The sequence below is a fragment of the Rothia sp. QJM3NY_36 genome, assembly GCF_056173115.1.
Window position 1 is genome coordinate 1 of sequence record NZ_CM149658.1, and the last position, 56511, is coordinate 56511.

The 56511-nt window shown below is 71.0% G+C and carries 53 protein-coding genes, 2 tRNA genes and 1 pseudogene (1 of these 56 only partly in view); 23 read left to right on the top strand and 33 right to left on the bottom strand.

Annotated elements, in window-relative coordinates:
• The 13 genes from dnaA (at position 1) to AC0VXQ_RS00065 (ending at position 13522) form a co-directional block, all read left to right on the top strand.
• Positions 1–1734, top strand: a complete 1734-nt coding sequence (gene dnaA, locus AC0VXQ_RS00005) for a chromosomal replication initiator protein DnaA (protein WP_475528673.1) — start codon at positions 1–3, stop codon at positions 1732–1734.
• 483 nt (positions 1735–2217) lie between these two features.
• On the top strand, positions 2218–3342 hold the full coding sequence (gene dnaN / locus AC0VXQ_RS00010; RefSeq protein ID WP_058730474.1) for a DNA polymerase III subunit beta: 1125 nt from the start codon (positions 2218–2220) through the stop codon (positions 3340–3342).
• A 45-nt stretch (positions 3343–3387) separates the two neighbouring features.
• A complete protein-coding gene (gene recF, locus AC0VXQ_RS00015; protein ID WP_058730473.1) occupies positions 3388–4617 on the top strand; it encodes a DNA replication/repair protein RecF in 1230 nt (409 codons plus the stop codon).
• Positions 4610–5227: a DciA family protein gene (locus tag AC0VXQ_RS00020; protein WP_224799965.1), complete on the top strand. Its 618-nt coding sequence runs from the start codon at positions 4610–4612 to the stop codon at positions 5225–5227. Before recF ends, AC0VXQ_RS00020 begins: the two co-directional genes overlap by 8 nt.
• Before the next feature lie 232 nt (positions 5228–5459).
• Complete coding sequence (gyrB, locus tag AC0VXQ_RS00025) at positions 5460–7487, top strand: DNA topoisomerase (ATP-hydrolyzing) subunit B (RefSeq protein WP_061225136.1); 2028 nt, start codon at positions 5460–5462, stop codon at positions 7485–7487.
• Positions 7488–7585: 98 nt separating this feature from the next.
• The gene (gene gyrA, locus AC0VXQ_RS00030; RefSeq protein WP_058748372.1) at positions 7586–10267 is read left to right on the top strand and encodes a DNA gyrase subunit A; all 2682 of its coding nucleotides are present in this window, start codon (positions 7586–7588) and stop codon (positions 10265–10267) included.
• Positions 10264–10851 carry a DUF3566 domain-containing protein gene (locus AC0VXQ_RS00035; protein ID WP_064725056.1) on the top strand — a complete coding sequence of 196 codons (588 nt, stop codon included), beginning with the start codon at positions 10264–10266 and terminating at the stop codon, positions 10849–10851. Before gyrA ends, AC0VXQ_RS00035 begins: the two co-directional genes overlap by 4 nt.
• 112 nt (positions 10852–10963) lie before the next feature.
• Positions 10964–11037, top strand: a tRNA-Ile gene (locus AC0VXQ_RS00040).
• A 29-nt stretch (positions 11038–11066) separates the two neighbouring features.
• Positions 11067–11186 carry a DLW-39 family protein gene (locus AC0VXQ_RS00045; protein ID WP_217265758.1) on the top strand — a complete coding sequence of 40 codons (120 nt, stop codon included), beginning with the start codon at positions 11067–11069 and terminating at the stop codon, positions 11184–11186.
• Between the two features lie 7 nt (positions 11187–11193).
• Positions 11194–11269: transfer RNA gene (locus AC0VXQ_RS00050), tRNA-Ala, on the top strand.
• Between the two features lie 230 nt (positions 11270–11499).
• On the top strand, positions 11500–12771 hold the full coding sequence (locus AC0VXQ_RS00055) for an inorganic phosphate transporter (RefSeq protein ID WP_081046266.1): 1272 nt from the start codon (positions 11500–11502) through the stop codon (positions 12769–12771).
• Positions 12772–12774: 3 nt separating this feature from the next.
• Positions 12775–13071, top strand: a complete 297-nt coding sequence (locus AC0VXQ_RS00060) for a hypothetical protein (protein ID WP_058731389.1) — start codon at positions 12775–12777, stop codon at positions 13069–13071.
• A gap of 79 nt (positions 13072–13150) precedes the next feature.
• Positions 13151–13522: a DUF3349 domain-containing protein gene (locus AC0VXQ_RS00065; protein WP_331279301.1), complete on the top strand. Its 372-nt coding sequence runs from the start codon at positions 13151–13153 to the stop codon at positions 13520–13522.
• A gap of 183 nt (positions 13523–13705) precedes the next feature.
• On the opposite strand, the gene AC0VXQ_RS00070 is transcribed toward AC0VXQ_RS00065, so the two are convergent.
• The gene (locus AC0VXQ_RS00070; protein WP_165870007.1) at positions 13706–14608 is read right to left on the bottom strand and encodes a hypothetical protein; all 903 of its coding nucleotides are present in this window, start codon (positions 14606–14608) and stop codon (positions 13706–13708) included.
• A gap of 230 nt (positions 14609–14838) precedes the next feature.
• Here AC0VXQ_RS00070 and AC0VXQ_RS00075 point away from each other — a divergent pair, with 230 nt between their 5' ends.
• On the top strand, positions 14839–15381 hold the full coding sequence (locus tag AC0VXQ_RS00075; protein ID WP_196825867.1) for a peptidylprolyl isomerase: 543 nt from the start codon (positions 14839–14841) through the stop codon (positions 15379–15381).
• Positions 15382–15575: 194 nt separating this feature from the next.
• Positions 15576–16373, top strand: a complete 798-nt coding sequence (locus AC0VXQ_RS00080) for a rhomboid family intramembrane serine protease (protein WP_058731392.1) — start codon at positions 15576–15578, stop codon at positions 16371–16373.
• A gap of 479 nt (positions 16374–16852) precedes the next feature.
• Here the strand turns inward: AC0VXQ_RS00080 and AC0VXQ_RS00085 are convergent, their stop codons facing one another.
• The 4 genes from AC0VXQ_RS00085 to AC0VXQ_RS00100 form a co-directional block, all read right to left on the bottom strand.
• Positions 16853–17047, bottom strand: coding sequence for a CsbD family protein (locus tag AC0VXQ_RS00085; RefSeq protein WP_058731393.1), 195 nt, complete (start codon positions 17045–17047; stop codon positions 16853–16855).
• 185 nt (positions 17048–17232) lie between these two features.
• Entirely contained in the window at positions 17233–18681 is a 1449-nt protein-coding gene (locus AC0VXQ_RS00090; RefSeq protein ID WP_475528678.1) for a galactokinase, read from the bottom strand.
• Positions 18682–18752: 71 nt separating this feature from the next.
• Positions 18753–19349, bottom strand: coding sequence for a TetR/AcrR family transcriptional regulator (locus AC0VXQ_RS00095; protein WP_475528680.1), 597 nt, complete (start codon positions 19347–19349; stop codon positions 18753–18755).
• A gap of 152 nt (positions 19350–19501) precedes the next feature.
• The gene (locus AC0VXQ_RS00100) at positions 19502–20038 is read right to left on the bottom strand and encodes a type 1 glutamine amidotransferase domain-containing protein (protein WP_058731396.1); all 537 of its coding nucleotides are present in this window, start codon (positions 20036–20038) and stop codon (positions 19502–19504) included.
• Positions 20039–20351: 313 nt separating this feature from the next.
• Here AC0VXQ_RS00100 and AC0VXQ_RS00105 point away from each other — a divergent pair, with 313 nt between their 5' ends.
• Positions 20352–21374: a serine hydrolase gene (locus tag AC0VXQ_RS00105; protein WP_058731397.1), complete on the top strand. Its 1023-nt coding sequence runs from the start codon at positions 20352–20354 to the stop codon at positions 21372–21374.
• A 452-nt stretch (positions 21375–21826) separates the two neighbouring features.
• Here AC0VXQ_RS00105 and AC0VXQ_RS00110 read toward each other — a convergent pair whose 3' ends face one another.
• The 13 genes from AC0VXQ_RS00110 to AC0VXQ_RS00170 form a co-directional block, all read right to left on the bottom strand.
• Positions 21827–22489 (bottom strand): LuxR C-terminal-related transcriptional regulator, encoded by a 663-nt coding sequence (locus tag AC0VXQ_RS00110; RefSeq protein WP_081046298.1) that lies wholly within the window; start codon positions 22487–22489, stop codon positions 21827–21829.
• Positions 22490–22546: 57 nt separating this feature from the next.
• Complete coding sequence (locus AC0VXQ_RS00115; RefSeq protein WP_100463484.1) at positions 22547–23971, bottom strand: sensor histidine kinase; 1425 nt, start codon at positions 23969–23971, stop codon at positions 22547–22549.
• Between the two features lie 49 nt (positions 23972–24020).
• Positions 24021–24575, bottom strand: a complete 555-nt coding sequence (locus AC0VXQ_RS00120) for a CPBP family intramembrane glutamic endopeptidase (RefSeq protein WP_129358039.1) — start codon at positions 24573–24575, stop codon at positions 24021–24023.
• A 15-nt stretch (positions 24576–24590) separates the two neighbouring features.
• Positions 24591–24869: a PLD nuclease N-terminal domain-containing protein gene (locus AC0VXQ_RS00125; protein WP_129358040.1), complete on the bottom strand. Its 279-nt coding sequence runs from the start codon at positions 24867–24869 to the stop codon at positions 24591–24593.
• A 69-nt stretch (positions 24870–24938) separates the two neighbouring features.
• A complete protein-coding gene (locus AC0VXQ_RS00130) occupies positions 24939–25823 on the bottom strand; it encodes a CE1759 family FMN reductase (protein WP_129358041.1) in 885 nt (294 codons plus the stop codon).
• Between the two features lie 38 nt (positions 25824–25861).
• Positions 25862–27073, bottom strand: coding sequence for an LLM class flavin-dependent oxidoreductase (locus AC0VXQ_RS00135; protein WP_129358042.1), 1212 nt, complete (start codon positions 27071–27073; stop codon positions 25862–25864).
• Between the two features lie 202 nt (positions 27074–27275).
• A complete protein-coding gene (locus tag AC0VXQ_RS00140) occupies positions 27276–28109 on the bottom strand; it encodes a glutamine amidotransferase (RefSeq protein ID WP_058731401.1) in 834 nt (277 codons plus the stop codon).
• Positions 28110–28118: 9 nt separating this feature from the next.
• Positions 28119–28580: a thiol-disulfide oxidoreductase DCC family protein gene (locus tag AC0VXQ_RS00145; protein ID WP_058743537.1), complete on the bottom strand. Its 462-nt coding sequence runs from the start codon at positions 28578–28580 to the stop codon at positions 28119–28121.
• A gap of 54 nt (positions 28581–28634) precedes the next feature.
• Positions 28635–29078 carry an EamA family transporter gene (locus AC0VXQ_RS00150; protein ID WP_064725045.1) on the bottom strand — a complete coding sequence of 148 codons (444 nt, stop codon included), beginning with the start codon at positions 29076–29078 and terminating at the stop codon, positions 28635–28637.
• Positions 29030–29683, bottom strand: coding sequence for an EamA family transporter (locus tag AC0VXQ_RS00155; protein ID WP_242650413.1), 654 nt, complete (start codon positions 29681–29683; stop codon positions 29030–29032). The genes AC0VXQ_RS00150 and AC0VXQ_RS00155 overlap by 49 nt, the downstream gene beginning before the upstream one ends.
• A 108-nt stretch (positions 29684–29791) precedes the next feature.
• Positions 29792–31108, bottom strand: a complete 1317-nt coding sequence (locus AC0VXQ_RS00160) for a glutaminase (protein WP_081101456.1) — start codon at positions 31106–31108, stop codon at positions 29792–29794.
• A 149-nt stretch (positions 31109–31257) separates the two neighbouring features.
• Positions 31258–32451, bottom strand: a complete 1194-nt coding sequence (locus AC0VXQ_RS00165; RefSeq protein ID WP_058731499.1) for a zinc-dependent alcohol dehydrogenase — start codon at positions 32449–32451, stop codon at positions 31258–31260.
• Positions 32452–32591: 140 nt separating this feature from the next.
• Positions 32592–33845, bottom strand: a complete 1254-nt coding sequence (locus AC0VXQ_RS00170) for a MalY/PatB family protein (protein ID WP_058731500.1) — start codon at positions 33843–33845, stop codon at positions 32592–32594.
• A 200-nt stretch (positions 33846–34045) separates the two neighbouring features.
• Here AC0VXQ_RS00170 and AC0VXQ_RS00175 point away from each other — a divergent pair, with 200 nt between their 5' ends.
• On the top strand, positions 34046–35137 hold the full coding sequence (locus AC0VXQ_RS00175) for an alkene reductase (protein ID WP_058731501.1): 1092 nt from the start codon (positions 34046–34048) through the stop codon (positions 35135–35137).
• Between the two features lie 104 nt (positions 35138–35241).
• Here AC0VXQ_RS00175 and AC0VXQ_RS00180 read toward each other — a convergent pair whose 3' ends face one another.
• The 5 genes and pseudogenes from AC0VXQ_RS00180 to AC0VXQ_RS00200 all read right to left on the bottom strand — a co-directional run bounded on the left by AC0VXQ_RS00180 (position 35242) and on the right by AC0VXQ_RS00200 (position 40305).
• Positions 35242–36042, bottom strand: a complete 801-nt coding sequence (locus tag AC0VXQ_RS00180) for an SDR family NAD(P)-dependent oxidoreductase (RefSeq protein WP_058731502.1) — start codon at positions 36040–36042, stop codon at positions 35242–35244.
• A 123-nt stretch (positions 36043–36165) separates the two neighbouring features.
• Positions 36166–36660, bottom strand: a complete 495-nt coding sequence (locus AC0VXQ_RS00185; RefSeq protein WP_475529419.1) for a BsuBI/PstI family type II restriction endonuclease — start codon at positions 36658–36660, stop codon at positions 36166–36168.
• A 45-nt stretch (positions 36661–36705) separates the two neighbouring features.
• A pseudogene (locus tag AC0VXQ_RS00190) lies at positions 36706–37122 on the bottom strand (hypothetical protein); the annotation flags it as partial.
• Positions 37122–38603 (bottom strand): Eco57I restriction-modification methylase domain-containing protein, encoded by a 1482-nt coding sequence (locus AC0VXQ_RS00195; protein WP_475528688.1) that lies wholly within the window; start codon positions 38601–38603, stop codon positions 37122–37124. The gene AC0VXQ_RS00195 and the pseudogene AC0VXQ_RS00190, both read right to left, overlap by 1 nt.
• A 118-nt stretch (positions 38604–38721) precedes the next feature.
• Complete coding sequence (locus AC0VXQ_RS00200; RefSeq protein ID WP_414602867.1) at positions 38722–40305, bottom strand: MFS transporter; 1584 nt, start codon at positions 40303–40305, stop codon at positions 38722–38724.
• A 170-nt stretch (positions 40306–40475) separates the two neighbouring features.
• On the opposite strand from AC0VXQ_RS00200, the gene AC0VXQ_RS00205 reads away from it, so the two are divergent.
• The 3 genes from AC0VXQ_RS00205 to AC0VXQ_RS00215 all read left to right on the top strand — a co-directional run bounded on the left by AC0VXQ_RS00205 (position 40476) and on the right by AC0VXQ_RS00215 (position 42256).
• Positions 40476–40997, top strand: a complete 522-nt coding sequence (locus AC0VXQ_RS00205; protein WP_058730408.1) for a TetR/AcrR family transcriptional regulator — start codon at positions 40476–40478, stop codon at positions 40995–40997.
• Between the two features lie 149 nt (positions 40998–41146).
• Positions 41147–41743, top strand: a complete 597-nt coding sequence (locus AC0VXQ_RS00210) for a DUF421 domain-containing protein (protein WP_061225127.1) — start codon at positions 41147–41149, stop codon at positions 41741–41743.
• Between the two features lie 90 nt (positions 41744–41833).
• Positions 41834–42256 carry an organic hydroperoxide resistance protein gene (locus AC0VXQ_RS00215; RefSeq protein ID WP_058730410.1) on the top strand — a complete coding sequence of 141 codons (423 nt, stop codon included), beginning with the start codon at positions 41834–41836 and terminating at the stop codon, positions 42254–42256.
• 27 nt (positions 42257–42283) lie between these two features.
• Here AC0VXQ_RS00215 and AC0VXQ_RS00220 read toward each other — a convergent pair whose 3' ends face one another.
• A complete protein-coding gene (locus AC0VXQ_RS00220) occupies positions 42284–43384 on the bottom strand; it encodes a hypothetical protein (protein WP_061225126.1) in 1101 nt (366 codons plus the stop codon).
• A 63-nt stretch (positions 43385–43447) separates the two neighbouring features.
• Here AC0VXQ_RS00220 and AC0VXQ_RS00225 point away from each other — a divergent pair, with 63 nt between their 5' ends.
• The gene (locus AC0VXQ_RS00225) at positions 43448–44254 is read left to right on the top strand and encodes a rhomboid-like protein (protein WP_058730412.1); all 807 of its coding nucleotides are present in this window, start codon (positions 43448–43450) and stop codon (positions 44252–44254) included.
• A gap of 25 nt (positions 44255–44279) precedes the next feature.
• Here AC0VXQ_RS00225 and AC0VXQ_RS00230 read toward each other — a convergent pair whose 3' ends face one another.
• The 6 genes from AC0VXQ_RS00230 to AC0VXQ_RS00255 form a co-directional block, all read right to left on the bottom strand.
• Entirely contained in the window at positions 44280–45053 is a 774-nt protein-coding gene (locus tag AC0VXQ_RS00230; protein WP_260983830.1) for an HAD-IIB family hydrolase, read from the bottom strand.
• Positions 45054–45297: 244 nt separating this feature from the next.
• Complete coding sequence (locus tag AC0VXQ_RS00235) at positions 45298–46506, bottom strand: NAD(P)-binding domain-containing protein (protein ID WP_331279302.1); 1209 nt, start codon at positions 46504–46506, stop codon at positions 45298–45300.
• 48 nt (positions 46507–46554) lie between these two features.
• Positions 46555–48714 carry a DUF6541 family protein gene (locus AC0VXQ_RS00240; protein WP_260008798.1) on the bottom strand — a complete coding sequence of 720 codons (2160 nt, stop codon included), beginning with the start codon at positions 48712–48714 and terminating at the stop codon, positions 46555–46557.
• Positions 48715–48806: 92 nt separating this feature from the next.
• The gene (locus AC0VXQ_RS00245; RefSeq protein WP_260008800.1) at positions 48807–49841 is read right to left on the bottom strand and encodes a glycosyltransferase family 2 protein; all 1035 of its coding nucleotides are present in this window, start codon (positions 49839–49841) and stop codon (positions 48807–48809) included.
• Complete coding sequence (locus tag AC0VXQ_RS00250; protein ID WP_196825877.1) at positions 49838–50785, bottom strand: PRD domain-containing protein; 948 nt, start codon at positions 50783–50785, stop codon at positions 49838–49840. Before AC0VXQ_RS00250 ends, AC0VXQ_RS00245 begins: the two co-directional genes overlap by 4 nt.
• Before the next feature lie 240 nt (positions 50786–51025).
• Positions 51026–52042, bottom strand: a complete 1017-nt coding sequence (locus AC0VXQ_RS00255) for an alpha/beta hydrolase (RefSeq protein ID WP_064725036.1) — start codon at positions 52040–52042, stop codon at positions 51026–51028.
• A 217-nt stretch (positions 52043–52259) separates the two neighbouring features.
• Here AC0VXQ_RS00255 and AC0VXQ_RS00260 point away from each other — a divergent pair, with 217 nt between their 5' ends.
• Positions 52260–53156: a helix-turn-helix transcriptional regulator gene (locus tag AC0VXQ_RS00260; protein ID WP_196825878.1), complete on the top strand. Its 897-nt coding sequence runs from the start codon at positions 52260–52262 to the stop codon at positions 53154–53156.
• Between the two features lie 210 nt (positions 53157–53366).
• Entirely contained in the window at positions 53367–53870 is a 504-nt protein-coding gene (locus AC0VXQ_RS00265; protein ID WP_064725034.1) for a mycothiol transferase, read from the top strand.
• 144 nt (positions 53871–54014) lie between these two features.
• Here AC0VXQ_RS00265 and AC0VXQ_RS00270 read toward each other — a convergent pair whose 3' ends face one another.
• The 3 genes from AC0VXQ_RS00270 to AC0VXQ_RS00280 all read right to left on the bottom strand — a co-directional run.
• On the bottom strand, positions 54015–54788 hold the full coding sequence (locus AC0VXQ_RS00270) for an SDR family NAD(P)-dependent oxidoreductase (RefSeq protein ID WP_064725033.1): 774 nt from the start codon (positions 54786–54788) through the stop codon (positions 54015–54017).
• Positions 54785–55744: a helix-turn-helix transcriptional regulator gene (locus AC0VXQ_RS00275; RefSeq protein ID WP_196825879.1), complete on the bottom strand. Its 960-nt coding sequence runs from the start codon at positions 55742–55744 to the stop codon at positions 54785–54787. Before AC0VXQ_RS00275 ends, AC0VXQ_RS00270 begins: the two co-directional genes overlap by 4 nt.
• 252 nt (positions 55745–55996) lie before the next feature.
• Positions 55997–56511: the end of a glycoside hydrolase family 1 protein gene (locus AC0VXQ_RS00280; RefSeq protein ID WP_064725031.1), read on the bottom strand. Its footprint extends 931 nt past the window's final position; 515 of the gene's 1446 nt are visible here — the last part of the coding sequence; the start codon falls outside the window, past its right edge; its stop codon occupies positions 55997–55999.

Genomic DNA, 56511 nt, shown 5'->3' on the forward strand with positions numbered 1-56511 from the left:
GTGAGCGTTCAGGGCAACGAGCAGATCCAGACGCGCTGGGAGGCGTGCATCGCGGACCTGCAGAACAACCCCGACCTGACCCGCCGGGTCAAGGGCTCCCTGGACAAGGCGCAGCCGCAGGGGCTGTTCGGCACCACCCTGATCATCGCGGTGCCCAACGAGTACACCCGCGACGTCTTCCAGCGGGAGCTGAACGTCGCTTTCAAGGAGGCGCTGAACCGCGCCTTCCCCGAGGACATGGGCATCACCGAGGCCTTCGTCATCGACCCGGAGCTGGAGACGCCGGTGCCCGGCCGGGCCCAGGCCACCGCCTCACCCCAGCAGCGGCGCACACCCCGCACCGACGCCGCCCCGACGCGCAGAGCCGGCGGGACCGGGCGGCCCACCGCCGGGGGCGAGCCTCCCGCCGATCACCCCCGGGCGGATCACACCCGGCACGCGAGCTCGGAGCAGGGGCCCGGCCTGCCGCCCATCAGCGAGCTGGAGGCCGAGCGCGGCCACGTGGGCACCGTCCCCTCCCCGCTGCACGTGCCCGGGGCCGGGCAGGAGCCGGCCTCCCTGACCGGGTCCCGCCCGACGTCGGCCCCGGCCGGCTCCCCGGAGTCCGAGGCCCCGCGCCCCGAGGTGGTCACCCCCGGCCAGGACATTCCCCAGATGGCATCCAACACCGCGCCGAACGACGCGGAGTGGGAGTCCAGCGCCCGGCTGAACAGCAAGTACGTGTTCGACACCTTCGTCATCGGGCAGTCCAACCGCTTCGCCCACGCCGCGGCCCTGGCCGTCTCCGAGATGCCAGCCAAGTCATATAACCCTCTGTTCATCTATGGGGATTCCGGGCTGGGCAAGACCCACCTGCTGCACGCCATCGGGCACTACACCAAGCGGATGTTCCCGCACATGCGCGTGCGGTACGTGAACTCGGAGGAGTTCACCAACGACTTCATCAACTCCATCCGCGACGACGAGGGCTCCAGCTTCAAGCAGATCTACCGCAACGTGGACCTGCTGCTGATCGACGACATCCAGTTCCTCGCGGGCAAGGAGCACACGCAGGAGGAGTTCTTCCACACCTTCAACGCCCTGCACAACCACCAGAAGCAGGTGGTCATCACCTCGGATCTGCCGCCCAAGCAGCTGACCGGCTTCGCCGAGCGGATGCGCTCCCGGTTCGAGTGGGGCCTGATCACGGATGTGCAGCCGCCGGAGTTGGAGACGCGGATCGCGATCCTGCGCAAGAAGTCCCAGAGCGAGAACCTGGACGCCCCGGACGAGGTCATGGAGTACATCGCCTCCAACATCACCACCAACATCCGGGAGCTGGAGGGCGCGCTGATCCGGGTGACGGCCTACGCCTCCCTGAACAAACAGGCCGTGGACCTGCCGCTGGCGGAGCTGGTGCTCAAGGACCTCATCACGGATGAAGGCGTCTCCGAGATCACCGCCTCCACGATCCTCGGGCAGACCGCGGCGTACTTCGAGGTGTCGCTGGAGGAGCTGCGCAGCAAGTCCCGCAATCGCACACTGGTCACCGCGCGGCAGATCGCCATGTACCTGCTGCGCGAGCTCACGGACATGTCCCTGCCCAAGATCGGCCAGGAGCTGGGGGGCCGGGACCACACCACCGTGATGCACGCGGAGCGGAAGATCCGCAAGCTCATGGCCGAGCGGCGCAACATCTTCAACCAGGTCACCGAGCTGACCAACCGCATCAAGCAGCAGCACCGCGAGGGCTGAGGCCCGGTCCGGGGCCCGCCCGAGCTCATCCACCGTTTCCACAGGGTGATCCGGGCCCTGTTATTAACAGCTGTGGACAGAGCTGTGGACAACCCCGCTCGGACTGTGGAGCTTAAGGGGATGCACCGCCCGCAGGCTGTGGATCCCGCATCAGGCCGGTCTCGCGGCTCCACATGCCGGCAGGATCCGTCCCCGACGACGACCACAGGTTGCCCACACCCGCGATCCGCGAGCCGGCAGGGATCCGGGCGTTTTTCCACAGAATCCACACGGGTTGTTAATACTCCCGATCCTTTAAGAGATCATCCCCGACAACGAACCTCCCGGACCCTCGAGCCTGCCGGCAGGGCCGGGATCCGGCCGTGACCGGCCGCCCGGCCTGTGGAATTCCAAGAATCCCCGAGGTCCGGCTCCGGTAAGCTGGCCCCAGATCCGATCCCCTCGTACCCCGCGCGCTGCGCGCGGAAGAAGGACAGCGCCACCGTGAGATTCTCAGTCGACCGCGACGTACTGGCCGAGGCCGTCACCTGGACGGCCCGCTCCCTGTCCCCCCGCCCCCCGGTGCCGGTGCTCTCCGGGCTGCTGATCACCGCCCAGGGCGGGGAGGTCTCCATCGCGAGCTTCGACTACGAGACCTCCGCCAAGCTGTCCATCGCCGCCGAGGTCATCGAGGAGGGTCAGACCCTCGTCTCCGGGCGGCTGCTGGCGGACATCTGCCGCTCCCTGCCCTCCGCCCCGGTCGCCGTCGAGACGCGGGATTCCAAGGTGTACCTGACCTGCCGCTCCGCGAAGTTCAACCTCGCGTCCATGCCCGTCTCGGACTACCCCGAGCTGCCCGGACTGCCGGAGGTCTCCGGCACCGTGGACGGCGCGGCCTTCGCCCACGCGGTCTCCCAGGTGATCATCGCCGCCAGCAAGGACGACACCCTGCCCATCCTCACCGGGGTCCGCATGGAGATCGACGGACCGAACATGACGCTGCTGGCCACGGACCGCTACCGGCTGGCCATGCGCGAGCTGATCTGGGAGCCCGCGGACCAGGGGCTGCAGACCGCCGCCCTGATCAAGGCCCGCACCCTCAACGAGGTCGCCAAGACCCTGGGTGGGGCCGGGCAGCTGTCCATCGCCCTGTCCGGATCCCACGAGCTCATCGGCTTCGAATCCGGCGGGCGGCGCACCACCAGCCTCCTGGTGGACGGGGAGTACCCCAAGATCCGTTCGCTCTTCCCTGATCAGACCCCCATCCACGCCGTCGTACGCACCGGGGAGCTGGTGGAGGCCGTGCGGCGCGTCTCCCTGGTGGCCGAGCGGAACACCCCTGTGCGCCTGGCGTTCGTGCAGGGCCAGCTGACCCTGGACGCCGGGACCGGGGAGGACGCCCAGGCCAACGAGGTCATCGAGGCCCAGCTGGAGGGCGAGGACATCACCGTGGCCTTCAACCCCGTGTACCTGTCCGAGGGGCTGGGCGCGATCGGCGGGGACTACGTCCGCTTCTCCTTCACCACCCCGCCCAAGCCGGCGGTGCTCTCCCCGCAGGAGAGCCCGGAGGCGGAGGAGGATCGGCGCTACCGGTACCTGCTGATGCCGGTGCGCCTGCCGCAGCAGTAGCGCCCGCGCGCAGCGGATCAGAGCAGGAAAGGAGGAGCCGGCCCGGTGCACATCGACCACCTCTCGCTGATGGACTTCCGCACCTACCGGTTCCTGGATCTGGCCCTGACGCCGGGGCTGACCGTGCTGGTGGGGCGCAACGGCGTCGGGAAGACCAACATCGTCGAGGCCGTGGACTACTGCGCCGAGCTGGCCTCCCACCGGGTCAGCGCCGATGCCCCGCTGGTGCGGGTGGGTGCCGAGCGCGCCTACATCCGGGCCCGGGTGGTGCGCGGCGGCCAGCAGACCGTCATGGAGCTGGAGATCACCCCCGGCAAGGCCAACCGGGTACGGCTGAACCGCGCCGCGCCCGTGCGGGTGCGCGAGGCCCTGGGGATCTGCCGCACCGTCCTGTTCTCCCCGGAGGACCTGGCCCTGATCAAGGGCGAACCCGCGCTGCGTCGTCGCTTCCTGGACGATCTGGCGGTCTCCCTGCGCCCGGTGGTCGCCGGATACCGGGCGGACTATGAGAAGGTGCTGCGCCAGCGCAACGCCCTGTTGAAGTCCCTGCGCCGCTCGGGACGCACCGGACCGGAGGAGCGGGCCACGCTGGAGGTGTGGAACGGGCAGCTGGTCAACCTCGGCGCCCGGATCCTGCACGCCCGCTTCCAGGTCCTGGCGGCCCTGCTGCCGGAGGCCGACCGGGCGTACGGGCAGCTGACCGACGGCGGCAAGGAGCTGGCCTTCCGCTACGAGTCCCTCACCCTGGGCGCCCGGCCGCGGGAGGACGTCGCCGCCCTGGCCGCGCTGAGCCCGGCCCGGCTCGGGCAGATGCTGGCCAGCGCGCTGGAGGAGAAGGCCCAGGATGAGATCGAGCGGGGGATGAGCCTGGTGGGGCCGCACCGGGACGAGGTGCAGCTGATGCTCGGTGGGATCCCGGCGCGCGGCTACGCCTCCCACGGGGAGACGTGGTCCTACGCCCTGGCCCTGCGCCTGGGCTCCTGGTACGTGCACCGGGCCGACGACGACGCCCCCGGCGCCTCCCCGATCCTCATCCTGGACGACGTCTTCGCGGAGCTGGACGCGGTGCGCCGCTCCCGGCTGGCGCGGATCGTCTCCGCGGCGGAGCAGGTGCTGGTGACCTGTGCGGTCGAGGAGGATCTGCCGCGGGAGCTGCCCGGGCGGCGTCGGGTGCTGCAGGTCAGCCCCGGCGAGGTGCACCCGGTGGACTCCGACGCCGGCGCCCCTGACGCCGCGCCGGAGGAGCCGGAGGGCCCGGGGGCGCCGGGTGCCTGAGCGGGGCGAGGAGGTGCGCCGGGAGCTGGAGCGGGACGAGATCGACGCCCCGGCCTCCCTGCTGCAGCGCCTGCGCGAGGCGGCCGTGGCCCGGGGCGAGGGGAGGGTCACCGGGGGTGCCGCGCGCCGGATCATCAAGGACTTCGGCGCCGTCGTCTCCGCGGCGCCGGGGCAGTCCCGCAGGCGGCGCTGGCGCGAGGAGGGCTGGGATCCGCGCGTGCTCGGCGGGTACACCGGGCCGGGGAAGTCCTCGCGGGACCCGCAGGGGGTCGGCCCCGTGATGGCGCACATGATCGCCGCGCGCGGGTGGAAGGAGCCGGTGGCGGTGGGCAGCGTGCTCTCCCGATGGGAGGAGCTGGTGGGTCCCTCGATCGCCGCGCACGCGAGCCCGGAGAGCTATGAGAACAGCGAGGTCACGGTCCGCTGCGACTCCACCAACTACGCGACCTACCTGCGCACCATGCAGGGGCAGCTGCTGAGCACCTTCGAACGGGAGCTGGGCCCGGGCATCGTCACCCGGGTCACCGTGCGGGGGCCCGCCGCGCCCTCCTGGCGGAAGGGCCGTCGAGTGGCCCCGGGTGGTCGGGGCCCGCGGGACACCTACGGCTGAGCGCCCGCTGCCGTCCCGACCCCCCCGGTCACGGGGGATCCCCCAGCCAGACGGGGTCAGGACGACTCAGCCGCCTTCTGTGCCCGATGACGGGGCAGATGCCACCTCGGGAAGCTCCTCAGTGGGCGGAATCGGCGGTGCGCCCGGGGCTCGGTCCGCTAGAATCGAGGGAAGACTGAATGATGGGCGTCCGCACCCGCGACGCCCGGACCCAAGGAGCTTGATTCCCCCAGTGGCATCCGCAGAGCAGCACGAATACGGCGCGAACGAGATCACGGTCCTGGAAGGGCTGGAGGCGGTCCGCAAGCGCCCGGGCATGTACATCGGCTCCACCGGTGAGCGCGGCCTGCACCACCTGGTCTACGAGGTCGTGGACAACTCCGTGGACGAGGCCCTGGCCGGGTACGCGGACCACATCGAGATCACGATCCTCGCCGACGGCGGGGTGAAGGTCGTGGACAACGGCCGCGGCATCCCGGTGGACATCCACCCCACCGAGGGCCGGCCCACCGTCGAGGTGGTCATGACCGTGCTGCACGCCGGCGGCAAGTTCGGCGGCGGCGGGTACGCGGTCTCCGGCGGTCTGCACGGCGTCGGCATCTCCGTGGTCAACGCCCTGTCCACCCGCGTGGAGACCACCGTGCGCCGCCAGGGCTACGAGTGGACCATGGCCTTCGCCGACGGCGGGGTGCCCCAGGGGGAGCTGGTCCGGGGCCGGGAGACCACCGCGACCGGCACCACCCAGGTCTTCCACCCGGACCCGGAGATCTTCGAGACGGTGGAGTTCGACTACGAGACCCTGCGCGCCCGCTTCCAGCAGATGGCCTTCCTGAACAAGGGACTGCGCATCACGCTCACGGATGAGCGCACCGCGGTGGACTTCGAGGACCATGTGGCGGAGGAGAAGAAGCCCAAGGAGCTCAAGCTCAACACGGAGACCACCACCGCGGAGGGCCACCGCACCGTGGTCTACCAGTACGACCGCGGGCTGCTGGACTACGTGCAGTTCCTCAACGCCAGCCAGAAGTCCCCGGTGATCCACGAGGACGTCATCGCCTTCGACGTCGAGGACACCGAGCGGATGCTCTCCCTGGAGCTGGCGATGCAGTGGACGGAGGCCTACCGGGAGTCCGTGCACACCTACGCCAACACCATCAACACCCACGAGGGCGGCACCCACGAGGAGGGCTTCCGCGCGGCCCTGACCACGCTGGTCAACCGCTACGCCCGGGACAACCGGCTGCTGCGGGACAAGGACGACAACCTCACCGGCGATGACATCCGCGAGGGCCTGACCGCGGTGATCTCGGTGAAGATCGCCGAGCCGCAGTTCGAGGGCCAGACCAAGACCAAGCTGGGCAACTCCGAGGTCAAGGCCTTCGTGCAGCGGGAGGTCTCGGATCAGCTGGGCGACTGGTTCGAGCGCAACCCCAACGAGGCCAAGGCCATCGTGCGCCGGGCCATCACGGCCGCGCAGGCGCGGGTGGCCGCGCGCAAGGCCCGGGAGACCACCCGGCGCAAGGGCCTGCTGGAGTCCGGCGGGATGCCGGGCAAGCTGAAGGACTGCTCCTCCAAGGATCCGACGATCTCGGAGATCTACATCGTGGAGGGCGACTCCGCGGGCGGCTCGGCCGTGCAGGGCCGGGATCCGGAGCGCCAGGCGATCCTGCCGCTGCGGGGGAAGATCCTCAACGTGGAGCGGGCCCGCCTAGATCGGGCGCTGTCCAACGCCGAGGTCCAGTCCATGATCACCGCCTTCGGCGCCGGCATCGGCGAGGAGTTCAAGGTGGAGAAGGCCCGGTACCACAAGATCGTGCTGATGGCCGACGCCGACGTGGACGGCCAGCACATCACCACCCTGCTGCTGACCCTGCTGTTCCGGTTCATGCGCCCGCTGATCGAGGCCGGGTACGTGTACCTGGCGCAGCCGCCGCTGTACCGGATCAAGTGGTCCAACGCTGCGGACGACTACGTCTACTCGGATGCTGAGCGGGACGAGGTGGTGGCCCGGGGCCTGGCCAACAACCAGCGCCTGCCCAAGGAGAACGGGATCCAGCGGTACAAGGGCCTGGGGGAGATGTCCTACACCGAGCTGTGGGAGACCACCATGGACCCCGAGCACCGCACCCTGCTGCAGGTCACGATGGATGACGCCGCCGCGGCGGACCAGGTGTTCTCGGTGCTGATGGGCGAGGACGTGGAGTCCCGCCGCGAGTTCATCCAGAAGAACGCGAAGGACATCCGCTTCCTCGACATCTGATCGCATGCCGCCCGGATCATATTCCCCACGCGGAATGAGCCGGGCGGCGATGCGGCGAGACAGCGCAGAGCACACCCCAGAACGGAAAGCACACAGCCATGAGCGACGAGAACGCCACGCCGGAGAACGGCGCAGAGAACGAGGAGCGCGAGGTCCACGAGGGCGAGGTCGTGGACCCGGCCGTGCCCGGTCCGGAGATCCGTCTGACCGATCGGGTCGAGGCCGTGGACCTGCAGACCGAGATGCAGCGCTCCTACCTGGACTACGCGATGGCCGTGATCATCGGCCGCGCGCTGCCGGATGTGCGCGACGGCCTGAAGCCCGTGCACCGGCGCGTCATCTACGCGATGTACGACGGCGGGTACCGCCCGGACCGCTCCTTCAACAAGTGCGCGCGCGTCGTCGGCGACGTCATGGGCCAGTACCACCCGCACGGCGACTCCGCGATCTACGACACCCTGGTGCGCCTGATCCAGGACTGGATCATGCGCTACCCGTTGGCCCTGGGCCAGGGGAACTTCGGCTCCCCGGGCAACGACGGCGCGGCCGCACCCCGGTACACCGAGTGCAAGATGGCGCCGCTGGCCATGGAGATGGTCCGGGACATCCAGGAAGACACCGTGGACTTCCAGGACAACTACGACGGGAAGAACCAGGAGCCCACGGTCCTGCCCGCCCGCTTCCCGAACCTGCTGGTCAACGGCTCCTCCGGCATCGCCGTCGGCATGGCCACCAACATCCCGCCGCACAACCTGCGCGAGGTCGCCGACGGCGTGCAGTGGTTCCTGGACAACCCCGAGGCCTCCGACGAGCAGCTGCTGGAGGCCCTGATCCAGCGGATCAAGGGCCCGGACTTCCCGACCGGCGCGCAGATCCTCGGGCACAAGGGCATCGAGGACGCCTACCGCACCGGGCGCGGGTCCATCACGATGCGCGCGGTGGTCAACGTGGAGGAGATCCACGGGCGCACCTGCCTGGTGGTCACCGAGCTGCCGTACCAGGCCAACCCGGACAACCTGGCCATCAAGATCGCCGAGCTGATCAAGGACGGGAAGATCTCCGGGGTCGCGGACATCCGCGACGAGACCTCCGGGCGCACCGGGCAGCGCCTGGTCATCGTGCTCAAGCGCGACGCCGTGGCCAAGGTGGTGCTGAACAACCTCTACAAGCACACCCAGCTGCAGGAGAACTTCTCCGCGAACATGCTGGCGATCGTCGACGGCGTGCCGCGCACCCTCTCCCTGGACGCGTTCATCCGCCACTGGGTCACCCACCAGATGGACGTCATCGTGCGCCGGACCCGGTTCCGGCTGCGCCAGGCCGAGGAGGAGGCGCACATCCTGCGCGGCCTGCTCAAGGCCCTGGACGCCCTGGACGAGGTCATCCGGCTGATCCGCAGCTCCCCCACCGTGGAGGAGGCGCGCACCGGGCTGATGCAGCTGCTGGACATCGACGAGGCCCAGGCCCAGGCGATCCTGAACATGCAGCTGCGCCGCCTGGCGGCTCTGGAGCGGCAGAAGATCCAGGATCGCCATGCCGAGCTGATGCGCCAGATCGAGGAGTACCGGGGGATCATCGCCTCCGAGCAGCGCCAGCGGGAGCTGATCTCCGAGGAGCTGGCGGAGATCGTCGGCCGGTACGGGGACGAGCGGCGCACCCAGATCCTCATGGGCTACGACGGGGACATGTCCGTGGAGGACCTCATCCCCGAGGAGGACATGGTCGTCACGATCACCCGCGGCGGCTACGTCAAGCGCACCCGCATCGACCAGTACCGCTCCCAGCACCGCGGCGGCAAGGGCATCCGGGGCGCGCAGCTGCGCGGGGACGACGTCGTCGAGCACCTGGTGGTCACCACCACGCACCACTGGATCCTGTTCTTCACCAACCTCGGCCGGGTCTACCGGACCAAGGCGTACGAGCTGATCGAGGCCGGCCGGGACGCCAAGGGCCAGCACGTGGCCAACGTCCTGGCCTTCCAGCCGGGGGAGACGATCGCGCGGGTCATGGCCCTGCGCTCCTACGAGGACGCGCCGTACCTGATCCTGGCGACCAAGCACGGGCTGGTGAAGAAGTCGCGCCTGTCCGACTACGACACCAACCGCACCTCCGGGGTCATCGCGATCAACCTGCGCGAGGAGGACGAGCTGATCTCCGCGCAGCTGGCCGGGGCGGAGGATGACCTGATGCTCATCTCCCGCAAGGGCCAGTCCCTGCGCTTCACCGCCACGGACGAGGCGCTGCGCCCGATGGGCCGGGCCACCTCCGGGGTGACCGGGATGAAGTTCCGCGACGGCGACGAGCTGCTGGCCGCCTCCGTGGTCACCGACGACGCGTACGTCTTCGTGGTCACCGAGGGCGGCTGGGCCAAGCGCACCCGGGTGGATGAGTACCGGGTGCAGGGCCGCGGGGGCCTGGGCATCAAGGTCGCCAAGCTCGCGGAGGACCGCGGGGACCTGGTGGGCGGGCTGATCGTCGGCGCGGACGACGAGGTGCTGGTGGTCATGGAGTCCGGCAAGGTGGCTCGCTCCCACGTGGCCGAGGTGCCCGCGAAGGGCCGGGACACGATGGGCGTGATCTTCGCGAAGCCGGGCAAGAAGGACCGCATCCTGTCCATCGCCCGCAACCAGGACAAGGGCGTGGACGACGGGGAGCCCGTGGCCGAGGGCGGGGCCGTGGGGGTCCCGGGGGCGGATCATGAAGTACCGTTGGACGCAGACACTGATCGCACCGACGCACCGGCAGCAGCCGGTCCGCAGTCCCACGGAGGTAACGAGTGAGCACGAAGAATTCGGGATCCGAGGCGCGCAAGCCCTCCTCGGCGTCGGGCACCTCCGCCCGGCGGCCCGCCCCGAGCCGGGGCCGGGATTCCGTCACGGCCACCAAGTCCTCCGCCTCCTCCGCGGGACGCGCAGGCTCGGGGCGCACCTCCTCGGCGGGTGGGGTCAAGCGGCCCGCCGGCTCGGCCAACCGCCCGCTGGTGCGCCCCGCCCCGCGCTCCAAGGTGCGTCGTGCCCACCTGACGGTCGCGAAGATCGACCTGTGGTCCATCGCCAAGCTGGTGTTCCTGCTGTCCGTGGCCGTGGGCATCGTGACCGTGGTGGCCACCGTGATCCTGTGGCTGGTCTTCGAGGTCACCGGCATCTTCGACGGCATCAACTCGATCCTGTCCATGCTCTCCAGCCAGGGCAACGCCGTGCAGCTCACGGACTACCTCTCCCTGGGGCAGGTGGCCGTGTACGCCACGATCCTGTCCGTGCTGAACGTGGTGCTGCTGACCCTGCTGGGCATCATCGCCGGGTTCCTGTACAACATCGCGGCCAAGCTGGTGGGCGGCATCGGGGTGACCCTGACGGACGACTGACCCGGTGATCCGCCGCCCGGTGGCCCCGCCTGTGCGCGAGGTCACCGGGGGCGGATTTGGCCGCCGACGCGGGCAGCCGGTAGTGTTTCATCGTGGCTCACGGGCCGCGTGAGGGCGTATAGCTCAGACGGTTAGAGCGCTACACTGATAATGTAGAGGTCCCAGGTTCAATTCCTGGTACGCCCACCGAATCCCTCACTCGAGGAGGTCCGCTCATGCGGAAGATCCTGGCGGCGCTGGCCGCCGGTGCCGCGGCCCTCGCCGTGGCCAAGAGGTACCGGGATTCCCAGGAGACCAAGTCCACGTGGCAGGCGTCCACGGATCGGGTCGACTGAACCACCCGGGGACGTGGCGCAATTGGTAGCGCATCTGCTTTGCAAGCAGAGGGTTAGGGGTTCGAGTCCCCTCGTCTCCACCACGGACATCGGAACGAAGCCGCGGCTCCCGCATCGGGACCGCGGCTTCGCCGCATCCGCCCCGTGTCCCCGCCCGCGCGGCATCTCCGGTCCCCTCCGCGCAGCACCCGTGATCGCCTCTGTGACGCCGACCATGTGACTCGCTGCGGTGTCCAGCTTCGCGCGGCGAAGTTCATCTGAAGTTCACCCTGGCGGGCCTCGCGTCCGGTCCGCGCGGCGGCATAATCGATCCGTGACCCCTGAACTCATCATCCTCGCGATCGTGATCATCACGGCGCTGGTCTTCGACTTCACCAACGGCTTCCACGACACGGGCAACGCGATGGCCACCTCCATCGCCACCGGGGCGCTCAAGCCCAAGGTCGCCGTCGCCCTGTCCGCGGTGCTCAACCTCGTGGGCGCCTTCCTGTCCGTGGAGGTCGCCAAGACCGTCGGCAAGGAGGTCGTGAACCTCAAGATGGCCGAAGGGGACGGGTTGATCCTCATCGTGTTCACCGGCCTGGTCGGCGGCATCGTGTGGAACCTGCTCACCTGGCTGCTGGGGCTGCCCTCCAGCTCCTCCCACGCCCTGTTCGGCGGGCTGATCGGCGCGACCATCGCCGGTCTCGGGGTCTCCGGGGTGCTGTGGTCCGGCATCGTCGCCAAGGTCATCATCCCGGCCCTGGCCGCACCCGTCATCGCCTGCCTCATCTCCACCGTGGGCACCTCCCTCATCTACGGCTTCACCCGCCGGGTCGGGGAGCAGCAGAAGGAGCGCGGCTTCCGCTGGGGCCAGGTGGGCACCGCCTCCCTGGTCTCCCTGGCCCACGGCACCAACGACGCCCAGAAGACCATGGGCGTGATCTTCCTGGCCCTGGTGGCCTCCTCCGCGATCGATCCCTCCGCCGACATCCCGTTCTGGGTCAAGCTCTCCTGCGCCGGGGCCATCGCCCTGGGCACCTACCTGGGCGGCTGGCGGATCATCCGCACCCTGGGCAAGGGCCTGGTGGAGATCGACTCCCCGCAGGGCATGGCCGCCGAGGGCGCCTCGGCCGCGATCATCCTGACCTCCTCCCACTTCGGGATGGCCCTGTCCACCACCCACGTGGCCACCGGATCCATCCTCGGCACCGGCCTGGGCCGCAAGGGCGCGGACGTGCGCTGGGGCGTGGCCGGGCGGATGGCGGTGGCCTGGGTCATCACGCTGCCCGCGGCCGCCGCGGTCGGCGCGGTGTGCTGGCTGATCGCCCACGGCGTGTCCCTGGTCAGCAACCAGCTGGTCGGCACCGGCGTCGTCTTCCTGATCATGGCCGCCCTGGCCGGGTACATGTGGCGCCACTCCCGGAAGAACCCGGTGGACTCCGGCAACGTCAACGCCGATTGGGAGACCGAGGCCGCCCTGTCCGTGGAGAACGGCCCGGATCGCCCCATGGTCTCGGCCGCCGCCGGGGAGATCCTCGACCAGGACCACCTCACCCCCGTGGGCGCCACCGCGTCCCGCCGCCAGCAGAAGCACGGAGCCTGACCCATGGAGATGCTCTCCCTCATCGCCAACCTCCTCCCCGTGACCATCGCCGGGCTCGTGCTCGGCGCGGGGATGCCCGCCCTGTTCGCCCTCGCGATGCGGATCTCCGCCGGGAGCACCGAGACCCGCCCGGACGGGACCGTGGTGCAGACCGCGCCCGCCAGCCCCGTGCTGCGGGCGATCTCCGGGGCGATCTTCGCCCTGATCGCGGCGATCATCCTCCTCGGCATCCTGTGGATCGCCAAGGACTTCATCTACCACACCACCGGGTTCGACCTGCTGGGCGCCGCCAAGAAGTGACGCGCCCCGCGGGATCAGGAGACGCTCCCGCCGTCGACATCGGAACCCGCCGCCACGCGCGGGAGGACGGGGGACACCAGTGCCCAACTTCGTGAGCTCGCTGATCCAGTGGCTGCGTGCCGGCTACCCGCACGGGATGCCCTCCCAGGACTACATCCCGCTCATGGCGGTGCTGCGCCGCCGCCTCGGCGAGGAGGAGATCCAGGACGTCACCCGCCAGCTGGCCGCGGCCGGTCTGGTGCCCGCCGACTCCGTGGACATCGGCGTGGAGATCACCAAGGTCACCGACGAGATGCCCTCTCCCACCGACGTGCGCCGCGTGGAGGACAACCTGCGCTCCCTCGGCCGGGCGGAGGACCCGGAAGACCCGCAGGACGACGATGACGAGGGCCCGAGCCTGGGTGCCGCGGGCGAGGGCCGGCCCGGCTCCCCGGATGACGACGGCGCCTGAGCCCCGTCGAGCGCCCCCGCACGACGCAGCGGAGGGACACCCCGCCCGGGCGCGCCGGCCACGGCAGCGCGTCGCCGCCGGGGACCCGGCACCATGAGAGACGCCGCCGCCCCCTCATCGTGAGATGAGGGGGCGGCGGCGTTCTCGCGCGGCCGGGCAGGCCGTGGGATCAGGTCAGGAGGCTCAGGCCTCCTTGCCCTCCACGTTCTCGCGGCTCTTGGCGCCGGACTTCTGCGAGTCCTTGACCTCGGCGGGCTTGGCGGTGTCCGCCTTCTTGGGGTCCGGAGTGGCCGCCTTGTTCAGGGGCGCGCCCGGGCCGGGGTGGCTGGTGTCCTTGGCATCCACGTGCTCGGAGACCTCCTGGTTGGAGGGCGCCTTCGCGGAGGCCGGCTTGGTCACCTGCTGATCCTTCAGCGTGGACTTCCCGGCGGACCCGGCCTGGGAATCCGCGGCGGTCTCCTCGGCGGGCTTGGCCGGGGCGGCCGGGCGGGAGGACTGGTCCTTGGCCGGCTGGGCGGCGTCGGCCGGGGTCTTCCACGGATCCTCCACGGGGCGGGAGGCGCGCCAGGCGGCCACGGCCGCGGCGGTGCCGGCGGCCAGCAGCCCGAAGACCAGCCAGCCCTTGTGGGACTTGCGCTGGGCCTTCTTCTGCTCCTTGGCGAAGCTCTTCGCGGACTTCACGGCCTGCTTCTGGTACTTCTTCACGGCCTTCTTGTCCCCGGTGAGCTTCTGGGCCAGGGCCTCCACGCGGTCATCGCCGGCGTCCACGGAGTCCAGCTTCTGGGCCAGGGCCGCGGCGGCCGCACCGGCCTGCGCCCGGCCCTTGGCGACGGCGTTCTCCACGGCGGGGGAGGCCTTGTCCAGGCCCTCCTGCACGCGCGGAGTCACCTCCTTCTGCACCCAGTGGTTGGCCTTGTCGGCCTGGTCCTGCAGCTTGGCGCCGAGGCCCTGGGCGAGATCCTGGGCTTTCTCTGCCTGGTCCTGGAAGCGGGAGCTGACGACCTTCTGGGCCTTCTTCGCCTTCTTGGCCGCCTGCTTCTGGGCTTCCTTGGCCTTCTTCTCAGCCTTCTTCTGGTGGCACGCCACGAGTCATCCCTCCTTGCGGACGCGGTGCGGCCGGGGCCTCTCCCCGGACGTGTCGCGCGTATCCGCCGGGGTAACACCGGCGGGACGGCACCGCGTCACTTGTCGTCCGTCACCAGCTTATGGGCTGGGACACCGCGGTGTCGCGCGGAGGCGGCACCGGCCCGTCGTCGTTTTCACTCAAGGCGGAAAGATCTTGGGCGGCCTCGCGCGCGCGTGGGAGGATGACGAGCATGACTGCTAACCCCACCGCGCAAGCGACCATCCACACCAACCACGGGGACATCGTGGTGGATCTGTTCGGGAACCACGCGCCGAAGACCGTCAAGAACTTCATCGGCCTCTCGGACGGCTCGCAGGAGTGGACCGATCCCAAGACCGGGGAGAAGAAGAACACCCCGCTGTACGACGGCGTGATCTTCCATCGCATCATCCGGGACTTCATGATCCAGGGCGGGGACCCGCTGGGCCAGGGCATCGGCGGCCCCGGGTACCAGTTCGACGACGAGATCAGCCCCGAGCTGGACTTCAACGAGCCGTACATGCTGGCCATGGCCAACGCCGGCACCCGCGGCGGCAAGGGCACCAACGGCTCCCAGTTCTTCATCACCACCGTGCCCACCACCTGGCTGCAGGGCAAGCACACCATCTTCGGGCAGGTCGCGGACGAGGACTCCAAGAAGGTCGTCGACGAGATCGAGGGCGTGGCCACCGGCATGATGGACCGGCCGGTGGAGGACGTCGTCATCGAATCCATCGACATCAAGCGGCTGTAGCACCAGCCGCACCCGCACGACGCCGCCCGGGCGCCGCGCGCCGTCTCCCGCTTTCCGGGAGCCGCGCCGCGTGAGCCCCGGGCCCGGCGCCGCCCACGCTTCCAGGCCCATCCGCGCTCGCGGGTGGGCCTGAGCCGTATCCGCACGCTCCCCCCGCTTCCCGGCGGGGACCCATCGACCCACGAGGAGACCCCATGGACCAGGACCCGCCCCGGTACGGGCAGCGCATCGAGGATCAGCCCGGCGAGGTGCCCGTCTGCCCCCGCCACCCCGACCGGCCCGCCTACGTGCGCTGCTCCCGCTGCGGGCGCCCCGTCTGCTCCTCCTGCCAGGTGCAGGCGCCGGTGGGCGTGCAGTGCGTGGACTGCGTGCACCAGGCGCAGCAGGCCGCCGGGGGCGCTCGGCGCGGGGGCGGGGCCGGGCTGTTCCCGCGGGCCGGGGTGCTGCCGGTGACGTGGGGGATCATCGGTGTCTGCGTGGTGGTGTTCCTGCTGCAGGTGGTCACGGGGGATCGGATCACCGCGCAGCTGGCGTACCATCCCGCGCTGACCGCGGTGCAGCCGTGGCGGATGCTCACCAGCGCCTTCGTGCACGGCTCCCTCACCCACCTGCTGCTGAACATGTACAGCCTCTACATCGTGGGCCAGGCGCTGGAGCCGCGCCTCGGGTCCTGGCGCTACGCCGTCGTGTTCGCGCTGTCCGTGCTGGGCGGATCCGCCGCGGTGTACCTGCTCTCCCCGGGCACGTGGGTCGTGGGCGCCTCCGGCGGGATCTTCGGGTTGTTCGGCGCCTTCTTCGCCTGGACCCGCTTCCGGGGCGGGGAGACCGGGGGACTGGTGGTGCTGATCGCGGTGAACCTGGTCTTCGGGTTCGTGGTCCCGGGGATCTCCTGGCAGGCCCATGTGGGCGGTCTGATCGTGGGGGCGCTGACGGCCCTGCTGTTCGACGTCGCCTCCCCGCGGCTGCGGGCCCGACGGCGTCGGCTGCGCTAGCCGCTCCGGGGCGGCGGGTCCGGCCCTGAGATTCTTGTGATTACACGAATCCTGAGGGTGGGGAGGGTTCTCCACAGGGTCTGTCCACAGCTGTTAATAACTACACGGGTGTCACTCCACCGTCGCAGGCACCCCTGTGGATGGCCGAGATCCGCGGAAAATCAGGCCGGATGACCGCCTGCCGGCCGGAAACCCACAGACTTGTCCACTCCTGTGGATAACTTTTCTGCACGGGTGGGGAGAGCGGTGGACGGCCCGAGCCGGGATTCTTGTGATTCCCGCCGGCAGGCCCCGGACCCGCGTCGGGTCTTCGCCGCGCGGTGGGCGACAGCCCCCGATCCCCGGAGACGACGAAAGGCCCGCGACCGGAGCCACCCGGGGGTGGCCTCGATCGCGGGCCTTCTCGGCGGGAGCCGTCACGGTCCCGGCGTCTGCAGACGCGGGTGCCGCGGCGGCGCTCCCGAACGCGGGGAGTCAGCTCACTTCTTGAACTTCTCGCCGATGTTGCGGGCGGCGTCCTTGACCTTCTCCGCGCCGTCCTTGACGGCGGCGGAGAGCTGGTCGGCCTTGCCCTCGTTCTTCAGATCGTCGTTGCCCACGGCCTCGCCGACCTTCTCCTTGGCGGTGCCGGCGAAGTCCTGGCCCTTGTTCTCGGCCTTGTCCTCGATACCCATGGTGGCTCCTTTCGTGAGGCGATGGCCCCCTCGGTATGCGGTGCGGACCACCTGTTGATTCCTCACCCTAGGCCACCGCGGGTGTGCTGTGAACCTCAGCGCTGCCGCGCGGGCCCGTGTTCACGACCGGCAGACACGAGCCCGCGCGAACCCGGCGTCGGGCCGGTGCTCGGCGGTCCCGGTGTTCAGCGGTGCTGACGTCGAACCGGTGCTCGGCGGTCCCGGTGGGCCGGCCGTCCCGGGGCCAGCGGCAGGAACACCGGGGCGGCGAAGTCCCGCGCGGCGAAGGCCTGCGCGGCGAAGGCCTGCGCGACGGCCTGGGCCGTGGACTCCACCCGGTCGGCCTCCACCAGGGCCAGCACGGCCCCGCCGAAGCCGCCGCCCACGATCCGAGCCCCCAGGGCGCCGTGCTCCAGGCAGGTAGCCACCGCGACGTCCAGCTCCCGGCGGGAGGCCTGCAGGTCATCGCGCATCGAGGCGTGGGAGGTGGTGAACAGCTGCCCGAACTCCTCCCACACGGCCCGCACCTGTTCGGGGTGCTGCCGCGGATCGGCCGGGAAGCGGCGGGTGAACAGGGCGCGGGCCCGCTCCACCAGCGCCATGTCCGTGAACACGTGGCGGATCCACCCGGTGAGCACCACCGGCTCCACCTGCTCCGACAGCCCCGGCACCTCCCGCAGCCGCGCCAGGGCGTCGTCCACGGCGCGCTCGCGGGCCCGCCGAGCCTCCTGCGCGTTCAGCTCGGGGAAGCCCAGCTCCTCCGGCAGCAGGTCCCGCAGATGCTCGACGCCGGCGGCGCGGGCCGCCGTCTCGCAGGCCTGCCGGCGCGCCGAGTACTGACCATCGGCCAGATCGTGCGGGGCGTTGGTGTCGATGACCAGGAAGGCCAGGCCCGCCGCGGCGGCATCCACCGGCACCGGCTGGAGGGAGAAGTCCCGGAAGTCGATGGCCACGGCCTGACCGGGCAGCGAGCGCAGGGCCGCCGTCTGGTCCAGCCCGCCGGTGCGGGCCCCGGCCACCCGGTTCTCCGCGGTGATGCAGACCTGGGCCAGGCGGGCGCGCAGGGCGTCGTCGTCCGGGGAGCACCCGCCCACCGGCAGGCCCGGCAGGCCGGCGGGGGCGCGCAGCGGGCAGGACAGCTCCAGCAGGGTCAGCGCGGTGGCCGCCAGCAGGGCCGCGGAGGAGGAAAGCCCGCCGCCCACGGGCACCGTCGAGTCGATGAGCAGGTCCGCCCCGAAATCCGGGGGCAGGGCCAGATCCGCCCCGCCCTCCCGGTTCAGGGCCCAGGCGACGCCGCCGACGTAGCTGAACCACCCGGAGACCGTGCCCGGGGCGATGTCCGCGACCCGGGATTCCGGGGCCCCGGGCAGCTGCAGGGACTCGGCGTGCAGCACGCCGTCGGTGCGCAGCCGGGCGGCGATCAGCGTGCGGTACGGCAGCGGGGTGGGCAGGGCGCTGCCGCCGTTGAAGTCCACATACTCGCCCAGCAGGTTCAGCCGCCCGGGGGCGGACCACACGCCGTCCGGGTCCTGGCCGTAGCGCTCCCGGAAGGCCCGGGTCACCGTGCGCACGTGCTGCTCGTGGTCCGGCAGCTGCGCCCACCGGGCGAGGACGTGCTGGGGGGACTGGGGCATCGAAGCGGACTCATTTCTGGATCGTGGGGGCGAGGAGATGCGGCGTCGGGACGCCGCGGTCCCCGACGATTCTAGGTGCTCGGCGGCATGGGGCTGCCGGGTGGGTGCGGCAGCAGCCCGCGCACGACGGCGCGCACCCCGAATTCCTCGGCCGCCCGGTCCTCCCGGGCCGCGGGGGAGGACTCATCGGGGCCGGCGTCGAGCATCAGGGCGCGATCCTGGGCCTGCTGGGCCAGCCCCAGCACGCTCGCCAGCAGCAGGTGCGCACCCCACTGCGCGCGGCGCGGGGTCAGGCCCGCGGCCAGCAGGAGACGGCGGACGCGCTCGCGCTGGGGTACGGAGTCGGGATGCAGGGCCAGGGCCACGGAGACCACCTCGGGGGCGTCGGTGACCTCGGTCAGGGCCGCGAGCACGCTCAGGGCGGTGTCGGTGAGCTCCTCGGCGATCTCCCGGAGGTCCTGCGGGATCTCCTCGGGCCGGGTCGTGTCGGCCAGCAGCCGGGTGGCCAGCAGGCTCAGCAGCTCCTGCTTGCTGCGCACGTGGTAGTAGAGGGCCCCGGGGGCCACGCCCAGCTCGGTCGCGAGCCGACGCATGGACAGGTCCCCCAGGCCGTAGGAGCGCAGCAGATCTCGGGCGGTCTCGAGGATGCGCTCACGGGTCAGGGCCACCCGTGCAGTCTATCCGGGCCGCCGGGGCGACTCGGCCGATCCCGCGAGGATGGCTCGGTCGGCCCTGCGGGGATGGCGGCCGGGACGCGAGTCGGGCAGGGCCGACCTCGGTCAGCCCTGCCCTCGCTCAGTCCCGTCGGATCAGCCTCGGATCAGGAGAGGGCGTCGATGATCGCGGCGGAGAAGGCCTCGAGGTCGCCGGGGTTGCGGCTGGTGATGAGGTTGCCGTCCACGACCACCTGGGAGTCCTCCCACTGCGCCCCGGCGTTCTTCAGATCCGCGGCGATGGACTCGAAGGAGGTCAGCCGGTGGCCGCGGGCGACGTCGGCCTGGGCCAGCAGCCACGGGGCGTGGCAGATCGCGGCCACGGGCTTATCCGCATCCAGGAAGGCGGTGAGGAAGTCCGTGGCGCCGTCCTGGATGCGCAGGGTATCCGCGTTGATGGTGCCGCCGGGCAGCACGAGGGCGTCGTAGTCCTCGGCCTTCGCCTCGGCCAGCGGCTGGTCCACGGGGAAGGTGTCCGCGTGGTCCCAGTCCCCCTTCATCGCGGTGAGGGTGCCTTCGGCGGGGGAGACGATGACGGTCTGCGCCCCCGCCTCATCCAGGGCCTTGCGGGGCTCGGTCAGCTCCACCTGCTCGACGCCGTCGGTGAGCAGGAAGGCGATCTTCTTTCCGGTGAGGTCAGCCATGACGTCCTCTCGTGGTCGGTGAGGTGCGGCGCTCGCCGGCTCCCGGACTCGCTGGGCCCGCGGGCGGGGCGGCGCCGCCTGTTCCGCTTCCAAACTAGGCCCTGACCAGGGGCTCGGGGAACGGGCGTCCGCTCTGCGCTGAGGACGCCGCCCTCCGGCGTCGAGACCGTACAAAGGTGCCGAAGCCGTACCCGACGGGTGCGGTCTCGGCACCTATGTACGGTTTCGGCGAGACAGTGCGGTCTCGGCGTCGAGGGGATTCCGGCGCCCCGGGGCATGGACCCACCCCGACCGACTTCCCTAGGCTGAGCGGATGGAGTACACCTCAGACCCGAACCGAGGGAAGAGAACCCGCTCCGCGACGTCCCCGGCGGCGGGCACCCGGCCGATCACGCGGCGTCGGGCCCTGGGAATGGGCTCGGCCGCCGTGCTCGGTCTCGCCCTGAGCGCCTGCGGGGCGTCCACGGCAGAGCGGCAGGCCGCCGAGAGCACCGTGTCCGATGCCGCCCAGGCCCCGCGGGATGAGGCCTCGGACGCCGTGACCGCCGTGCTGGACGAGGTCAGCGGGAAGTACGACGGCGCGCGGCTGAGCCTCGCCGCCTACGACGTCGCCGCCGGCCGCACCTACGCCTACCACCCGGATACGTGGAGCTACGAGGCCAGCGTCGTGAAGATCCCCATCGCCCTGTCCGTGCTGCGCCAAGCCAAGGAGGCGGGTGGCCGGCTGGGGGAGCACCAGAAGGACCTGATGACCCAGTCCGTCGTCTACTCAGACAACGCCGCGACCCAGCAGCTGTTCCTCGGGCTCGGTGACACCCAGCGCAGCATCACCGGGGACCTGCCCGGCTCCGCCGCAGACACCTCCGGCATCGTCGACTACCGGGACCCGCAGGCCGCGGAGGTTCTGAACACCACCTACGAGAAGCTGGGCGTGCGGCGCACCCGCTCGCAGGGCTCCTGGGGAGATGACCGCACGTGGGCGCAGGACCAGGTGCAGATCATGCGCGGCATCGCCGAGGGCGTGGACTGGGTGGAGGCCGATGACCTGGACTACCTGCGCTCGCTGATGACCCCGGATAACTCCTCCCAGAACTGGGGCGGGGGCGTGATGTCCGGGAAGGAGGTGGCTGGGCGGAAGGTCACGGACGTCTCGGTGAAGAACGGATGGCTGCCGGAGGACACCGGGGCCTGGCACATCACCTCCTCCGCCGTGGTGACCGTGGGGGAGGACGCCTACGCCGTCGCGGTCGTCTCCCAGGGGTTCGCGGACCAGCAGACGGGTCAGCAGGCGGCCTCCGACGCCGTGCAGGCCTACTTCAGCGCCAAGGCCGCCTGACGCACCAGGACAGGATCAGGACACACAGAGCCCCAGGGCAAGGATGAACGAGGAGTGGGAGATGCTGAACAGAATCAGGGAGATTATTCACTCCTGGAGGGTCAGGAAAATCGATGACGATGAGCTGATCATGGCTCCCGTATGGGATGAGTACCCGTTCACCGGTATCTCCTGGGTTGAGGAGCGCGAGGATGCTGAGTGGTTCATCGCCCTTCCTGATGACCTGAAGAGGGATCTGCGCACCTGGGCGAGTCTGTGGTTCGAACTGCACGGGATGATGAATTCAACAGCTCTGATGGTGAGCTGGCGATGGCGCTCTGGTTCCGGGGGCTCGCCGAGAGGGTCAGCAAGGAGATTCATCCCCCGATCCATCTCACCGTCGCCTACAACTGGACCGACATCGACTTCTCCCGGTACCCGTAGGCGGCATCACCCCGACGCCGCCACGCGCCTCAGCGCTGCAGGAAGGCGAGGACCGCGCGCACGCGGCGGTTGCCGGTATCCGGGTCCAGCCCCAGCTTGTCGAAGATGTTGCCGATGTGCTTGGCCACCGTCGCCGAGGAGACGAACAGCTGCGCCTCGATCTCCTGGTTGGACTTCCCCTCCGCCATCAGCTGCAGGATCTCCCGCTCCCGCGGGGTCAGCCGCTCCAGAGCACCCGAACGCTGATCCTGCCGTGCCGAACCCATCAGGTGCTGGACCACGTCCGGGTCGATCACACTCCCGCCGCCGGCCACCGTCTCCAGGGCACGAGAGAAATCCTCGATCCGCCCCACCCGGTCCTTCAGCAGATACCCCAACCCGGCGGAGTCCGCGGAGAACAGCTCCCGGGCGTAGGCCGCCGCGATGTACTGGGACAGCACCAGCACCGGCAGCCCCGGGTAGCGCTGACGCAGCTGCTGGGCGGCCTGCAGCCCGTCCGAGGCGTTGCCCGGGGGCATCCGCACGTCCGTGATCACCACGTCCAGGCCCTCCCGGCCCTGCTCCTCGGCCACCGCCGCCAGCAGCCCCGGGGCGTCGCCCACCTGCCGGATCACCTCGTGGCCCATGCGGGTCAGCACCATCACCAGGCCCTCGCGCAGCAGGGTCGAGTCTTCGGCGAGGACGATGCGCACGGTACGGGGCCTTTCCCACGGGGACGACGGCGAGCGCGGGCCGACCGCCGGAACCGGTCAGATCCGGGTGACCCGCGGGGCGCCCCACGGCAGGCTGTGCCCGGGACGCTCCGCATCCAAGGGTAGCCACAGCCGCAGCACCGTGGGCCCGCCCACCGGGGAGTCCACGGTGACCGAACCGCCGAGGGCCTGGGCGCGCTCGTCCAGTCCGCTGATCCCGGATCCGCGGGCGGCGTCCGCCCCGCCCTGCCCGTCGTCGTGCACCTGCACCGTCAGCGCCCCCTGCGCGGTGTGCGCGGTGATGCGCAGCCGGGTGGCCGCGGAGTGCTTCAGCGCGTTGGTCATGGCCTCGCTGACCGCGTAGTAGGCGGTGCGCTCGACGTCGGGCGGCAGCTTCGCGCACGCCGCCCACGTCAGCTCCGTGGGCAGCAGCGCGTTGTTGGCCAGCTCCTCCAGGGCCGCCCGCAGCCCGTGATCCTCCAGGACGGCCGGGTAGATCCCGCGGACCGTGTTGCGCAGGGTCTGCAGGGCGTGGGTGGTCTGCTCCTGCGCCTGGGCCAGCTGCCGCTGCGCCGGCCCGGTCCGGGCGCCCTCGGCGCTCAGGGTCCCCAGCTCCATCTGCACCATGCCCAGGCGCAGGCTGAGGTTGACCAGCTCCTGCTGCACGCCGTCGTGCAGGTCCCGTTCGATCCGGCGCCGCTCCGCCTCGAAGGACTCCATGATGGCGGCGCGGGAGAAGGTCAGCCGGTCCACCTGCCGCTGGATCTCCTCCGGGCGCGGGGCCAGCAGCGCCTTGGTCAGGGAGGCCCACGCGGCGGCCACCAGACCGTTGAGGTACCCGAAGATCAGCAGCGCCACCAGCCCGGCGGCGGCGAAGCGCCACCAGTCCTCCGGGGTGTAGGAGGCGGAGCTGCCCGTCAGCTCCCCGTCCACGATGCGCAGCCGCCACGGGGCGCCGGTCATGTCCTCCAGGGGCGCCCGGTAGATCCCCAGGTACCCGGCGCAGAAGGCGCACACCCCCAGCACGAAGGCCTCCGCGCCCAGCAGGAGGGTGAACAGCACGGCGGCGACGGCGTCGATGACGCTGGCCAGCACCTCCCGCCACGTGGCCGGCTCCCGGTACCGCACGGAGAACCACCGCTTCACGGGCCGCACCGGCAGGGGCACGTGCGCGTTGGACACCCCGCGGAAGCCGAGCATGCGCAGCAGCCACCGCTGCACGTGCCCGTACCAGACGGCGCCGGCCGGGGCGAGGGCCAGCAGCAGCAGGGGACTGACCAGGATGAGCAGGCCGAAGATGGCGGTGACCACCGGGGGCACCGCCGTCTCCCCGCCCAGCACCAGGATGGGCACGAACACCACGATCCCGGTGCACAGGAGCAGCGTTGCCGGTGGGGTGATCAGCGCGAGCAGCGCCGCCCACGGGGCGGCGGAGAAGAGGTACGCGGGCCGGGCCAGGCACCGCCACAGGCTGGTTCTCATCGCGGTCCATTCTCCCCGCGGTGCAGGGGATCGGTGGTCGGCATCGGGATCACGGGGCGAGCAGGACGACGAGCGTGGCCCCGGCGAGCGGGGCGGTCAGGGCCGCGTGCAGGATCCACGGGGCCCACAGGCTGGCGTGCCAGCGGTAGGACAGCGCACAGGCGAGTCCGCCCACCGCGGCCGGGAGCATCAGCACCGGCACCGGATGCAGCAGAGCCGTGGCCGCAGCACTCAGGGCGACAGCCCCCGGCGCCCCCGTGCGCGGGAGCAGCCAGTCCAGGAGGCCGCGGCGCAGCAGCAGCTCCTGCAGCAGCGGAACCGCCACCACCGTCAGCACCACCCCGAGGACGAACACCCCGCAGGGCATCTCCCGGTACGCCGGGCCCGCGGGATCCCGGGCGGGCACGCCTTCCGTCAGCAGCACCGACGCGGAGACGGCCAGCACGAGACCCTGCGCCAGCAGGGCCAGCGGGACCTCCCACCACAGGTGGTGCAGCGAGCGCTGCGGGGCCACCAGACCCAGCCGCGCCGCGAGACCGCCCGTGGTGCGCCCGCCGGCCGCGGCGTCGTCGTGGGGGAGGGTACCCAGGACGTGCTCGGTCATGGCGGGTCCCCCTCGTCAGCGCACCGGGGCGGGGGAGCGCTCGAGGCCCGTGGTGCGCCCGGCGATGAACCAGGCCAGCGGCCCCAGCACCGGGAAGGCGAAGACCGCGAGGATCCACAGGGCCTTGCCGCCCGCCGCGTAGCGCGGGGAGGCGACGATGGAGACCAGGGTCGCGAACAGCAGGGCCAGCAGACCCAGGGAGACCGCCGCGATCACTCCCAGGGTCCCCCAGGTCAGGGCGGACTCCTGGAGGGTCACGGCGGCCAGGGTGGCGGAGAAGATGTCGGTGATCATGGCATCCAGTCTTCTCGCGCCGCCCCGGCCGCACAGTGGGGGAGGGTGTGAACCGGGGTAGAGCTGGGTCTACTTCCCGGCCCGGGCCCCGCCCGACGAGGACGACGGCGCCTGGTCCCCCAGCAGCTGATCGAACGGGGTCAGCTTCAGCGCGGAGAGTCCCGAGGCCGGGCGGAAGCCCTCACCCTGGCCCGCGTTCAGCTCCGAGTCCACCGCCCGGGCCGCCCGCGCGTCCGGGATCGGGCCGTCCGCCGCCGAACTCGCAGATCCTGCGCCGTCGGGCCGGTGCGCGCCGCCCTCGTGCGCGGTTCCCTCGTGCTCGGCGGGCACGGCGTCCTCATCCGGGACCGACGCCGGGATCGGCACGTCCTCGGCATCGTCCCGGCTGCCCAGCGCGGTCCCGGCGCGCCAGGCCACCCGCTGGGCCAGCTCCGCCCCGGCCCGATCGATGCGCTGCTGCAGGGCGGCGTCGGCACCGAAGTCCTCCGTGGCCGCGAAGACACCGGTGGGCACCAGGTCCGCGCGCAGATAGGAGAACAGGGGGCGCAGGGCCGTGTCGATCATCAGCGAATGCCGGGCCGAGCCGCCGGTGGCCGCCAGCAGCACCGGGGTCCCGGCGATGTCCCCGTCCTCGGTGAGGTCCCAGAAGGACTTGAACAGCCCCGTGTACCCCGCCTTGAAGGTCGGCGTCACCGCGATCACCGCGTCCGCCGCGCGCACCGCGTCCAGCGCCTGAGCCAGCTTCCCCGAGGGGAAGCCCATGGTCAGGTGATCCGCGATCCCGTGGGCCAGGCCCCGCAGGCCGATCTGCTCGATGCGCACCGCCAGCCCGGAGGCCTCCAGGGCGGCCCGGGAGGCCTCGGCCAGCCGCTCGCCCAGCAGGCTCGTGGAGGAGGGCTCCCCCATCCCGGCGGAGACCACCACCAGGCGGATCCTCTCCGATGCTCTCGTCATCACCGTCAACTCCTCGCTGCCGTCTGCTCGTGCGGACTCTACCGCTGCGTCGTGTCCTGCCGGGCGCCGGCGGCGTCGACGTCGCCCCCGGCCTGCTCGGCCTGCCGCTCCTGCTGGGCGGCGCGCTCCCGGCCCGCCGGGGAATCCGGGCGACCCCCGGGCACCGGGTCCATGCCGTCCTCGTGGCGGCGCACCAGCCACTCGTGGGTCGGGGCCTCGGGGACGTGGGCCGGGCGCCCGGCGTCGAACTCCCTGCGCAGGGTCGGCAGGATCTCACCCAGCTGGTCCAGCTGCTCCAGCACCGTCTTCTGCGGCAGGCCCGCGTGGTCGATGAGGAACAGCTGCCGCTGGTAGTCCCCCGCGTACTCGCGGAAGCTCAGCGTCTTCTCGATGACCTCCTGCGGGGAGCCCACGGTCAGCGGGGTCTGATCCATGAAGTCCTCCATGGAGGGCCCGTGGCCGTAGACCGGGGCGTTGTCGAAGTACGGGCGGAACTCCCGGCGGGCGTCCTGCGAGTTGGGCCGCATGAACACGTGCCCGCCCAGGCCCACGAAGGCCTGATCCGCCGCGCCGTGGCCGTAGTGCTCGTAGCGCTGCCGGTACAGCTCGATCATCTGCTGGGTGAACTCCTTGTTCCAGAAGATGTTGTTGTGCAGGAAGCCGTCGCCGTAGTACGCCGCCTGCTCCGCGATCTCCGGGGAGCGGATGGACCCGTGCCACACGAACGGCGCGACGCCGTCCAGCGGCTGCGGGGTGAGCGTGAAGGACTGCAGCGGGGTGCGGAACTTGCCCTGCCAGTTCACGGTCTGCTCGTGCCACAGCCGGTACAGCAGGTTGTAGTTCTCCACCGCCAGCGGGATGCCCTGCCGGATGTCCTTGCCGAACCACGGGTACACCGGGCCGGTGTTGCCGCGGCCCATGATCAGGTCCACCCGGCCCTCCGCCAGGTGCTGCAGGTAGCTGTAGTCCTCCGCCAGGCGCACCGGGTCATTGGTGGTGATCAGGGTGGTGGAGGTGGACAGGATGATCTTCTCGGTCTGCGCGGCGATGTTGGCCAGCAGCACCGGCGGGTTGGCCGGGGCCACGAACGGCGGGTTGTGGTGCTCGCCGGTCGCGAAGACGTCCATGCCGATCTCCTCGGCCTTCTTCGCGATCTCCACGGTGCTGCGGATGCGCTCGTGCTCGGTGGGGGTGGTGCCGGTGGTGGGGTCCTGGGTGACGTCCCCGATGGTCATGATCCCGAACTGCATGGTCTCGGCTCCTTCGCCTCGTGCTCCGCCTCCCGGCGGTGCTGCTTCGTGGTCTGACCGGTCCAACCTCGGGTGTGTGGGCTTTATTCCCGGGTAAAAAAAGTTGATGCGTCAAATGATTCGGCGGTGGTCGCAAGTGCCGACGACGGGCCCGCGGCGTCCGATGACGGGTCCGCGGCGCCCCGGGGAGGGGGAGGGCCGCTCAGGCCGAGCGGGCGTAGCGGCGGCGGAAGTTCGCCAGGATCCGCTGGGGCTGGGTCACCTCGGCCGCGCGCACGGCGTCGAAGCGCTCCTGGGCGTTCTCCGGGTCGTAGTAGCCGTGGTTCGCGTACACGCGCAGCCGGTGCAGCAGGCCCCGCTGATCCAGCTCCGGGTGGAACTGCGTGGCATACATGTTCGCCCCGATCCGGAACATCTGCACCGGGCAGGCCTCGCCCCCGGCCAGCAGCACCGCCCCCGGCGGCAGCGTGCGCACCGCCTCCTTGTGGCCCACGAAAGCCTGGAACACCGGCTCGACGTCGGCCAGCAGCGGATCCTGCCGACCCTGCGGGGTAACCGTCACCCGGATCGGCCCGGCCTCCTCGGAGAAGGTCCGATCCACCACCGCCCCCTGGTGCAGACCCAGGGTGCCCACCCCGTAGCAGGCGCCGAAGAACGGGTAGTCCCGGCGGACCACCTCATCCAGCATCCGCCGCAGCTCCGCCTCCACCCGCCGCTGCAGCGCGGACTTGGACTCCTCCGGGTCCGAGGAGTTGAACGGGCTGCCGCACAGGATCACCCCGGAATGCGCCTGCAGGATCGCCGGCCAGTCCAGGGCCGGGGGCGCCTGCTGCTCCGAGGACGCCAGCGGGCTGTCCGCCTCATCGCCCGGCTCCGGCGCGCCGGTGGCCGGGCGCGGATCCTCCGCGAAGATCCGATCCAGCTGCAGCTGCACCAGCTCACCGGGACCGAAGCCGCCCAGCTCGGCGGTGGAGCGCAGCTCGTCGGCCACCACGGCGTCATCGTCGCGGGTCTGGATCAGCAGGAAGGGCAGCATGGCCCCAGCTTAGCCAGCCGGCGGGAAGAGCGGGTTGAGCACCCGACGATGCCGGGCCACCCACCCGTACACCCGGCGGGCCGCCGGGGCGACGGGGCGGGCCAGGATCACCCGGCCGGCCAGCCGATCCGCCCGGTGCGGGGAGGCCAGCAGCGCCCGGGCGATCGCCGCGTGCCCCCAGGCCGCGCGGCCCGGCAGCTCCCACCCCGCGGGCATCGCGCGCACCGCTGCCGCCGGGCGATCCCCCGCAGAGCCATCCGCCGGAAGGGTGCCCGCCGGCGCCGGGCCCTGCGCGTACAGGGCCTCGCGGGTGAAGCGCTCGCGGGCGGCGCCATCCAGCTCCTCGCGCACCTGGGAGAAGGGCAGCACCGTCAGCCCCGCGTCCGCGGCACCCGCTCCGGCGCGTCGGTGCAGGAAGGCCGCCGCCCGGGTGCACGGGCCGCAGGCATCGTCGAAGACGAAGACTCGCATGCGGCCCAGGATAGCCGCGTCCGTCCCACCGCATGCGGTGGTCACGCCGCGAGCTCACCCCAGGGGATGCGACGGTCCCTGCGCCTGACGGGAACCGCTCGGCGCTTCCGGTGCGGCGGCCACCACCGGCAGGGCGCCGGTGCCCACCCCCACCACGACCTCCTCCGGCGGGACGAGCCCGGCCGGCTCATCCTCGGCCTGTCGCGCCACCCGGCGCCGGGTACGCCGCGCCCCCAGGGAGGCGGAGACCGTGGTGCCCATCGAGGCGAGGACCACCAGGGCGATCGCCAGCAGCCGCAGCCCCTCGATGCGCTGGGACAGCAGCAGCCAGCCGAACAGCGCCGCGAACGCCGGCTCCAGGCTCAGCAGGATGCTGAACACCTGGCCGAGCACCCGCCGCAGCGCCGCCAGCTCCAGGGAGTACGGGATCACCGAGGCCAGCAGGGCGGTCAGCAGCGCCAGGCCCAGCAGATGCGGCTCCTGCCCTGCCCGCACCACGCTGCCCGCCCCACCGGCAGCAGGAGCAGACCCGCCACCGTCATCGACGCCGCCAGTCTGCCCGTGCCCGGCACCAGCCGACCCACGTGCCCGCTGGCCAGCACGTACCCGGCCCAGAACAGCCCGGCGATCAGCGCGAAGACCGCCCCGAGGGGATCCAGACCCGCCCCGCCCAGCACGGACTGCACCCCCAGCAGGGCCATCCCGCCCAGGGCCAGACCCACCCATGCGAAGTCCAGTCCCCGCCGGGAGGTCACCGCGGAGAGCACCAGCGGCCCCAGGAACTCCAGGGCCACCGCCACCCCCAGCGGGATGCGGGCGATCGCGGCGTAGAAGAAGCCGTTCATCAGCGCCATCGTCGCCCCGAACAGCACCACGGCCCGCCACTGCCGCCGGTCCCACGCGCGCACGGCCGGGCGGGTGAGCACCAGGAGCACGACGGCGCCGAGCACCAGGCGCAGCGTCGTCACCCCCCAGGAGCCCAGCGGGGCGAACAGCTGGGTGGCCAGGGCCGCGCCGAACTGCAGGGAGATGCACGAGCCGATGACCAGCAGGACGCCGGATCCGGCCCGCGTCTGCTGGGCGGGGTGTGCGGTGGTGCTCATCGGCCCGGTCTCCTCTCCTCGGGGGCCCGACGCCGCGGGGCCGGGCACCCCGCGTGGACGCTCGGGTGAGCGTCGTCGGAACCGGGGGCGTCAGCGCGATCGGCGATGTCAGCGGGTGCTGTGCGGGTACGTCGTCTCCGGCTGGCGCAGGGTCTGGGCGGTGCGCAGGGCGGCGCGGATGCGCCCGCGCCGCTCCGGGTAGGTGCCATCGCCCAGATCCGGATCCGGCAGCACCCCGTCCGTGTCGATCAGCCCCACCCGGGCGCCATCCTGCTTCAGCCGCAGCATCCCCTCCAGGAGCATCCGCCGCCCGACGTCGTTCAGGCTCGTCACCCGCGTGAGATCGAAGATCACGGCGCCGTGCTCCGGGGGCTGCACGTACTCCAGCTGGGAGAGCACGGATTCCGCACCGGTGAACCCGATGTTCCCCTGCAGCTTGATGATCAGATCCCGGCCCACCTGGCGCACCGAGCGCACCGCGTCGTGCCCATAGGCGTGGACGTTGATCAGGTGCAGGCCCATGTCGTCGGAGAGCTTCCGGAACACCTGCACCCCGCGCACCGAATTGCCCTGCGCATCCAGGCGCGGGGAGAGCACGCCGATGCCCAGCTGCCCCGGCAGCACCCCCAGCACACCCCCGGCCACCCCGGACTTCGCCGGGATCCCGACGTCGGCGAACCACGTCCCCGAGGCGTCGTACATCCCCGCGGAGACCATCACCGCCAGCACCTGCCGGGCCACCTCCGGGGAGCAGACCCGCTCCCCGGTGCTCGGCTGCACCCCGCCGTTGGCCAGCGTGGCACCCATGATCGCCAGGTCCCGGACCGTGACCCGGATGGCGCACTGGGCCACGTACCCGGCCACCACGTTGTGCGCGTGCTCCTCGAACATCCCGTAGTTGCGCAGCATGTGCGCGAGGGCCATGTTGCGGTCCGTGGTCTCCAGCTCGGAGCGGAACACCTCCTCGTCCATCTGCAGCTCCCGCCCGGCCAGCCGGGAGAAGAACTCCACCGTGTGCGCGGCGCGCTCCTCCAGGGAGGCCTCCGGGTTCATCAGCAGACTGTGCACCGCGATCGCCCCGGCGTTGATCATGGGGTTCTTGGGGCGGTTGGTGCCCCGCTCCAGGGACAGCTCGTTGAACGCCTCCCCGGAGGGCTCCACGGAGACCTTGGACATGATCTCCTCCACCCCGCGGTCCGTCAGCGCCGCGGCGTAGGCGAAGGGCTTGGAGATGGACTGGATGGAGAACTCGTGCTCGTCGTCCCCGGCGGAGTAGGTGCGCCCGTCCACGGTGGTCAGGGCGACGCCGAACAGCCCCGGGTCCGCTTTGGCCAGCTCGGGGATGTAGTCCGCGACGGCACCTCCGTCCTTCTCGCGCACGGCATCCAGCAGCTCGGACAGGTACTCGGGCACGGGGGTTCTCATGGGAATCCAGCGTAGTGGGTGCGGCCGCGCCGTCCTCGGCGCGGGTCGTCACGCTGGGTGCAGGATGTCGCGGACCGTCCGCGACATCCTGCACCCAGCGTGCCATCGGGCCTGGACCGGAGCCGGGGCCCGACTAAGCCGGCCCGGCGTCAGCGGGTGGGGTCCAGGACCACCTTGATGCAGCCGTCCCGCTTATCCCGGAACATGTCATAGGCTTCCGGGGCATCGGAGAGGGCCAGGTGGTGGGTGGCCAGCTGCTCCACCCCCAGCACGTCCTCGTCCTGGAAGAGGATCTCGGACAGCTCCTCGGTCCACTGCCGCACGTGGCACTGACCCATCGCCAGGCGGATCCCCTTGTCGAACATCGTCATCATCGGCAGCGGATCGGCGGTGCCGCCGTACACCCCGCTGATGGACACGGTGCCGGAGCGGCGCACGCCGTCGATCGCGCTGAGCAGCGCCGCGGTGCGGTCGATCCCGGCGGTCTCCATGACCTTCTGCCCGACGCCGCCGGGCAGCTTCCCCACGGCCTTCACCACCTGCTCGGCCACCGGGTTCCCGTGGGCCTCCATGCCCACGGCATCCAGCACCGAATCCGCTCCGCGTCCGCCGGTCAGATCCCGGATCGCATCCCCGACCGAATCCACCTCGCGCAGGTCGATGGTCTGCGCGCCCCAGGCCCGGGCCAGCTCCAGCCGCTCATCCACCAGATCCACGGCGATGATCCGCTCCGCGTGGCCCTGCTGGCGTGCCGAGCGCACGGCCAGCTGACCGATCGGCCCGGCGCCGATCACCGCCAGCGTGCCGCCGTCGGGGACGTTCGCCCACGCCACGCCCTGCCACGCGGTGGGCAGGATGTCGGAGAGGTACAGGGCCCGCTCGTCGGCGAAGCCGTGGGGGACCTTCACCGGTCCGAAGTCCGCATGCGGCACCCGCACGTACTCGGCCTGCCCGCCCGGAACCTCCCCGTAGAGCTTGCTGAAGCCGAACAGCGACGCGCCGGTGCCACGTTCGGTGTTCTGGGTGGTCTCGCACTGGGCGTAGAAGCCTCGCGAGCACATCCAGCAGCGCCCGCAGGAGATGTTGAAGGGCACGACGACGCGGTCCCCGACCTGCAGGCCGGTCACCTCCGCGCCGACCTCCTCCACGACGCCCATGAACTCGTGGCCCAGGACGTCTCCGCGGCCCATGTACGGCCCGAGCACCCCGTACAGGTGCAGGTCCGAGCCGCAGATCGCCGTCGAGGTGACCCGAACGATCGCATCGGTGGGATCCCGCAGCTCGGGCATGGGGACCTCGGCGATCTCGACCGATCCGGGACCCTGCCAGGTCAGTGCGCGCATGGTGTTCTCCTCCGTGTGGTTCGGTGGCTCCAGCGGCCTGCGGCGCGGATCCGTGTCCCTCCATTATGCGACCTTCTGAGCCGACGTGTCACCAGGTCAGCGGCCGATTCGACGGGTTCGGCCGCCTCCTCGGACCGCGCTCAGGCCAGCTGGGCTGCGGCCCGACCCATCCGCTCCACGGCCTCGCGCAGCACCGGGCGGGGCATCCCGAAGTTCAGGCGCACGTGCCCGCCCAGGCCCTGCCCGCACTGGGCGCCGTCGGTCAGGCTCACCGCGGCCCGCTCCAGGAAGAACTCCTGCGGACACCCCGGGATGCCCAGCGCGGAGACATCCAGCCAGGCCAGGAAGGTCGCCTGCGGCGGGATCCACCCCACCCCCGGCAGGTGCTGGGTCAGCAGATCCCCCAGCTCATCCCGATTGCCCTCCAGGTAGTCCCGGGTCTCCCGGGCCCAGACGCGGGCCTCGCGGTAGGCCGCCGTCGTCGCCAGCATCCCCGGGTTCGACGCCGACTTGGAGACGAACTCCCCGCGCTCGGCCCAGCGGGCGGCGTCGGCCTCGTCGGAGAAGAGCAGCTGGGCGCAGCGCAGCCCCGGGATGTTGAAGGCCTTCGACGCCGCGGTGGCCGTGACCGTGTGGCCCGCGGCCGCGGCCCCCGTGGAGGCGTAGGGGACGTGGCGGGCACCGGAGTAGACCACGGGGGCGTGGATCTCATCGGAGAAGACCCACCCGTCATGGGCCTGAACGACCCGGGCGATCTGGGCCATCTCCTCCCGGGTGTGGACCTTGCCCGTCGGATTGTGCGGATTGCACAGGATCAGCACCGGACCCCGATGGCGCGGTCCCTCCCCGGCCGCGGACCGCGAGGCCGCGTCCCCGGATGCCGCGGCCGCGGCCGCGGCGAGCTCGGCGTCGGCCGCCGCGAAGGCCGTCTCCAGATCCGCCGGATCCAGCCGCCAGGGGGTGCTCACCTCGGGATCCCGGCGCATCGGCACCTCGATGATCCGGCGCCCGTGCAGCCCAGGGACCCGCAGGAACGGCATGTACGCCGGGGTCGGCAGGATCACCGGGGCCCCGGGGGCGGTGAACACGTCCAGGAAGGCCGCGAACCCCGCGATCACATCCGGCAGGGGCGCGACCTGCCGGGCGGGGACGCGCCAGCCGTGCTCCTGCGCGTACAGCTCGGCCGTGGCCTCCTGCAGCTCCCGCACCATCCACGCGGGGGCGTAGCCGAACAGGTCCCGCTCATCCAGGTCCCGCAGGGCCGCGCGGATCGGCTCGGCCACCCCGAAGTCCGTCTCCGCGATGAACGCCCCGATCACCCCCTCGCCCTGGGACCACTTGATCCCGGACTTGCCCACCAGGGACTCCACGGTGATCTGGTCGTAGGGGTGCACGCAGGCCTCCTGGTCTCTCGCTCGTCCTCGCCTCGAGGGCTCATGCTCCCCTCAGACAACTGCGCCCACCCGCGGAATGCAACCGGTGACCCCGCCCGGCACCGCGCGGCGTCATACGGGGACTTCGAGGGGTGGGAATAGCCGGGCATGCGGGGTGGTTCCACGGCACAGTCCGCATCCCCGAGGGAAGAAGCACGCCCGTGACCACCCTGTTCGATCCGCTGCAGGCCGGTGCCCTGCACCTGCGCAACCGCATCACCATGGCCGCCCTGACCCGCCAGCGCGCCGGGGAGGACGGCGTGCCCACGGACCTGCACGCGCGCTACTACGCCCAGCGCGCCTCCGCCGGCCTGGTGGTCACCGAGGGCACCTTCACCGCCTTCACCAACCGGGCCTTCCCCGGCCAGGCCGGCATCGCCGACGACGCCCAGACCACCGGCTGGGCGAAGGTCGCCGAGGCGGTGCACGCCGAGGGCGGCACCCTGGTGCTGCAGCTGATGCACGGCGGGCGCATGTCCCACCCGGATCTGCTGCGCGGCGCCCAGCCCGAGGCGCCGAGCGCCATCGCCTCCGGCACCGGCGTGCACACCTTCGCCGGCAAGGCCGAGGCCCCCGTGCCCCGCGCCCTGGGCACCGAGGAGGTCCCCCGCATCGTCGAGGAGTTCCGGGCTGCCGCCCGCCGGGCCGTGGACGCCGGGGCGGACGGCGTCGAGCTGCACGGGGCCAACGGGTACCTCCTGCACGAGTTCCTCAGCCCCTCGGCCAACCACCGCGAGGACGCCTGGGGAGGCTCCCCGGCCGCCCGGGCGCGCCTGACGGTGGAGGCGGTGCGCGGCGTCGCCGAGGAGATCGGCGGGGATCGGGTGGGTCTGCGCATCTCCCCGGAGCACAACGTGCAGGGCACCCTGGAGCGGGATCGGCAGGATGTGCTGGCCACCTACGATGCGCTGCTGGACGGCATCGCCGAGGCCCACCCGGCCTATCTCTCGGTGCTGCACCGGGAGATCGACGGGGACCTGGTGGCGCACCTGCGCGGGCGCTTCCCCGGCGCGTTCCTGCTGAACTCCGGGTTCGCAGAAGTCACCGAGCTGCCCGAGGCGCGGCGCATCGTGGCCGAGGATCTCGCCGATGCCGCGGTGGTGGGGCGGGAGCTGATCGCCAATCCGGATCTGGTGCGCCGCTGGCGGGAGGGACTGGAGCTGAACACCCCGGACCCGTCCACCTTCTACGCCCCCGGCCCGCACGGGTACACGGACTACCCCTTCGCCGGCGAGGGGGCTCAGGCCGGCTGAACCTCCGTCGCCGATGACGCGCTGGGTGCAGGATGTCTACGGACCGTCCGCGACATCCTGCACCCAGCGTGACGAGGGCGGTGCGCCGGCCGGCGCGTGCTGGGTCAGAGGGTGGCCACGGACCCGGAGTCCACGCGGTAGTTGGACCCGTTGACGAAGGACGCCAGGTCCGAGCACAGGAACGCGATCACGGGGGCCACCTCCTCCGGGGTGCCGCGGCGCTTGAGCTCCATGTGCGGGCGCTGCTCGTCCAGGAAGGATTCGATCGCCTCGTCGAAGGAGACGCCCAGCTGCTCCGAGCGCCGCCGCATCATCGCGTCCGTCATCGGCGTGCGGATGAAGGCCGGGGAGACGGCGTTGACCAGCAGCCCCTCCCGCGCATACGTGCGGGACAGGCCCTTGGCCAGCGCCAGGATCCCGGCCTTCGCCGCGCAGTAGGGCAGCTCGTCGTCGTAGGGCTGCACGGCGTCCTCCGAGGCCAGCAGCACCAGCCGGCCCCAGCCGCCCTCGCGCAGATCCGGCAGGAACTCCCGGATCAGGCGCACCGGGCCCAGCAGATCCGCCTCGAGGGTGTCGGTCCACCCGGCGTCGTCGATCTCGTGGAAGTACCCCTGGGCGCCGGTGATCCCGGCGGACTGCACCAGGATGTCGATGCTCCCGGCGGCCTCGCGCACCTGCTCGTGCAGACGGCGCAGGTCCTGCTGGCTGGCGATGTCCGCGGGGAAGGCGTGCAGGCGGCCCTCCGGGGCCTCCAGCCGCTGGGCGGCCTCGGCCAGCTTCTCCTCATCCCGATCCGAGATGACGACGACGGCCCCCTCCGCCAGCAGCCGCTGGGCGGTGTGCCAGCCGATCCCGGAGTCCCCTCCGGTGATCAGCGCGATCTTGCCCTCGATGCCCAGGTCCATGGTCTCAAAGCCTTCCGATGACGGTGGTGTACCCCACCAGTCTCCCGCGGGGATCGGGCGCTGACCAGGGATTTCGCTCTCAGGGGGGCACTCGAAGCGTTCGGAGCTGAGGACATCCAGAGATCAGGTGTAGGGGCCGAGGAAGCGCTCGCCGTTGTAGTGGATCATGTGTGTGGGATGGTCGGCGCACCAGACTTCCGATTCCCATGCAATCTTATCGACGTACTTGCGAAATTCGGCACGATCGGGAAAGCAGGAGACGTAGACCAATCCTGCGTGGGATCCGGAGAACAAAGCGGCGAGTTCTGCCTGGCGCTTTGCGTCGACTGGACCATGAGAGCTTGCCGCTTCGAGGAGTACAAGCCAGTTGCGGTCCGGGAGGTAAATGATGAGGTCAGGCATCTTGCCATGTTCATCGATCGTGACACCAAGAGAATAAAGGGTTTTCTCGTCGAAAAGCGCCCATTTATTGCCGGCGTCGCCGATGTATAATACCTGGCCACCGGGAGTGAAGCGAGGGCAGAAGTCTTCGACCATCGCCTTGAGGAGAACGTTCTGACCGCCTGGAGTCAGGGTGAAGGATGATCCATCGGGGAGAGTGAGAGGGATGAGCTCCATCGCGCGGGCGGCTGCATAGCGAGCCCTGAGTCCCGGAAGAGCGGTGAGATACCGATCGGTTGCGGAATTCCACGTGTCGGTGCCGTAAGTGCGCAGCATAGCCAGCGCCTCGGCGGTGATCTGGTAATTCCATTTGGGTGAGTTCACCGGGCGATGAGGGTTGTCTGGATTCGGCTCGATCAGGTGCACTTCCACGAACTGGTGGAGTGTGAACCGCCTGATGGTCTCGCGGGTATTCGGCGCATATTTTCTGCCGTATTCATCACGGATGAAATCCATGATCGCTTTCGTCCCGAGCATCGGGTTCGTGGCCTCTGCCTATGATTTCTCGGGAGTAAGCTGCAGGAGGGCAAGGAGGACTAGCGCGGAGCGCTCATTGCTTCGCTCCGCATCCATGCCGAGGGTCTCAAGGATCACCCGGGTATCTTCGATGCGCTCGTATGCGGCATTCCTCTGGTCCATCACGCGGCTATCAGCTCCTGTATCAGCGAGTCGATCTCGTCCTGCGATGCGGCGATCCTGTGTCCCAGGTTACGCAAGGTCTCAGCTGTAGGGAATCGCAGCGTGCGCAGATCGGTGGCGTTAACCTGGGTGTGTCCAGAGAAGGTCCGGAAGAATCTGTCGATGATGGATGAATTGAGCCAGATGGTGATGCCCTTGGCTAGCTCTTCATCCATTCCATGACCGTCGGTGTGGAACACGTTGAGATGGTTTTCAAAAGCGACGTCACCGGGGTGATCGATGGGTGACCATGCGGATGCGATGATTCTGCGGCGCTCTTCTTTCGCGCTGAATCGCTTGACGACGGCGTACCAGCCTTCCGGTAGGAGCATCGATCGATCCTTGTCGCTGGTGGCGTGGAACCACTGAGGTTTGCGGATTACGCGAGGCCAGACTACTTTGCCGTCGCGTAGATTTCCCGGATAGATCAGAGGAAAGGATCCTGGTAGTTCTACTTCGCTCAGTGCGTGCCGCGAGCGGAAGTCCACGACTCGTCCAGTCGAAACACGAACCCCAAGGTCGTTCAGCGTGCAGGGCTGGGAGAGCACAGTATCAGCAATCCGAGTGTCGTCTATATTGGTGGCAAGTCGGATGAATCGGTGGGGGTCATCTGGGAAGACGACGCTTTCATATGGCACTGACCGTGAGGAGATGTCGGTAGTGTGGTCGTGGCTCACCGAAATCTCCACGTTGCCGGGTGTTGCCCCTCGGGTCCCCGAGAAGATCACATTCTCTTGAAGCACGCCTGTATCAGAAAAGATGGTGGAACGGGAGTCGAAGACATGCACGCGGTCAAGCGCTATGGAATCGAGCAGATGGGAACGGAAGTCTCCGAAATATGCTCCGTTGAAGAAGGATCGCGGGGTGATCGCGACGAGCTGCCCGCCGATCCGCAGGGCGGCGGTCGAGAGGATGAGAAATGCCGCATACAGATTCGGTGCGTCGAAACCGGTGGATCGCATCGCGGCGCGGTGCAGACTCGACACAGCCAGCTTGCCGTAGGGGGGATTCTCGATCACGAGGTCGAACTGAGCTTCCAGATCGAGGGATGCATCCAGTCCCGTGGAATCGAGGATGAAGTCGGCTTCCAAGGCCGTTGTGGAGACTCGACCCGCCCCTGCCCTCTCGCATTCGTCGAGTGTTGCCCTCAGATGCGGAAACACGGCTGGATCGCGCTCAATGGCCACGACTTCCAAAGACAGCTCAGGCTGCTCCGTCAGCACCCGATTCACGAGGGCAGCCGTGAGTATGCCAGAGCCAGCTCCGGGATCGAGAACGCGAAGCGTGCCGTTGGATGGAAGGCTCGGAAGGGAGGAGATCAGCTCAGCCGCCTTCGCGGGGGTGAAGAACTGTCCCAGGTCAGACTGTCTACGCGCATCAAGCTCACCGAGGGCGGCAACACGCTCGACCTCGGCGATGCCCAGGAGGTCTGTCGCCAACACCCGCTCACTCTATCAGGGGCTGGCTCTGTCGCCCATAGTGGGTGTAGACACCGACCTGGAATGCCTGAGGCAGCGGTTCCACCCTCTGATATCGGTCAAGACCGCGACCCTTCGGAACTCACTCCCGGGCGGCGTCCAGCTTCTCGTCCGCACCACCCAGGGTGCGCCAGGCCATCACCGCGGCGGCGAGCATCAGCACCACCCCGATCAGGCTGGTGATCAGCACCCCCGAGTCGAAGGCGCGCCGGGCCGAGTCCAGCAGGGCCTCCCCGAGCTGTCCGGGCAGGGTCCCGGCGGTGTCCACCGCCCCGCCGAGGGTCTCCCGGGAAGCCTCCCGGGCGTCGTCGGGAATCCCGGCCGGGATCTCCAGGTGCGCCCGGTATGCGAAGTTCAGCACCGAGCCCAGCACGGCCGTGCCCAGCACGGAGCCGGTCTCGTACGCGGTCTCCGAGATCGCCGAGGCCGCCCCGGCCTTCTGCGCCGGCACCGCGGCCAGGATCATGTCATTGGCGATGGTCTCCGCGAAGCCGATGCCCGCGCCCAGCACCGCGAAGGCCGCGATCAGCCCGACGTCGGAGCCCTGCGGACCCGCCCAGGCCGCCAGCGCGAAGCCCGCCGCGTTGAGCAGCAGTCCGCCGGTGACCACCCGGGAGGGCCGCCACCGCTTCACCAGGCGCACCACCACCAGGCCCGCGACGATCGTGATCGCCAGACCCGGCAGCAGCAGGAAGCCGGCCTGCATGGGGGAGTAGCCGCTGACCAGCTGCAGGTGCTGGGAGATGTAGTACAGGAACCCCACCAGGGAGAACACGCTGAACAGGTTGGACAGGATGGCCCCGGTGAATACGGGGTTGCGGAACAGCCGCACGTCCAGCATCGGCTCGGGACGGCGCAGCTGGCGCCGGACGAAGGCGAAGCCGGCCGCGAGCGCCACCGCCGCCGGAACCAGGGCCTGCCAACCCGGACCCTCGGTGGCGAAGGTCTTGATGCCGTAGATCAGCGGCGTCATGGTGGCTAGGGCCAGCAGGATGCTCCACGGATCCACCGGGCCGGGGTGGGGATCCCGGGACTCCGGGACGAGGATCGGGCCCAGGGCCAGCAGCGGCAGCATCACCGGCACCGCGAGCAGGAACACCGAGCCCCACGTGAAGTGCTCCAGCAGGAAGCCGCCGACGATGGGTCCCAGGGCCGCCCCGCCGGAGAAGCCGGCCGCCCAGATGGCGATGGCCAGGCGACGCTCGTGGGGGTTGGGGAAGATGTTGCGGATCAGGGAGAGGGTGGCCGGCATGAGCATGGCCCCGAAGAAGCCCATCGCGGCCCGCGCGGCGACCAGCCAGCCCGCTGACGGCGCGAAGGCGGCCGCCGCGGAGAGCGCGGTGAACCCGGTGGCCCCGATCAGCAGGAGCCGACGCCGACCGATCCGGTCCCCCAGGGAGCCCATCGGCACCAGCAGCCCCGCCAGGACCAGCGGGTAGACGTCCACGATCCACAGCAGCTGGTTGCCGCTGGGGCGCAGCGCCTCGGAGATCGCGGGCAGGGCGAAGGAGAGCACGGTGTTGTCCACCGCGACCAGCAGCACCGGGAGCATGAGCACGCTCAGCGCGGCCCAGCGGCGTCGCGCGCTGGCGGGGTGCGGGGGCTGGGCGGCGGTGGGGTGCGTTCCGGTGGTCGGGGTGATGCGGGGCAGGGGCGCGGTGTACACGGGTCCTCCTCACGGTGCTGCTCGGGTCTTCCCCGCCGAGCCGTCAGGGGCGTGGCTTCTGGGCGGTCCAGAGGCCACGGGAGTGACGGTTCGCGGCAGGGGGATGCGGTCGATCGTCCGCTACTGTACCGTCTGGACGGTTCAGCGCGCCAGGGGCTAGGGTCGGGATCATGAGCTCACGGGACCGCATCCTCGACGCCTACGAATCCCTCCTCATCGAAGGGGGAGAGCGCGCGGCCACGCTGAACGCCGTCGTCGAGCGCGCAGGTCTGTCCAAGGGCGGCCTGCTCTACCACTTCAAGGACAAGGACGCCCTGGTGCAGGGGCAGCTGGATCGGCTGCGGGAGATGATCCGGGAGGACCTGCACACCATGCGCACCTGCTCCGAGGGCGCCTCCGTGCACTACGTGCGCTCCTCCGTGTACGAGGATGCGCCCCTGGACCGGGCGATGGTCGCCGCCGCGCAGCTGAGCCAGGACTCCCACCCCGCGGTGCGCGAGCTGCTGGAATCCATCCACCGGGACTGGTACGCGCTGATTCTCGAGGAGGTGGGGGATCCGGGCAGGGCCCGGGCGATCCTGCTGATCGGGGACGGGCTGTACTACGACGCCGGGCTGTCCGTGGCCGTGCAGACCACGGGGGAGGACCTCGAGCGGGTGGTGGAGGTGGTCCGGGGTCTCGTCAGGGGGTGAGGCGGGGGTCCCCGCCGCCTGGTCCCTCCCGCCGACGTCGTGCCGGGTGCAGGATGGCGCGGCCGGTCCGTGACATCCTGCACCCAGCGTGACGGGAGCAGAGCGCCGAGGCGGTGGGGGCGCACGGCGTCGTCATTAGGATGGGCGGCATGAGTCTGCCGCCGGATCTGGGTCACCTGGTGTGGAGGGAGCTGGGGATCGAACCCTGGCGGATCCCCGTGGTCATCGCCGCAGCCGTGGGCATCTACCTGTGCTTCGTGCTGCTGGTGCGGGTCTTCGGAGTGCGGCTGCTGTCCAGCTGGAACGGCCTGGACGCGCTGATCATCATCATGTTCGGGGCGGTGGCCGGGCGCGTGATCCTCGGCAACCACCCGACCCTCGGCGCCGGCATCGTCGGGCTGGGGACCCTGATCTTCCTGGAGATCCTCTTCGGCACCCTGCAGCGGGTGAGCGCCACCCGGCGGCTGCGCCACCAGCCCCTGGCCCTCATGGCCCACGGCGAATTCCTGGAGCGATCGCTGCGCCGCGCCCACCTGACGCACCGGGAGATCTGCGCGGCCCTGCGGGCGGCCGGCATCACCCGGCTGGACCAGGTGCGCGGGGTCATCCTGGAGGACACCGGGCACCTGAGCATCCTGCGCACCGGGACGGAGCCGGACCCCGCGCTGCTGGACGGCGTGCGCGGCGCGGAGCTGATCCTCGCACCCGCCGCCCGGGACCGGGACGACGACGGCGCCTCGCGCTGACAGCGGAACCGGGCCGGGCGGCGTCGTGCCCGGCCCGAGACCGGGCCTAGTGTGGAGCTCGACCACCGGAAACGTCCCGAGGAGGACCCCATGGAACCGAAGTACACCACCGAAGCGCTGTCCACCGGCGAGGCCCGCAACGGCCACGTCTCCGTCAAGGACGCCGACCTCGAGCTGGACCTGGCCACCCCGAAGTCCATGGGCGGGTCCGGGAACGGGTACAACCCCGAGCAGCTGTTCGCCGCCGGGTACGCCGCCTGCTTCCACTCCGCCCTGAAGATGGTCGCCCGCCAGGCGAAGGCGGACACCTCCGACTCCGCCGTCGGCGCCAAGGTCAGCATCGGGGACAACGGGAAGGGCGGATTCGGCCTGGCCGTGGCCCTGGAGGTCGTGCTGCCGCACCTGGAGCACGACGTCGCCCAGCAGCTGGCGGACCAGGCCCACCAGGTCTGCCCCTACTCCAACGCGACCCGCGGCAACATCGAGGTCACCGTCAGCGTCGTCGAGGACTGACCCCGGCCCGACGCCCGCGCCCGGGACTCACCCCCGGTGGGTCCCGGGCGCGGCGTCCTGCGAGCCCTCCCCGCTCTCCTCCGTCAGGCGGCGCTGGCGCTCGCGCTGCCCGTGGGTCAGGCGCCGCAGATCCGTCTGCGAGTCGAAGCTGGAGCCCAGAGCCCCGGCCACCACCCCCATGGCCGCGCTCATCCACGCGATGTCCAGGTAGTTGGTGAACCCGACCTCCCCGGTGCCGAGGGTCGCGGCCATGAACTCCGGGTCGATCACCACCAGCCCCGCCAGCAGGATCAGCACCACCAGCCCCGCGTAGAGCACCAGCACGCACAGCAGCAGCGTCAGCACGGTGGAGGCGTTGTAGAGGCCGACGACGGTGCCCAGCCGCTCCTTCGCCGGGCGATCCCACAGGCGGTTGCTCACCAGCAGCCATCCCGTCATCAGCACCACCGCCAGCACCCCGATGCTCAGCAGCCGGGCCGTGCTCAGCGCGTCGGACATCTGCCAGATGGAGCTGTAGAACACCCCGAACGCCCCCACACCGGCCGCCGCCGCCATCGCGCTGGACAGCTTCGGGGCGGTGCTCCAGGGGTCGTTGGCCGCGACCATCCCCAACACGGTGCGCGGCACCCCCGTGATCGTGTGGGCGAACAGGCTCAGGTGCCCCGTGGCAGGGTGGCGCTTCCACCGGTTCCAGTGCTGGCTTCCCCGGTCCTCCTTCGCATCCAGCAGCCGGGCCGCGCAGGCGAGGATGGTGCGCACCAGGCGGCGTCGGGGGAAGAGCACCCCCAGGGTGGGGCAGGAGACGACGGCGACGCGCTGGTCCGCGAAGGTCTCCGCGACCAGCGGGTGCCCGCCGGCGTGCCGCGGCATCTCCGTGAGCAGGATGGTCGCATCCACGGTGCGGTCATCCGGGGCCAGATCCGCGGCGACGCCGAGGTCGATGGTGTCATCCGGGCGCACCCGCACGGTTCCGGTGCGGGTCAGCAGGCGGGCCCCACCCGGCGTCGTCGTCTCCAGCCGCCGGACCAGATCATCCTGGATCCGGCGCAGCCGGCGGGTGGGCAGACCGGGGTCGGCGATGATCAGCAGCGTCGCGGGGGAGTCTGCGGTGCGGCGGGAGGAGGTCATCGGGAGAGTCTACGGGAGGACCCGCGCCGTCCCATCCTCCCGCGACGCTTAGGATGGTGGTCCATGCTCCCCATGATCGCGCGGCTGCTCGCGCTCGGTGCGGCCGTGCTCGTGCTGATCTCCCTGGCCCAGGGCTGGGCCCCCACCCGCTGGATGCGCACCTTCTGGCAGCGGCACGGCGGATACCTGCGGTGGTACGTGGCCAGTGCCCCCGGAACCTGCATCTACGTGGGGATCCTTGCGGTGACCACCTGGGTGCTGCTGGGGATGCCGGAGCATGCCAAGGAGCTGTTCCTCGCCGCGCAGTCCACCAACCTGGAGCACCTCACCCGCGACCCCCTGCGGGTCCTGGTGCGCAGCGCGTTCTTCGTCTCCGGGACGGAGCTGCTGCTGTGGGGCGCGCTGTTCCTGGTGTTCCTCGCTCCGGCGGAGCGGTGGCTGGGCACAGGGCGGGCCGTCGTCGTCTTCGCGACCGGGCACATCGTGGCCACCCTGCTCACCGCGTGGGGCGTCTACGTGCGGATCCGCTGGTTCCACGGGCCGGAGTCCCTGTGGAACGTGCAGGACACCGGCGCCAGCTACGGGTTCATGGCCCTGGCCGGGATCATGGTCTACCGGCTGCGCGGATGGAACCGGGCGGCGCTGCTGACGGTGCTGCTCGGCGTCGTGGTCTACGGGTTCCTGCCGGGCACCGGATTCACGGCCACCGGTCACTCCTTCGCGGTGATGGTGGGGCTGAGCCTGTACCCGCTGACCCGCCGCCCAGAGGTCCGCACCCGCGTGCACGACGGCGAGGACTTCGCGGACCTGTGCCGACGCTCCACCGCCGACGGCCGCACCTTCGTCCTGGAGCCCTACCCGCGCCGCTGACCCCCCCTGTGTGGGGCGCTGCGGATCAGGCGAGCAGGCGGCGGATCCACTGCGCGGCGGTGGGCACCACGGTCTCGGTGGCCTCCTGCACGGCCTGCGGGGAGTAGGGGAAGGACGCCGAATGGTCCGCCCAGGCGTGCATCCCGAGGTCATTCCAGGAATCCCCGATGGAGTACGTCTCGTAGCGCCCGCCCAGGTGGTGCTCATCCAGCCACGCCAGGCCCGTGCCCTTGTGCGTGTCCGGCGGCACCAGGTCCAGGAAGGTCTGGTTGCGGTGGCAGTCCATGATCCCGGCGTAGCGGGCGGACAGCTCCTCGTGCAGCGGGTCGATCTTCTCCGGGTCCGTCACCCACAGCGGCACCCCGACGAACTCGTGCTCCGGGATCTGCGCGGCGTCCATCTCCACGAAGTGCGGCAGGATCTCCGTGCTGGCCCGGCCGGTGCGGTTGGAGAAGCGCACGTCGTCGGTGTCCAAGGTGGTGCCGTACACGGCGACGCCGGACTCCCCCGACATCCGCTGCACCACCTCCTGCACGACCTCGCCCGGCAGCGTCCTGGCGCGCAGCACGCGGAAGTCCGCGTCCGTGACGACGGCGCCCGTGTACGTCACGTAGTAGTCGAAGCGCAGGCCCGTGCCCTCCAGGGCGTGGCGGGTGGAGGCGATGGACTTGCCGGTGGCGCACACCGCCAGATTCCCGGCCTCCTGCCAGGCGCGGATCGCGTCGATGCTCTCCTGACCGATCCGCAGATCGAAGATCAGGGTGCCGTCCAGATCGAAGGCCATCAGCTGGGGTGCCACGAAGCCGTCCTTTGCGCGCGGGGAGGATGTCCGCTTCCAGGCTAGCCGCCGCCCACGCGGGGGTCCCGCCGCGCCACCCGGGCAGCGGAGCGGGTTCGGCCGAAGCGCTTTGGGAGCCGCGCGGTGTCTCGGGAGCACTGCGGGGGCTCCTGAAATACCGCACGGCTCCCGAAATCATCCGGCGGAGCGACGGGGTGGGCAGCGAGAGCTGGGCGAGAGGGAGGGCGTCGGTGGTGCCCCGGCGTCATCCTCGGGGGCGCTCGTCCTCGGCGAGACGGCGGGCCAGGGTGCGACCGGCCAGCCGCCCGGCCCGGTTGGCGCCGATCGTTGACGCCGTGGAGCCGTACCCCACCAGCAGGATCCGTCGGTCCCGGGCGGGGCTGACCTCATCCAGCATCCGGATCCCGCCGCCCGGCTCGCGCAGCCCCAGGGGCGCCAGGTGGTTCAGGGCCGGGCGGAACCCGGTGTTCCAGAAGACCACCTCCACCGGCTCCTCATGCCCCGCAGGGAACGGATCCCAGCTCGCGGGCATCACCAGCTCCTCCGATGCCGAGGGTCCCAGGCCTCCGGAGGCGGCGGCTTCCGGTTCCCGATCCGCGGGCAGCTGCTTTCCGGAGGGATCCGGGCCCCACACGGCCCCGGTGGGGGTGAGCCGCTCCGGCATCCCGCGGCTGACCAGCACCCCCTGCTCGACCCCGCGCGCGTACTCCTCCCACAGGGGGATGCCGGTCGTGCGCACCACGCTGGCGGGGGCGCGGCCCGCGGCGGTCCGGGTCCGCACGGCCTCCTCCACCTCCCGGCCCCACCCGGCGTCGAATCCGCGGTCCGTGAAGTTGGGAGGGCGCCGGGTGGCCCAGATGGTCTCGGTGACCGGAGCCAGCTCCAGCAGGAACTGCACCGCGCTGAGCCCGCCGCCGACCACCAGGGTGCGCCGACCCGCGAAGTCCTCGCGGCGCACATAGTCTCGGGTGTGCAGCTGAGCCCCGCGGAACTCCCCGATGCCCGGGATCGTGGGGACGTAGGGGCTCGTCCAGGTGCCCGCCGCACTCAGTACATACCTGGCCAGGTATATGCGATCTTCGGAATCCTCGCGGGCGGTGAGGCGCAGCAGGTCCGGCCGATCGGCGTCCTCCTCGACGCGCGTCACCCGCGCCGGCCTGCGCACCGCCAGCCCGAACTCCTCCTCATAGCGGCCGTAGTATTCGGCGACCACCCGGGAAGCCGGCACCTCCCGCGGCGGCTGTCCCAGGGGCAGCCCGGGAAGGTCCGCGATGCCGTGGGCCCGCCCGAACACCAGGGAATCCCACCGATGCCGCCACGCGCCGCCGGGACCGTCATCCGCGTCCAGCACCAGGAAGTCGGCACCGGGTGCCAGTCCGCGGCGCACGAGCTCATGGGCCGCGGCCAGACCGGCTTGGCCGGCCCCGATGATGATCGCAGTGTAGGTCTGCACATCCGCTGCAACCGCGGCCGACGTCGGTCTATGCCCGGGTGGTGCGGGTCAGTAGCCGCAGGCGGTGATCCGCAGCAGCTGGGCCTGCCCGTCCTGGTACACCGGCTCGGCCACGCCATCCTGCACCAGATCCTCCAGCCCGGGGTATGTGTGTCCCGGATTCCTCACCAGGGCGGGTGCGGGGAAGTCCGCGACGTACCAGTACCCGGAGCTCTCCACGGCCTCGCACACGGACGGATCCGAGTAGGCCTGGTTCAGCTTCTCCCCCAGCACGGCGGCGTCGGGATCATCCCGGTAGGCCAGGTGAGTCGCGGAGACCTCCCGGTCCGCCAGCGCGTAGATCAGCGAACCGCCCCTCGACGGATCCACCAGCACCTTCTGGTCCGCCGGCACGTATTGGTCCACATGCTCGATCACGTCCATCTCCTGCGCATCCACCAGGGCGGAGTCGGCGGAGACGGTGAAGCGCTCCCGGACATCCTGCTCCATGGTGCGCATCGGCTGGCCCAGCTGGGTGCTCAGCGCGATCGCCAGGAGCAGCAGGGTCGTGGACGGGCCCGGCGCGCTCAGGGTATGCAGCAGCCGACGTCGTCCGCGCCCGCTGGGCGACGCGGCGGATCCCCCCTCGGCGGGGACCTCGACCCACGGGGGCAGCTCCCCCGACGGGTTCTCCTGACCCCGGATGGTCTCCGGCGCGGCTTCGGTGCCGCCGTGTGCCCTCCGGGTCTCGTACCATGTGCGCTCCTCCCAGCCGTGGCGGACCACCCGGAGCACGGCATCCGCGCCCACCACGGCCAGCGGCACCGCGACCACCGGCAGCAGCGCGGCCAGCCGGTAGGCGTCGTTGTACCAGACCCCGGTGATGAAGATCCGCCCGTGCGCCTCGTCCAGGAAGCGCACGGCGATGTAGAACCAGGCGCCGGTCAGGTACGTCAGCAGCACCCAGACGTACCGGCGGCGGCGCACGACGAAGACCGCGCCGATCAGCACCAGGGCGGCGACCATCCACTCCGGGTGGTACGCGCCCATCGGGGACATGGACACGACCTCCCAGATGGCCTGCGGGCCGGTGGCCTGCGGCTTCCAGATGTGCAGCACCCGGTCCGTCGGGCGCACCACGCCCCACAGGATCCACAGCACCCCCAGGCACGCCGCGATCAGACCGAGCTGCAGGAGGAACCTCCCCCAGCCGATCCGCCCGGCGGCTACGGCCTGCACCTGCCGGGCACCCCGTACCAGCAGGATCGGCGCGGAGAGCACCAGGAGGGACATCAGCGCATTCGGGTGGGCTAAGGCGATGCCGGCCAGGAACGGCAGCACCAGCAGCCCCGCCTGCCCGGTGCTCAGGATCCGGTGGGTGCTCACCCGCAGCAGCTGCACCGCGATCGCCAGACCCGCCGGCAGCACGGACAGCCCGAGCAGGTTGGGGTAGAGGATCCCGAACCACAGCAGCAGCAGCGGGAATGCGGTGCACCCGGCCGACAGGACGCCGGCGGCCAGGACGGTACCGCGGCGGAACCGGCCCATCGAGCGGACCAGCAGCACCACGGACAGGGGCCACACGACCCCGCCGACGGCCAGCGTCATGGCGTTGGTGGCGGCCGGCACGCTGCCGCCGGCCACCGGCAGGGCCAGGGCGGTGACCGCGTGCCATGCCGTGGGATAGAACCCGGCCGACTGCCCGCCGGAGGTCATCTGCTGCACGGTCAGCGAGGAGGCGTCTCCGGTCTCGGAGATCCAGCGCACGGCGTTGAGATGGAAGTTGTTGTCGTAGGTCTGGGAGAAGCCCTGCGGATCGCCGATCGCGCTCACCAGGTCGAGCAGACACAGCGCCGTCCCCAGGAGCAGTGCGAGCCAGGCGGTGCCCTGCGCCCGCGAGCGCCACGACGCGGCGACCGGCGGCGCCGAGCCGCGGGGAGGCCGGGGCCAGTCCAGCAGGTCCCGGCGGGCGAGCAGACGGCGCAGCCCCAGCAGGGCCGCACCGACCAGCAGCCCCCCGACCAGGGGGATCCACAGGGCCCAGCGCAGCCCCAGCCACGACGCGAGGATCGCGGTGAGCGCGGTGACGCCGAGGGAGAGCCCGGGGGCCAGGGCGACGGCGTCGAAGCCCCGCACCCGGGTGCCCAGGGTGATGAGCAGGCCGGGGGTGATGAGGACCAGCAGGCACACTCCGACGGCGGGGGCCAGGCTCAGCCACTCCACGATCATCGGCTCCGTTCTGCGGGAAAGGGACCCGATCGGGGGAGGCGGGCCATGACCAGTGTAGTGAACACCCCGGGCGAGCCCGGGAGGCGGTGGGGCTACAGGCCGTAGGTGCGGCGCACGTACGACCCGTAGATGAGGCGGTACAGGGCGGGGGAGAGCTTCAGCAGCGCCCCGGCCGCCGCGTACAGCGGGGCCGCGGAGGCGGTGCCGGCCAGCTGTCTCCAGGTGATCCGGCGTCGGGAATCCCGGATCACCGCGAGAGCCTGGGCGCTCTCCTCCTGCCGGGCCTCGGCGGGGAGGCTGTCCGACAGTCGGGGCAGCAGCATCCGCCGCATCAGGGACTGCTGGGCGGCGTTGAGGAAGATCAGCACCCAGGTGACGGTGTACGCCCGGCGCCCCTCGGGGGCGTCCAGGAGGTCCCCGACGGCCCGGGCCAGCCCGTGCATGAGACGCAGGGACTCCTCGGGCGGGGTGACTCGCCCCCACGTCAGGGACCCCGCCCCCACCCCGTATTCGTAGAGGGAGCTGGGTACGACGACGACGCGTCGGGCCGCGGTGAGCACGGCGGCGCAGAACACGGTGTCCTCCCCGCGGTGCACATCCGGCAGGAAGCGGATGTCCCCGACGGTGTCGCGGCGCACGAGTTTGTCCCAGACGAAGGAGGTCATCTCATCGCGCAGCAGCTTCACGGCGGCCTGCCGCCCGGTGAGCACCCCGGCGGGGGTGCGGAAGCGATCCTGCTCCTCCCCGGTGGTGCGCACCAGGGTGTGCCCGCAGGCGGCGACGTCGGCGCCCTGGTCCGCGGCGAAGGCGTGCAGGGTCGCCAGGTAGTGCGGGCGGTAGCGGTCATCGGCGTCGAGGAAGCAGACCCATTCCCCGCGGGCTTGGTCCAGGCCGCGGTTGCGCACCGCGGAGACGCCGCGGTTCTGCTCGTCGTCGAAGACCCGCACCCGCTCGTCCGGGTGCTCGGCGAGGAAGGCGCGGACCTGCTGGGAGTCCTCCGGGGAGCCGTCGATGAGCACGAGCAGCTCGAAGTCCGGGTCCGTCTGGGCCAGGGCGGAGCGGATCGCCCCGATGACGCGTCCGCCGGTGCGGTGCACGGGCATGATGATGGAGGTTCTGGGGGTCACGGGGTGTCCTTCGGTGACGGCTGATCGGGCTGGGTTCCGGCGTCGCCCGGGAGCGGCGCCTCGGCCGGGTGGCCGGGGTGGTGCGCGGCGTCCTCTCCCCACATGTCCGCGGCGAGGCGGGCGATGTGGATGGTCAGGTAGGTGTGCTCGTCCTCGCCGAGGGTGGTGTCCAGGTGCATGTCCAGCAGCAGCATCACCTTGTCCGCGCAGGCGTAGGCCTCCGGGTAGCCGGTGCGCACGGCGTCGTGGATCGCGGGCAGGGTGGGGTCCGCGACGGTCGGCCGGCGCCCCTGCTCCGCACGCACGAAGAGGTAGCGCAGGTGGGTGACGAAGCGGGCCACGGACAGCTGCGTCTGGTCCACGGGGCGGCCGTAGTAGGAGGAGATGACGTCGAAGATCTGCGCGAAGATCTCCGTCATCCGGTAGGTGCGGCTCAGGTCCGTCCCGGAGAACTGGGCGTTGACCAGGTGCAGGGCGATCGGCGTCGCCTCCTCCGGGGGCAGGCGCACCCCCAGGCGCTCGTTGGTCAGCTCGACGGCGCGGCGCCCGAAGGCCGCCTCCCGGGGGTACAGCTGTGCGACCTCGATGGCCAGCGGGTACTCGATGTGCATCCCGTCCCGGGCACGCACCACCGCGAAGTTCAGGTGATCCGCCAGCGGCAGGACGAAGGAATGCGGCAGGTCCCGGCCGAACTCGGCGCGGGCCTGCTCCTCCAGCTCGGTGGCCAGGGTGAGGATCCCCGGCGGCAGCTCGGACAGCAGCGCGCCGATCTGATCCGGACCGCCCGCGCCCTCCGGGACGAAGGTCTGCTCCACCTTCTCCGGGTCCAGGCGCTGGCCCTTCCTCTTCCCGAAGCCCAGGCCGCGCCCGATCATCACGGCCTCCTCGCCGGCGTCGGTGGAGGCCAGCACCACGTTGTTGTTGTAGATCCGCAGGATCCGCACCGGCGCACCTCCTTCCACGCTGCTCGACCGCGCGCAGTCCCCCCCCAGTCTACGGGCGGGGGGTCGGCAGATGCCTGGGAAGGTGGTGCCTGCTCCCACGGGTCCGGACCTGCTCGCCGAGGCGGCGCTCTCGTTCCCAGATTTGCGGATTTTGGGAACGAAAGCGCCGTCTCGCGGGGGAAGCCGAGCTAGATGGGAACGAATGCGCCGGGTCGCGCACCCCGCGCACCCCCGCGCCCCTCAGGCCAGGTGCTCGCCGAAGAAGGCGCGCAACTGCTCGACGGCGTCCTCCACGTACTCCGGCACCCAGTAGGTCTGGATGTGGGAGGCGCCCTCGATCACGTGGAAGCGCTTGTCCTGGGTTCCCGTGGCGCGGGCGAATACGTCGTCGCTCATGTACTTGGTGTCCGCCGCGGAGCCGGCCATCATCAGCAGCGGCTGGTCGATCAGCTCCACCTGGTCCCGGGCGTCGAAGGCCATCAGGTCGATCATGCTCGAGGCGGTGTACCGGGAGCTGGAGCGCGGGTGGTGGTGGGTCTGCAGATAGTACTCGAAGCCCTCCCGGTACAGGCTGCCCTCCGGCAGGGCCTCGATCTGCTCCTGAGTGGGGGTGGCATCCGCCAGGTACCGCACCACCCCGCCCATCGCCTCGATCCGCCGGGCCTCGGCGGCCTGCGCCAGCCGCTTCCCGATGGTGTCCACCGCGGAGTCGTTCATCCCGTTGCGCCGGATCAGCCCCGAGTTGAACATGCTCAGCGTGGCCACCGCCGTGAATCGCTTGTCCGTCTGGGCGGCCTTGATGGCGTACCCGCCGCCCCCGCACACCCCGAGCAGGCCGATCCGGGCGGCGTCGACCCCCGGGAAGGTCCCCAGGAAGTCCGCCATCCCGCGGATGTCCTCCACGCGGTGCGCGGGCTTGTCGGTCTGCCGGGGCTGACCCTCGCTGGCGCCCTGGAAGGCGGCGTCCGCGGCGATCGCCACGTATCCCAGGTCCGCCAGGCGCTGGGCGAACAGCCCGGAGACCTGCTCCTTGGTGCCGCCGTTGGGGTGGGCGACGGCGATCCCAGGGTATCGCCCGTCCGGCCGGTACCCCGCCGGGGTGTACACATTCGCCGCGATCCGGCGGCCGTCCAGCAGGTAGCTCACCGGGTGGATGTTCACCGCTCCCGGCTCATTGGCGGTGATCGCGCCCTGATACACCAGGGTCCACGGGTTGGCCTGCCAGTCGCCGACGTACTCGGGGGTCTGCTCGCTCATGGGGTCCTCTTCCTGTGCTTGTCCTGGGGACGACGCCGACGCCGCCCCTCTGATCCCCCACCCTGCGCCCCGCTGCGCCGCCCTGGCAGTCCCGGCCCATGAGGGGGCACAGCACACCCCCTCTGGCCGGGGCTGATCGGGACCCGCGGAGGGGACCCGGGTGCGATGCTGGTGCCCGGACATCCGCGTCCCCACCCGGGATCTGCGGAGGCATCGGATGAGGCACGAGGACGAGGAGCGGAGGCGGCGCGTGGACGGCAGCGCACTGGGCGATTTCCTGCGGGCACGGCGGGAGGGACTGACTCCTCACGACGTCGGACTCACCCCGGGACCGGGGATGCGGCGCACCCCGGGGCTGCGCCGCGAGGAGGTCGCGGTGCTGGCCGGGGTCAGCGAGAACTACTACACCCGGCTGGAGCGGGGCCGGGAGACCAACCCCAGCCCCGCCGTCGTCGACTCCCTGGCCCGCACGCTGCGCCTGGCCCCGGACGAGCACGCGCACCTGCGCTCGCTGGCCGCGCGCGTGGCCGGGGTCCGCCCCATCGCCGACGACGCACCGGCGCACCGACTGCCGGGTTCCGTCCCGCAGATCCTGGAGGCCCTGCGGCCCTTCCCCGCGTACGTGCTCACCCGCACCGGGGACCTGCTGGCCGCCAATCCGCCCGCCGAGGCGCTGTTGCCGGGCATGGATGAGTGGCCCCCGCACCGGCGCAACATCATCCGCTATCTCTTCCTGGCCCCGGCGGCGCGGACGCTGTACCCGGAGGACTGGGAGGTGCATGCCCGGCACTGCATCGCGGGGCTGCGCTCGCTGGCCGGCACGGATCCGCAGGACGCCGCGCTGGCCGAGCTGGTGGAGGAGCTGCGCCGGGACAGCGAGGAGTTCGCCGCGCTGTGGCAGGCCTACGACGTGCGCACCCACGCGCAGGCGGTGAAGGTGCTGCACCACCCCGTGGTCGGCCGGGTGGCGCTGGACTTCCAGGCGATGAGCATCGAGGGCACACCGGGGCAGCGGCTGAGCGTGTACTCGGCGGCCCCGGGGACACCGGAGCACGAGGCTCTGGTGGCACTGGATGCCCTCGGGACGGAGGGAGGCTCCCCCGCGTGCGCATGAGGTTGTCTTCGGTGCCGGGTGGGTCTGGGAGCCTCCTCTCGCCGACCCGGCGCATCCGTTCCCGGATTCGCGGATTTTGGGAACGGATGCGCCGTCTCGCGGGGGTGGTTGGGTCGGGTGGGAACGGATGCGCCGGGTCGCCGTCGGCACAGGAGCACCAGGCCTGCGGACCCTGGATGCCCTCGGGGCGAGGGGAGTAGGGTCGCGGGCATGGATGCCATCGATGTTCTCCAGGACCTGGCCGCCCGTCCCCTGCAGGCCGCCGAGGGATTCGCGGAGCGGCTCACCGCCGAGAAGCTCAACGCCCACCCGGGCGGGCAGGACAATTCGATCGCGTGGCTGCTGTGGCACGCCGCCCGGGAGATCGACGCACAGGTCGCGGACCTGGCCGACGCCGAGCAGGTGTGGACCGCGCAGGGCTTCGACCGCCGCTTCGACCTGGGGCTGGACCCGCAGGATCACGGGTACGGGCACACCCCGGAGCAGGCGCGTGCCGTCGTCGTGGAGGACGCCGACCTGCTGTACGCGTACCTGCGGGCCGTGGTCGACGCCGAGCAGGCGTATCTGCGCACCCTCTCCCCGGAGGATCTGGCCGAGGTGATCGACCGCAGCTGGGATCCGCCGGTGACCCGCGCGGCCCGGCTGGTCAGCGTCTCCGAGGACGCCCTGCAGCACATCGGCCAGGCCGCCTACGTGCTGGGCATGGACTTCTAGAACCTCCCACCACCGCCCCGTGCCCGACCCCCGGAACCCACCCACCCCCACACCGAGACGGCGCTGCGGTTCCCGAAATCCGTGGGAAAGGGAACCGCAGCGCCGTCTGGGCGGCGAAACGTGAAGGCACGGGACGCCGTCGCCTCACTGCTGCGGGCGGGAGTCCTTCGCGAAGCGCCGGGCTTTGGCCTCCTCGGAGGAGAGCTTGTTCAGCAGGGCCGCCCGCTGCGTGGCGCGGTTCCCGCCGATCACGTGGTCCCGCCCGTCGAACAGCGCCTGGACCCCCTGGTGGGCGACCTCGGCGGGATCGTTCTTCCAGGAGTTGTCCCCGAACTTCGTCTTCTGCATGCCCGCGCGGTCGTGGAAATCGGTGGCCGTCGCCCCCGGCAGCAGGGCGGTGACGCTGACCCCGTGCTCCTTCATCTCCTCACGCAGCCCCTCGGCGAAGCTGAACATGAACGCTCGGGTGGGCCCGTAGATGGATTCGTAGGGCGTGGGTGTGGTGGCGGACAGCGACGTCGTGATGAGGATCCGGCCGCCGCCCTGCCGCGCCATCGTCTGCACGACGTGCTTGGCGAGGATCACCTGGGAGGTCACGTTCAGCTCGAGCAGCTGCAGCTGGTCCTCCAGGTCGGTGTCGAGGAAGGATCCGCCGAGGCTGCGTCCGGCGTTGAGCGCTGCGACGTCCAGGGTGCGTCCGGTGCGCTCGAACTCCTCCCAGAGCCGCTCGACGTCGGCCCGGTCGGTGAGGTCCGCGCGCAGGGGGATCACCTCGACGTCGGGCAGCTTCTCCGGCAGCTCGAGGATGCGCTCGCTGGAGCCGACACCGACGATGTCGTAGCCGCGCTGGGCGAGTTCCTGGGCGATGTGGAAGCCGATGCCGGAGGATGCTCCGGTGACGAGAGCGGTATGCGTCATGAGATCTGCTGCCTTTCTGATGCATCTGATGCTTCGGGTGCGGTCACGGCGGAGGAGGTGGCGGGCGCGGCAAGCTGCCCCGGAACCGGCGCGCCGGGGGCGACGTCGTCGCGGTCCCGGAGGAGGGTGGCGCGCCAGCTCGCCAGCAGGCGCAGGGCCTCCGCCGAGCCGGCGTCGTGCGGGGAGTAGATGAACAGGGTCTGCGTGGAGTCATCCGGCACCGCGAACGCCTCCCACTCGATGGTGAGATCACCCGCCTGCGGGTGGCGGAACCGCTTCATCCCGGAGGTCCTGCCTTGGGGGTTGGGGCGGGTCCACCACCGGGCGAACTCGGGGCTCGAGGCCCTCAGCTCCCGGACCAGCGCCTCGATCTCCCGGTCCCGCGGGCGGGCGCTGGCCTCGAGCTGCAGGACGCCGACCATCTCGGAGGCGATCTTCTCCCAGTTCCGGTACAAGCCCCGGGCATCCGGATCGGTGAGGATCCACCGGAGGAGGTTGCGATCGTCTGCGGGCTTCGCCGGGAAGTCTGCGAGCAGGGCCCACGCGAGCTCATTGCCGGCGAGGACCTCCATCCGCGGGCCGAGCACGAACGCCGCCTGCCCGCTCATCCCGTCGAGCATCCTGCGGATGCCCGGGCGCACGGCGCCGTCGCGCTGCAGCGGGTTCGGGGTGCGGGAGGGCCGGGCCAGGTTGGACAGGTACTCCCGCTCCGCGTCGTCCAGGCGCAGCGCCCGGGCGACGGCGTGCAGCACGGATTCCGAGGGGGTGACCTGCCGCCCCTGCTCCAGACGCACGTACCAGTCCACGCTGACCCCGGCGAGGACGGCGACCTCCTCTCGTCGCAGCCCGGGCACCCGACGCGGCCCGGAATCCACGATGCCGACATCCTCAGGTCTCACGGTCGCGCGTTTGGCGCGCAGGAATTCCTTGAGCGTCTGCTTGGTGTCTCGGGGCATGGATCCATCCTCCACCCTGGGCCGCCGCGGTGGGAGGGACAGCTTGTCCCACGTTCCTCGGCTGGATTCTCCTCTCCCTCCGACGCGCGAGACGGCGCTGCGGTTCCCACCCCTTTGCCGACCCGGCGCATCCGTTCCCAGAATCCACGGATCTGGGAGCGGATGCGCCGTCTCGCGTCCTCGAGAGGGGGAAGTGGGAACCGCAGCGCCGTCTCGGTGGCGCGTGGCGGGACGGGCCGGACGCCTGCCCACTCAGTACGACGGCGTCCAGTCCTTCGGGGGGAGCTCGCCGGTGCGGATCAGCTGCTGGTACCAGTAGAAGGAGTCCTTGCGGTATCGGGCCAGGTCCTTCAGGTCATCGTCCGTGCGGTTGACGTAGATGAACCCGTACCGCTTGGCGATGCCCTGGTGGGTGGAGACCAGGTCGATCGCGGACCACGGGGAGTACCCGAGGATCTGCACGCCGTCGGTGATGGCCTCCTGGGTCTGCTCCAGGTGCTGGCGCAGGTAGTCGATCCGGTAGTCGTCGTGCACGTGCCCGTCCTCGGTGAGCTCATCGAAGGCGCCCAGGCCGTTCTCGGTGACGATCAGCGGCAGGTGGTAGCGGTCCCAGATCGCCCGATAGGTCATGCGCATGCCGACGGGGTCGATCTCCCAGCCGAACTGCGTCATCCCCAGGTTCGGGTTGGACACGGCCTTGAAGTAGCCCTCCTCGCCCTCGGAGATCTGCTGGTCGGCCTCCTCGGAGCGCTCGGAGGCGCCGCCGC

Bases quoted from the DNA above. Each gene is read 5' to 3' on its own strand.
- gyrA (WP_058748372.1), top strand. From the start codon at position 7,586: ATGAGCGACGAGAACGCCACGCCGGAGAACGGCGCAGAGAACGAGGAG.
- AC0VXQ_RS00045 (WP_217265758.1), top strand. From the start codon at position 11,067: ATGCGGAAGATCCTGGCGGCGCTGGCCGCCGGTGCCGCGGCCCTCGCC.
- AC0VXQ_RS00060 (WP_058731389.1), top strand. From the start codon at position 12,775: ATGGAGATGCTCTCCCTCATCGCCAACCTCCTCCCCGTGACCATCGCC.
- AC0VXQ_RS00075 (WP_196825867.1), top strand. From the start codon at position 14,839: ATGACTGCTAACCCCACCGCGCAAGCGACCATCCACACCAACCACGGG.
- AC0VXQ_RS00080 (WP_058731392.1), top strand. From the start codon at position 15,576: ATGGACCAGGACCCGCCCCGGTACGGGCAGCGCATCGAGGATCAGCCC.
- AC0VXQ_RS00085 (WP_058731393.1), bottom strand. From the start codon at position 17,047: ATGGGTATCGAGGACAAGGCCGAGAACAAGGGCCAGGACTTCGCCGGC.
- AC0VXQ_RS00090 (WP_475528678.1), bottom strand. From the start codon at position 18,681: ATGCCCCAGTCCCCCCAGCACGTCCTCGCCCGGTGGGCGCAGCTGCCG.
- AC0VXQ_RS00100 (WP_058731396.1), bottom strand. From the start codon at position 20,038: ATGGCTGACCTCACCGGAAAGAAGATCGCCTTCCTGCTCACCGACGGC.
- AC0VXQ_RS00105 (WP_058731397.1), top strand. From the start codon at position 20,352: ATGGAGTACACCTCAGACCCGAACCGAGGGAAGAGAACCCGCTCCGCG.
- AC0VXQ_RS00115 (WP_100463484.1), bottom strand. From the start codon at position 23,971: ATGAGAACCAGCCTGTGGCGGTGCCTGGCCCGGCCCGCGTACCTCTTC.
- AC0VXQ_RS00120 (WP_129358039.1), bottom strand. From the start codon at position 24,575: ATGACCGAGCACGTCCTGGGTACCCTCCCCCACGACGACGCCGCGGCC.
- AC0VXQ_RS00125 (WP_129358040.1), bottom strand. From the start codon at position 24,869: ATGATCACCGACATCTTCTCCGCCACCCTGGCCGCCGTGACCCTCCAG.
- AC0VXQ_RS00130 (WP_129358041.1), bottom strand. From the start codon at position 25,823: ATGACGAGAGCATCGGAGAGGATCCGCCTGGTGGTGGTCTCCGCCGGG.
- AC0VXQ_RS00135 (WP_129358042.1), bottom strand. From the start codon at position 27,073: ATGCAGTTCGGGATCATGACCATCGGGGACGTCACCCAGGACCCCACC.
- AC0VXQ_RS00140 (WP_058731401.1), bottom strand. From the start codon at position 28,109: ATGCTGCCCTTCCTGCTGATCCAGACCCGCGACGATGACGCCGTGGTG.
- AC0VXQ_RS00145 (WP_058743537.1), bottom strand. From the start codon at position 28,580: ATGCGAGTCTTCGTCTTCGACGATGCCTGCGGCCCGTGCACCCGGGCG.
- AC0VXQ_RS00155 (WP_242650413.1), bottom strand. From the start codon at position 29,683: ATGAGCACCACCGCACACCCCGCCCAGCAGACGCGGGCCGGATCCGGC.
- AC0VXQ_RS00160 (WP_081101456.1), bottom strand. From the start codon at position 31,108: ATGAGAACCCCCGTGCCCGAGTACCTGTCCGAGCTGCTGGATGCCGTG.
- AC0VXQ_RS00165 (WP_058731499.1), bottom strand. From the start codon at position 32,451: ATGCGCGCACTGACCTGGCAGGGTCCCGGATCGGTCGAGATCGCCGAG.
- AC0VXQ_RS00180 (WP_058731502.1), bottom strand. From the start codon at position 36,042: ATGGACCTGGGCATCGAGGGCAAGATCGCGCTGATCACCGGAGGGGAC.
- AC0VXQ_RS00185 (WP_475529419.1), bottom strand. From the start codon at position 36,660: ATGGAGCTCATCCCTCTCACTCTCCCCGATGGATCATCCTTCACCCTG.
- AC0VXQ_RS00205 (WP_058730408.1), top strand. From the start codon at position 40,476: ATGAGCTCACGGGACCGCATCCTCGACGCCTACGAATCCCTCCTCATC.
- AC0VXQ_RS00210 (WP_061225127.1), top strand. From the start codon at position 41,147: ATGAGTCTGCCGCCGGATCTGGGTCACCTGGTGTGGAGGGAGCTGGGG.
- AC0VXQ_RS00215 (WP_058730410.1), top strand. From the start codon at position 41,834: ATGGAACCGAAGTACACCACCGAAGCGCTGTCCACCGGCGAGGCCCGC.
- AC0VXQ_RS00220 (WP_061225126.1), bottom strand. From the start codon at position 43,384: ATGACCTCCTCCCGCCGCACCGCAGACTCCCCCGCGACGCTGCTGATC.
- AC0VXQ_RS00225 (WP_058730412.1), top strand. From the start codon at position 43,448: ATGCTCCCCATGATCGCGCGGCTGCTCGCGCTCGGTGCGGCCGTGCTC.
- AC0VXQ_RS00240 (WP_260008798.1), bottom strand. From the start codon at position 48,714: ATGATCGTGGAGTGGCTGAGCCTGGCCCCCGCCGTCGGAGTGTGCCTG.
- AC0VXQ_RS00255 (WP_064725036.1), bottom strand. From the start codon at position 52,042: ATGAGCGAGCAGACCCCCGAGTACGTCGGCGACTGGCAGGCCAACCCG.
- AC0VXQ_RS00260 (WP_196825878.1), top strand. From the start codon at position 52,260: ATGAGGCACGAGGACGAGGAGCGGAGGCGGCGCGTGGACGGCAGCGCA.
- AC0VXQ_RS00265 (WP_064725034.1), top strand. From the start codon at position 53,367: ATGGATGCCATCGATGTTCTCCAGGACCTGGCCGCCCGTCCCCTGCAG.
- AC0VXQ_RS00270 (WP_064725033.1), bottom strand. From the start codon at position 54,788: ATGACGCATACCGCTCTCGTCACCGGAGCATCCTCCGGCATCGGCTTC.
- AC0VXQ_RS00275 (WP_196825879.1), bottom strand. From the start codon at position 55,744: ATGCCCCGAGACACCAAGCAGACGCTCAAGGAATTCCTGCGCGCCAAA.